This is a genomic window from Pelagimonas varians (assembly GCF_003208435.1).
Taxonomy (GTDB): Bacteria; Pseudomonadota; Alphaproteobacteria; order Rhodobacterales; family Rhodobacteraceae; genus Pelagimonas; species Pelagimonas varians.
This window is the reverse complement of the sequence record NZ_QKMF01000010.1, coordinates 115,067-171,323: the sequence shown is the minus strand read 5'-3', so window position 1 is coordinate 171,323 and position 56,257 is coordinate 115,067. Positions and strand designations below refer to the sequence as shown.

53 protein-coding genes (1 of these 53 only partly in view) are annotated in these 56,257 nt (G+C 55.4%); 27 read left to right on the top strand and 26 right to left on the bottom strand.

What is annotated here, in order from left to right; translation table 11 throughout:
- A partial coding sequence (locus tag C8N36_RS14465) for an SDR family NAD(P)-dependent oxidoreductase (RefSeq protein WP_110767911.1) occupies positions 1-621 on the bottom strand: 621 nt, incomplete at its 3' end.
- Entirely contained in the window at positions 618-1,403 is a 786-nt protein-coding gene (locus C8N36_RS14460) for a DUF1365 domain-containing protein (RefSeq protein WP_097805266.1), read from the bottom strand. The genes C8N36_RS14460 and C8N36_RS14465, both read right to left, overlap by 4 nt.
- A gap of 123 nt (positions 1,404-1,526) precedes the next feature.
- Here C8N36_RS14460 and C8N36_RS14455 point away from each other — a divergent pair, with 123 nt between their 5' ends.
- The 5 genes from C8N36_RS14455 to C8N36_RS14435 are packed head-to-tail and all read left to right on the top strand — an operon-like array spanning position 1,527 to position 6,251.
- The gene (locus C8N36_RS14455) at positions 1,527-2,876 is read left to right on the top strand and encodes an NAD(P)/FAD-dependent oxidoreductase (protein WP_097805396.1); all 1,350 of its coding nucleotides are present in this window, start codon (positions 1,527-1,529) and stop codon (positions 2,874-2,876) included.
- Complete coding sequence (locus C8N36_RS14450) at positions 2,815-3,972, top strand: SAM-dependent methyltransferase (protein WP_097805267.1); 1,158 nt, start codon at positions 2,815-2,817, stop codon at positions 3,970-3,972. The genes C8N36_RS14455 and C8N36_RS14450 overlap by 62 nt, the downstream gene beginning before the upstream one ends.
- Positions 3,965-4,471 (top strand): hypothetical protein, encoded by a 507-nt coding sequence (locus C8N36_RS14445; RefSeq protein ID WP_097805397.1) that lies wholly within the window; start codon positions 3,965-3,967, stop codon positions 4,469-4,471. Before C8N36_RS14450 ends, C8N36_RS14445 begins: the two co-directional genes overlap by 8 nt.
- Positions 4,471-5,697, top strand: coding sequence for an MFS transporter (locus C8N36_RS14440; protein ID WP_097805398.1), 1,227 nt, complete (start codon positions 4,471-4,473; stop codon positions 5,695-5,697). The genes C8N36_RS14445 and C8N36_RS14440 overlap by 1 nt, the downstream gene beginning before the upstream one ends.
- Entirely contained in the window at positions 5,694-6,251 is a 558-nt protein-coding gene (locus tag C8N36_RS14435; protein WP_097805268.1) for a DUF3833 family protein, read from the top strand. Before C8N36_RS14440 ends, C8N36_RS14435 begins: the two co-directional genes overlap by 4 nt.
- A 32-nt stretch (positions 6,252-6,283) precedes the next feature.
- Here the strand turns inward: C8N36_RS14435 and kduI are convergent, their stop codons facing one another.
- Both kduI and C8N36_RS14425 read right to left on the bottom strand, forming a co-directional pair.
- The gene (kduI, locus tag C8N36_RS14430) at positions 6,284-7,108 is read right to left on the bottom strand and encodes a 5-dehydro-4-deoxy-D-glucuronate isomerase (protein ID WP_097805269.1); all 825 of its coding nucleotides are present in this window, start codon (positions 7,106-7,108) and stop codon (positions 6,284-6,286) included.
- Positions 7,109-7,120: 12 nt separating this feature from the next.
- Positions 7,121-7,444, bottom strand: coding sequence for a cupin domain-containing protein (locus tag C8N36_RS14425; RefSeq protein ID WP_097805270.1), 324 nt, complete (start codon positions 7,442-7,444; stop codon positions 7,121-7,123).
- 112 nt (positions 7,445-7,556) lie between these two features.
- On the opposite strand from C8N36_RS14425, the gene C8N36_RS14420 reads away from it, so the two are divergent.
- Complete coding sequence (locus C8N36_RS14420) at positions 7,557-8,267, top strand: GntR family transcriptional regulator (protein ID WP_097805271.1); 711 nt, start codon at positions 7,557-7,559, stop codon at positions 8,265-8,267.
- Positions 8,268-8,322: 55 nt separating this feature from the next.
- Here C8N36_RS14420 and C8N36_RS14415 read toward each other — a convergent pair whose 3' ends face one another.
- Positions 8,323-9,696 (bottom strand): aspartate aminotransferase family protein, encoded by a 1,374-nt coding sequence (locus C8N36_RS14415; RefSeq protein WP_097805272.1) that lies wholly within the window; start codon positions 9,694-9,696, stop codon positions 8,323-8,325.
- Between the two features lie 159 nt (positions 9,697-9,855).
- Here C8N36_RS14415 and C8N36_RS14410 point away from each other — a divergent pair, with 159 nt between their 5' ends.
- Genes C8N36_RS14410 through C8N36_RS14400 form a run of 3 tightly spaced genes read left to right on the top strand, consistent with a single transcriptional unit; the run spans position 9,856 to position 12,889 of the window.
- Positions 9,856-11,040 carry a M24 family metallopeptidase gene (locus C8N36_RS14410; protein WP_097805399.1) on the top strand — a complete coding sequence of 395 codons (1,185 nt, stop codon included), beginning with the start codon at positions 9,856-9,858 and terminating at the stop codon, positions 11,038-11,040.
- A 3-nt stretch (positions 11,041-11,043) separates the two neighbouring features.
- Positions 11,044-12,213: an acetylornithine deacetylase gene (argE, locus tag C8N36_RS14405; protein WP_097805273.1), complete on the top strand. Its 1,170-nt coding sequence runs from the start codon at positions 11,044-11,046 to the stop codon at positions 12,211-12,213.
- On the top strand, positions 12,197-12,889 hold the full coding sequence (locus C8N36_RS14400) for a GntR family transcriptional regulator (RefSeq protein WP_245910836.1): 693 nt from the start codon (positions 12,197-12,199) through the stop codon (positions 12,887-12,889). The genes argE and C8N36_RS14400 overlap by 17 nt, the downstream gene beginning before the upstream one ends.
- 19 nt (positions 12,890-12,908) lie before the next feature.
- Here the strand turns inward: C8N36_RS14400 and C8N36_RS14395 are convergent, their stop codons facing one another.
- From C8N36_RS14395 to C8N36_RS14375, 5 genes are all read right to left on the bottom strand, one after another.
- A complete protein-coding gene (locus C8N36_RS14395; protein ID WP_170125882.1) occupies positions 12,909-14,573 on the bottom strand; it encodes a methyl-accepting chemotaxis protein in 1,665 nt (554 codons plus the stop codon).
- 122 nt (positions 14,574-14,695) lie between these two features.
- Positions 14,696-15,268, bottom strand: a complete 573-nt coding sequence (locus C8N36_RS14390) for a hypothetical protein (protein ID WP_097805275.1) — start codon at positions 15,266-15,268, stop codon at positions 14,696-14,698.
- 219 nt (positions 15,269-15,487) lie between these two features.
- Positions 15,488-16,471 carry a SphA family protein gene (locus tag C8N36_RS14385; RefSeq protein ID WP_097805276.1) on the bottom strand — a complete coding sequence of 328 codons (984 nt, stop codon included), beginning with the start codon at positions 16,469-16,471 and terminating at the stop codon, positions 15,488-15,490.
- Positions 16,472-16,501: 30 nt separating this feature from the next.
- Positions 16,502-18,280: a DUF3604 domain-containing protein gene (locus tag C8N36_RS14380; protein WP_097805277.1), complete on the bottom strand. Its 1,779-nt coding sequence runs from the start codon at positions 18,278-18,280 to the stop codon at positions 16,502-16,504.
- 77 nt (positions 18,281-18,357) lie between these two features.
- Positions 18,358-19,179, bottom strand: a complete 822-nt coding sequence (locus tag C8N36_RS14375; RefSeq protein WP_245910834.1) for a hypothetical protein — start codon at positions 19,177-19,179, stop codon at positions 18,358-18,360.
- 94 nt (positions 19,180-19,273) lie between these two features.
- Between C8N36_RS14375 and C8N36_RS14370 the strand changes: the two genes are divergently transcribed.
- Positions 19,274-19,966, top strand: coding sequence for a Crp/Fnr family transcriptional regulator (locus C8N36_RS14370; protein WP_097805278.1), 693 nt, complete (start codon positions 19,274-19,276; stop codon positions 19,964-19,966).
- Here C8N36_RS14370 and C8N36_RS14365 read toward each other — a convergent pair.
- The 3 genes from C8N36_RS14365 to C8N36_RS14355 form a co-directional block, all read right to left on the bottom strand.
- Positions 19,963-20,646: a nitroreductase gene (locus C8N36_RS14365; RefSeq protein WP_097805402.1), complete on the bottom strand. Its 684-nt coding sequence runs from the start codon at positions 20,644-20,646 to the stop codon at positions 19,963-19,965. The genes C8N36_RS14370 and C8N36_RS14365 overlap by 4 nt on opposite strands.
- A gap of 61 nt (positions 20,647-20,707) precedes the next feature.
- Positions 20,708-21,514, bottom strand: a complete 807-nt coding sequence (locus tag C8N36_RS14360; RefSeq protein ID WP_097805279.1) for a crotonase/enoyl-CoA hydratase family protein — start codon at positions 21,512-21,514, stop codon at positions 20,708-20,710.
- Positions 21,515-21,534: 20 nt separating this feature from the next.
- Positions 21,535-23,292, bottom strand: coding sequence for an acyl-CoA dehydrogenase family protein (locus C8N36_RS14355; protein ID WP_097805280.1), 1,758 nt, complete (start codon positions 23,290-23,292; stop codon positions 21,535-21,537).
- A gap of 112 nt (positions 23,293-23,404) precedes the next feature.
- On the opposite strand from C8N36_RS14355, the gene C8N36_RS14350 reads away from it, so the two are divergent.
- The 4 genes from C8N36_RS14350 (at position 23,405) to C8N36_RS14335 (ending at position 28,395) form a co-directional block, all read left to right on the top strand.
- Entirely contained in the window at positions 23,405-24,427 is a 1,023-nt protein-coding gene (locus C8N36_RS14350) for an AraC family transcriptional regulator (RefSeq protein ID WP_097805281.1), read from the top strand.
- A 199-nt stretch (positions 24,428-24,626) separates the two neighbouring features.
- On the top strand, positions 24,627-25,370 hold the full coding sequence (locus C8N36_RS14345; RefSeq protein ID WP_097805282.1) for a lysophospholipid acyltransferase family protein: 744 nt from the start codon (positions 24,627-24,629) through the stop codon (positions 25,368-25,370).
- 161 nt (positions 25,371-25,531) lie between these two features.
- Positions 25,532-27,361: a sensor domain-containing diguanylate cyclase gene (locus C8N36_RS14340; RefSeq protein ID WP_097805283.1), complete on the top strand. Its 1,830-nt coding sequence runs from the start codon at positions 25,532-25,534 to the stop codon at positions 27,359-27,361.
- Between the two features lie 191 nt (positions 27,362-27,552).
- Positions 27,553-28,395 (top strand): amidohydrolase family protein, encoded by an 843-nt coding sequence (locus tag C8N36_RS14335; RefSeq protein ID WP_170125881.1) that lies wholly within the window; start codon positions 27,553-27,555, stop codon positions 28,393-28,395.
- On the opposite strand, the gene C8N36_RS14330 is transcribed toward C8N36_RS14335, so the two are convergent.
- The gene (locus C8N36_RS14330) at positions 28,392-29,816 is read right to left on the bottom strand and encodes an aminotransferase class V-fold PLP-dependent enzyme (RefSeq protein WP_097805285.1); all 1,425 of its coding nucleotides are present in this window, start codon (positions 29,814-29,816) and stop codon (positions 28,392-28,394) included. The two genes, C8N36_RS14335 and C8N36_RS14330, sit on opposite strands and share 4 nt — an antisense overlap.
- Positions 29,817-29,912: 96 nt before the next feature.
- On the opposite strand from C8N36_RS14330, the gene C8N36_RS14325 reads away from it, so the two are divergent.
- On the top strand, positions 29,913-30,377 hold the full coding sequence (locus C8N36_RS14325) for an Lrp/AsnC family transcriptional regulator (protein WP_097805286.1): 465 nt from the start codon (positions 29,913-29,915) through the stop codon (positions 30,375-30,377).
- A 22-nt stretch (positions 30,378-30,399) separates the two neighbouring features.
- Here C8N36_RS14325 and C8N36_RS14320 read toward each other — a convergent pair whose 3' ends face one another.
- Genes C8N36_RS14320 through C8N36_RS14285 form a run of 8 tightly spaced genes read right to left on the bottom strand, consistent with a single transcriptional unit; the run spans position 30,400 to position 39,393 of the window.
- Positions 30,400-31,284, bottom strand: coding sequence for an FAD:protein FMN transferase (locus C8N36_RS14320; protein ID WP_097805287.1), 885 nt, complete (start codon positions 31,282-31,284; stop codon positions 30,400-30,402).
- A complete protein-coding gene (locus tag C8N36_RS14315; RefSeq protein ID WP_097805288.1) occupies positions 31,281-31,802 on the bottom strand; it encodes a nitrous oxide reductase accessory protein NosL in 522 nt (173 codons plus the stop codon). Before C8N36_RS14315 ends, C8N36_RS14320 begins: the two co-directional genes overlap by 4 nt.
- Positions 31,799-32,620 (bottom strand): ABC transporter permease, encoded by an 822-nt coding sequence (locus tag C8N36_RS14310; protein WP_097805289.1) that lies wholly within the window; start codon positions 32,618-32,620, stop codon positions 31,799-31,801. Before C8N36_RS14310 ends, C8N36_RS14315 begins: the two co-directional genes overlap by 4 nt.
- Positions 32,617-33,522 carry an ABC transporter ATP-binding protein gene (locus C8N36_RS14305; protein WP_097805290.1) on the bottom strand — a complete coding sequence of 302 codons (906 nt, stop codon included), beginning with the start codon at positions 33,520-33,522 and terminating at the stop codon, positions 32,617-32,619. The genes C8N36_RS14310 and C8N36_RS14305 overlap by 4 nt, the downstream gene beginning before the upstream one ends.
- Positions 33,512-34,777: a nitrous oxide reductase family maturation protein NosD gene (locus tag C8N36_RS14300; RefSeq protein ID WP_097805291.1), complete on the bottom strand. Its 1,266-nt coding sequence runs from the start codon at positions 34,775-34,777 to the stop codon at positions 33,512-33,514. The genes C8N36_RS14305 and C8N36_RS14300 overlap by 11 nt, the downstream gene beginning before the upstream one ends.
- A 2-nt stretch (positions 34,778-34,779) precedes the next feature.
- The gene (nosZ, locus tag C8N36_RS14295; RefSeq protein WP_097805292.1) at positions 34,780-36,705 is read right to left on the bottom strand and encodes a TAT-dependent nitrous-oxide reductase; all 1,926 of its coding nucleotides are present in this window, start codon (positions 36,703-36,705) and stop codon (positions 34,780-34,782) included.
- Between the two features lie 13 nt (positions 36,706-36,718).
- A complete protein-coding gene (locus tag C8N36_RS14290) occupies positions 36,719-38,854 on the bottom strand; it encodes a NosR/NirI family protein (protein ID WP_097805293.1) in 2,136 nt (711 codons plus the stop codon).
- A 59-nt stretch (positions 38,855-38,913) separates the two neighbouring features.
- Entirely contained in the window at positions 38,914-39,393 is a 480-nt protein-coding gene (locus C8N36_RS14285) for a DUF2946 family protein (RefSeq protein ID WP_141468103.1), read from the bottom strand.
- A 406-nt stretch (positions 39,394-39,799) separates the two neighbouring features.
- On the opposite strand from C8N36_RS14285, the gene repA reads away from it, so the two are divergent.
- The 4 genes from repA (at position 39,800) to C8N36_RS14265 (ending at position 44,132) form a co-directional block, all read left to right on the top strand.
- Positions 39,800-40,975, top strand: a complete 1,176-nt coding sequence (repA, locus tag C8N36_RS14280) for a plasmid partitioning protein RepA (protein WP_097805296.1) — start codon at positions 39,800-39,802, stop codon at positions 40,973-40,975.
- Positions 40,975-41,919 (top strand): plasmid partitioning protein RepB, encoded by a 945-nt coding sequence (gene repB / locus C8N36_RS14275; RefSeq protein ID WP_097805297.1) that lies wholly within the window; start codon positions 40,975-40,977, stop codon positions 41,917-41,919. The genes repA and repB overlap by 1 nt, the downstream gene beginning before the upstream one ends.
- 172 nt (positions 41,920-42,091) lie before the next feature.
- The gene (repC, locus tag C8N36_RS14270; RefSeq protein ID WP_097805298.1) at positions 42,092-43,159 is read left to right on the top strand and encodes a plasmid replication protein RepC; all 1,068 of its coding nucleotides are present in this window, start codon (positions 42,092-42,094) and stop codon (positions 43,157-43,159) included.
- Positions 43,160-43,487: 328 nt separating this feature from the next.
- Positions 43,488-44,132, top strand: a complete 645-nt coding sequence (locus C8N36_RS14265; protein ID WP_097805299.1) for a L,D-transpeptidase — start codon at positions 43,488-43,490, stop codon at positions 44,130-44,132.
- 11 nt (positions 44,133-44,143) lie between these two features.
- Here the strand turns inward: C8N36_RS14265 and C8N36_RS14260 are convergent, their stop codons facing one another.
- Positions 44,144-44,422, bottom strand: coding sequence for a hypothetical protein (locus C8N36_RS14260; RefSeq protein ID WP_097805300.1), 279 nt, complete (start codon positions 44,420-44,422; stop codon positions 44,144-44,146).
- 73 nt (positions 44,423-44,495) lie between these two features.
- Positions 44,496-44,807, bottom strand: a complete 312-nt coding sequence (locus C8N36_RS14255) for a hypothetical protein (protein WP_141468105.1) — start codon at positions 44,805-44,807, stop codon at positions 44,496-44,498.
- Between the two features lie 402 nt (positions 44,808-45,209).
- Between C8N36_RS14255 and C8N36_RS14250 the strand changes: the two genes are divergently transcribed.
- The 4 genes from C8N36_RS14250 (at position 45,210) to C8N36_RS14235 (ending at position 48,999) form a co-directional block, all read left to right on the top strand.
- Entirely contained in the window at positions 45,210-45,842 is a 633-nt protein-coding gene (locus tag C8N36_RS14250; RefSeq protein ID WP_245910832.1) for an ATP-binding cassette domain-containing protein, read from the top strand.
- Positions 45,842-47,149 carry an ABC transporter permease gene (locus C8N36_RS14245; RefSeq protein WP_097805303.1) on the top strand — a complete coding sequence of 436 codons (1,308 nt, stop codon included), beginning with the start codon at positions 45,842-45,844 and terminating at the stop codon, positions 47,147-47,149. Before C8N36_RS14250 ends, C8N36_RS14245 begins: the two co-directional genes overlap by 1 nt.
- Before the next feature lie 16 nt (positions 47,150-47,165).
- Complete coding sequence (locus C8N36_RS14240) at positions 47,166-47,813, top strand: DUF3299 domain-containing protein (protein WP_170125880.1); 648 nt, start codon at positions 47,166-47,168, stop codon at positions 47,811-47,813.
- A gap of 184 nt (positions 47,814-47,997) precedes the next feature.
- A complete protein-coding gene (locus C8N36_RS14235) occupies positions 47,998-48,999 on the top strand; it encodes a hypothetical protein (protein WP_170125879.1) in 1,002 nt (333 codons plus the stop codon).
- A gap of 129 nt (positions 49,000-49,128) precedes the next feature.
- Here C8N36_RS14235 and rhaI read toward each other — a convergent pair whose 3' ends face one another.
- On the bottom strand, positions 49,129-50,403 hold the full coding sequence (rhaI, locus tag C8N36_RS14230; protein WP_097805306.1) for an L-rhamnose catabolism isomerase: 1,275 nt from the start codon (positions 50,401-50,403) through the stop codon (positions 49,129-49,131).
- 57 nt (positions 50,404-50,460) lie between these two features.
- Entirely contained in the window at positions 50,461-52,557 is a 2,097-nt protein-coding gene (locus tag C8N36_RS14225; RefSeq protein ID WP_176527101.1) for a bifunctional rhamnulose-1-phosphate aldolase/short-chain dehydrogenase, read from the bottom strand.
- Positions 52,558-52,744: 187 nt separating this feature from the next.
- On the opposite strand from C8N36_RS14225, the gene C8N36_RS14220 reads away from it, so the two are divergent.
- The 4 genes from C8N36_RS14220 to C8N36_RS14205 form a co-directional block, all read left to right on the top strand.
- Positions 52,745-53,545 (top strand): DeoR/GlpR family DNA-binding transcription regulator, encoded by an 801-nt coding sequence (locus C8N36_RS14220; protein ID WP_097805404.1) that lies wholly within the window; start codon positions 52,745-52,747, stop codon positions 53,543-53,545.
- Between the two features lie 55 nt (positions 53,546-53,600).
- Positions 53,601-54,590, top strand: a complete 990-nt coding sequence (gene rhaS, locus C8N36_RS14215) for a rhamnose ABC transporter substrate-binding protein (protein WP_097805307.1) — start codon at positions 53,601-53,603, stop codon at positions 54,588-54,590.
- A 96-nt stretch (positions 54,591-54,686) separates the two neighbouring features.
- Entirely contained in the window at positions 54,687-56,234 is a 1,548-nt protein-coding gene (locus C8N36_RS14210; RefSeq protein WP_097805308.1) for a sugar ABC transporter ATP-binding protein, read from the top strand.
- Positions 56,231-56,257, top strand: the 5' portion of a protein-coding gene (locus C8N36_RS14205; RefSeq protein ID WP_097805309.1) for an ABC transporter permease. The gene runs 951 nt beyond the window's last position; 27 of the gene's 978 nt are visible here — the first part of the coding sequence; its start codon is at positions 56,231-56,233; the stop codon falls past the right edge of the window. Before C8N36_RS14210 ends, C8N36_RS14205 begins: the two co-directional genes overlap by 4 nt.

Below are 56,257 nucleotides of genomic sequence, written 5' to 3'. Positions count from 1 at the left end.
CTTTAAAACATATCCCGCTGCCGTTTCAGGGGACATAAGCTGCGGCATTTCAAAGTCATTCTTTTGGGTCAGACGGGTCTTGATAAAGCCGGGGTTCACAATTCGGATTGTCACGCCGCTGCCCTTCAAATCGTGCCGCATGGTTTCTGCAAGGCTTATTAACGCGGCTTTGCTCGCCCCGTAACCAATCGCAGCAGGCAGCCCACGATATCCTGCAAGCGAGCCTATCAAAGTGATATCGCCCCGTTCTTCATGCACAAATTCAGGGATCACCTGCCCCAAAACCCGCAGCGCGCCGTTGAAGTTGACATCAACCATTTGCAAGGCCGCATTGCCGTCCCAATCTTGGGTCCGCATCGGATCATAGGCCCCTGCGTTATAGACAACACCGTCGATTGGTCCCAACGCTCGCGCCGCAGCCAAAACCGATTGCGCATCCGTGACGTCCATTTGCAGCGCCCGCGCGTTGTTCAACCCGCTGGTCAGATGTTGCAGGCGTGCCATGGACCGTGCGGAGACAATCACATGCGCTCCGGCCTCATCCAATCCTTTTGCAATTTCACGTCCCAACCCTTCGCTGGCCCCGATCACCCAATAGGTTTTCCCTTGGAACCGGTTCATGTGCCTGTTCTCTTGGCCGCAACCCCTGAATAATTCCGGCTGTTCGACACCAAAGGTTCCGGCGGCTCTGGCTTGCGCAAAAACGGGGCACGCTTGAGCCAGAGTTTCAACGCTTGCCAATAGATCAAAGCGACAACCCGCACGGCCCCCAATGGCCGGCGGAACGCTGCGCCGAGAAGTGATTTTGATGTCGCCGGCCTGCGCATTCCATTCAACGTGGCCAGCACGCCTTGGTCCCCGTTTTCAAATGAAATACGGATATTGAAGGCGCGATCCGTCATTTCGAAGTTGAAGCTGTACTGGCCCGCAACCTGTTGAAATGGCGATACATGCATCAGTTTTTCCGCCTCCAATGTCTCTGACCATTCGATCGGCCGAAAGTCTCTGTGGGCGCAAAAATAGCAATGGCGGTGCCCGAAAGTATTGTTCACCTCGGCGATGAAAGCACGCGCCGAGCCATCGATAACCGCGATCCAGAAACTGACCGGATTGAACTGGAACCAAAGGAAGCTCGGCTGGGTCAGCAACAAAAGCTGCGCCCGTTCAACCGGAAACCCCCGCTGTTCAAGCTCGTTGCGGAACCATTCGACCCCGTGCCCATCTCCGCGCGGACCGCCGTGATGGCGATCGTGGATCGAAAACAGATTGAACCGGTTGCGCGACAAAAGGGGCACCGTTTCCGGTGACATGTCGGTCAGCAGATAGTCGACCCCATAGCGGAAGGCGTTTTTGATGCTGCCGCGGCGGGCGTGAAAGGTTTGGGCTTGGATGTGTTGGATCATATGCTTTTGTACGGCAGGCAGCGGCCATTAGATCACCCTGGACGGTGATTTTCTAAAACTAAATGTGATCTAATCGTGGTTGCCCCGCGTATCCCCTTCAAACCAAGTGAAAACGAGGACCGCATGCTCGATCAAATCCGTGGCTCGCGCCGCAAGATTACCATTGTCGGAGGTGGCATTTCCGGTATGGCGGCAGCCTACTATCTGTCACCCAACCACGACGTGACCTTGTACGAGGCCGCGCCGCGTCTGGGCGGGCATGCCCGTACTGTCATTGCCGGAAAAAACGGGGATCAACCTGTCGACACCGGGTTCATCGTCTTCAATTACGCCACCTACCCCTATCTGACGCGATTATTCCGCGATCTGAACGTGCCGGTCGAAAAAAGCGAGATGAGCTTTTGCGCCAGCATCGACGATGGTAAAATCGAATACGGGTTGAACAGTTTCAAAGCGATTTCAGCGCAAAAGCGCAATCTGGTGCGGCCGCAATTTTACAAGATGGTCGCGGACATCTTGCGCTTTGGCAAGGAAGCCGAAGCCGCCGCAGTCGATGACGAAATCACCATTGGCGAATTGGTCACCAAGCTTGGCCTTGGAACATGGTTTCGCGACAATTACCTGATGCCGATGTGCGGCGCGATCTGGTCAACCCCCGCTGGCGAAGTCGACGCGTTTCCCGCAAAATCTTTGATCCACTTTTTCCGCAACCACGCCCTTTTGGCGGGCACGGGCCAGCACCAGTGGTGGACGGTCAAAGGCGGCAGCATTGAGTATGTCAGCCGGTTGGAAACAGCACTTTTAGCGCGCGGCGTGAAAATCCATACCGGAACCCCTGTCGAGTCTGTCACACGCGACACAACTGGCGGACAGGTTCAAGCTCAAGGTCAAGAGCTGCACAGCTTTGACGACATCATTTTGGCCTGCCATTCGGATCAGGCGCTTGCGATCTTGGGTGCCGGTGCAACCCCTGCCGAAACCGGCACGCTTGGTGCCATCCGCTATCAACCGAACACCGCAGTCTTGCATTGCGACGAAACCCAAATGCCAAAGCGGCGCGGTTGCTGGTCCAGCTGGGCCTACCGGTCGCAAGAAGGCGGCGTCGGCATCACCTATTGGATGAACCGCCTACAAAACATTCCCGAATCCGACCCGTTGTTCGTCACTTTGAACCCGTCAAAACCGATCCCCGCCGACAAAGTGTATGACAGCGTCGAATTTGCGCATCCGGTTTTTGACAAACCGGCCCTGCAGGCGCAGCTCAAAATCCAAGAGATGCAAGGCACCAACAACACGTGGTTCGCGGGGGCGTACAACCGCAATGGTTTCCACGAAGACGGCATTGCCAGCGCCATGCGGATTGTCCGTAAAATGAACTCTGAAACCGCATACGCAACCAAAGGATCTGACCATGACATTGACGAACAAAGCCCTAAAGTCGGAATTCCTGGCGACCTGCGCGCAACTGCATGACGGTCAACTGACACTGCGCACCCCCGACGGCGCACGCTATCAATTCGGGGATCACGGACCAGAGGCCGAGATGCGCATCAACGATTGGGCCGCAGTGTCTGCAATGGCCGCGCATGGCCAAGTCGGATTGGGCGAAGCCTATGTTCAAGGGCTTTGGGACACGCCATCTGTCGAAGGGTTGATGAGCGTCGCCCTGCTAAACCGCGATAAAATGGGCGGTTATGATCAGGCAAGCCCCTTTAATCGTGCGAAATTCCGGCTTGTAGATACAGTTCTGCGGGCGAATTCCAAACGCGGTTCGCGCAAGAACATTCGCGCGCACTATGACGTCGGGAACGAGTTTTACCAGCTGTGGCTAGACGAAGGCATGACATATTCGTCGGGCATATTCGGACCCGAGGGCGATGATCTTGCTCAGGCTCAAACCCGCAAAAACGCGCGGGTCATGTCCCGGCTTGGCGACGGCGAGCGGGTGCTTGAAATAGGCTGCGGCTGGGGCGGTTTTGCCGAACATGCCAGCACCGAAGGCCGCGATGTGACTGGTGTTACAATCTCTCGTAACCAGCACAGCTATGCCGATTGCCGCCTGGATGGCCGCGCGGATATCCAATTGCGCGATTATCGCGATGTCAGTGGAAAATTCGACAATATCGTTTCCATCGAGATGATCGAAGCTGTCGGCGAACGCTATTGGCCCAGCTACTTTTCTGCCCTCAAGAGCAATCTGGCCGAGGGTGGAAAGGTGATGTTGCAAGCCATCACTGTACGCGACGAGTTTTTCGAAACCTATCGCGGATCGTCCGATTACATCCGTCAATACGTCTTTCCCGGTGGGATGCTCTTGTCTGATCAAGTGATTGCAGATCAAGCAAAATCCGCTGGTCTTAAGGTTCAGGACAACTTTGCCTTTGGACAGGACTACGGCAAAACCTGCCGGATTTGGGCCGAACGGCTGGTCGGTCAAAAGCGCAAGATACTGGAGCAAGGCTATGGCGAAAGTTTCTTCCGCAATTGGCAGTATTACCTTGAAATCTGCGCTGCGTCTTTTGCGATCGGGCACACCAATGTTGTCCAAGTCGAGCTTGGCCATGCGTAAATTTCTCCGTCATATTGCGCTGGCATTTGCCTTATTGGTTATTCCCTCTGCCGGCGTGTCCGCGTCCGTTGCCAAGGCGCTTCCGGGCGCAGAGCTGCGGGGGCAAGCGACCTTTCGCTATTTGGGGTTCCAACTCTATGATGCACGTTTGTTCACCAAAAACGCAGCGCCGCTCAACTGGTCCGAGGATTTCGGGCTTGAGTTGACCTATAAGCGTAAGCTGACCCAATACGACATGGTTGAAGCGACGCTGCGCGAAATGAAACGGGTTGGCCCCAGCCTGCCGATACGGACAGATCTGGAACGGTGCTACAAAGGCGTTTCGCCCGGTGATCGCTATCTTGCGGTCAGTGAAGGGCCCGATACGCTTAGATTCTGGTACAACGGGACCGCCATTTGCACCCTGCGCCACCCCGGTATCAAAACCCGTTTCATGTCGATCTTCTTGGGCGAAAATACGCGATCAGCGCGGTTTACGCGTGCTTTGAAAGGTCAATGATGCTGTACCCCCGCGTCAGCCTATATGCCTTGATGCTGGCGGCGGCAGGGATCCCTTTGTATATCCATCTGCCGCAATTTGCCGCCATCAACCTTGGGGTTGGCCTTGGCACGCTTGGGGTTATTTTGCTGGCGATCCGGTTGTTTGACCTGTTTCAGGACCCGCTCATCGGATGGGCCGTAGACCGCTGGCCGCAAGCACAAGCCGGATTTGCATTGTTGGCGGCGGCGGGCTTGGCCATCGGGTTTCCATTGATGTTCGGCCTGACCAGCGGCACGTTTTTGGTGGCCAAGCTGATCTTGATCTTGATGCTGCTGTTTTCTGCCTACAGCCTTGGCATGATCTTGCTGTACGGGCGCAGCGCTACCTTGGCCAAACGCGAAGGTCCGCGTGAATTGATGACGCTTGCGGCCTGGCGCGAAGGCGGCATGTTGGGCGGCGTGATCCTTGCGGCCATTGCCCCGTCGGTGCTGATGGGGTTCGGTGCCAGCGCGCAGGGCTATCCGGCGTTTGGCATTGCACTCGGCGCAATTGCGGTCGTTGTGGCGATTGTAACCCGCCCTATCTGGGCGCGTCCGGTGGTCAAAGGCCAACCGCTGTCATATGCGGGTTTGACGCAGGCGGGGGCCATGCGATTGTTGATGTTGGCTGTGCTGAACAGCCTACCCGTCGCTTTGACATCAACCCTGTTTTTGTTTTTTGTCCAAGACCGCCTGAACCTACCCGACCTTGCCGGTCCGTTGTTGGTTTTGTTTTTCCTAAGTGCCGGTCTCAGCGTGCCGGTCTGGACCAAAGTCAGCCACAAGATCGGTGCCAAACGTACTTTGCTGTTTGCGATGCCTCTTGCCATTCTTAGTTTTGTCGGTGCCGCATTTATTGGTTCAGGCAACCTCTTGGGATTTGCCTTGATCTGCGCCGCGTCGGGCGCAGCGCTAGGTGCGGACATGGTGCTGTTGCCCGCTATGTTCTGCATTGCCTTAACCAAAGCAGAGCTCAGCGCATCCACCGCCTTTGGCATCTGGTCCTTTGCCGGAAAACTGGCCTTGGCGCTTGCCGCCGCTTGCGCGTTGCCGCTGTTGGAATTCAACGGTTTCCAAGCCGGCGGTGACAACACGGCCCAAGCCTTGTCCGCACTGACGTTTGCCTATGCCATTCTCCCTTGTTTCTTAAAAACAGCAGCCTTTGCATTTGCTCTGACGCTGCCCTCAGAAAGCTCCGCAGTATGAAAATTGTCATCGCCTGCCTGATGATCGCCCTGATTGCGATGATCGCAAAAACCTATTTCTTCAGCTTCAAATTCCAAGCGCCCGAAAACTATGCCAACACCGGACCGCAATTTGAGTTGACCAAGCATTTGTCTGGCGAAATTCTGTCCGAAGGGCTGATTTTCGGCCCGACCGGCAAGATGACCAACAGCTTTGTCGCCAAGATGGTCGGGGAATGGGACGGCGACACCGGCACCTTGTCCGAAGAATTCACTTATTCCAACGGCAAGACACAAAGCCGGAAGTGGTATTTGAAATTGGGAACTGGAAACAGTTTTACAGCCACGGCTGACGATTTGGTCGGCACGGCCCAAGGGACCGTGTCCGGGTCAACCGTTCGGATCACCTACGACATTATCCTGCCCGAGGACGCAGGCGGGCACATCTTGCAAGCCACGGACTGGATGTATCTAACAGCCGACGGCGCGATCATGAACAAGTCGGAAATGCGCAAGTTCGGCCTGAAAGTGGCGGAGCTGATTGCAACAATGCGGCCTGTGCAGCCTGCCCAATAAAACTGGGCAGGCCGGACATTGTGCGGCGCGGTTTAACGGATGTCTTCCATCGCAACCATGTCCATATCGGTGAACTGCATGTTGTCACCGGCCATGGCCCAGCAGAATGTATAGGATCCGGTGCCAACACCCGAATGGATAGACCATGGCGGCGATAGAACGATATCCTCGTTCGCCATGACCAAATGCCGGGTTTCTTGCGGGTGGCCCATAAAGTGGAACACGCGCTGTTCCTTGGCCACATTGTAATACAGATAGGCTTCCATACGGCGGTCATGCACATGGGTTGGCATGGTGTTCCAAACCGATCCGTTGTGCAGCTGGGTATACCCCATCACCAACTGACAGCTTTCGACCCCGTCGGGGTGGATACACTGACAGATCGTCCGATGATTGGCTGTTTCCGGTGACCCAAGATGCACTTGGTTTGCATCCTCGGGGCGGATCAAAGCTGCCGGATAGGCATGATGTGCAGGGGCAGAAGCAATGTAGAAACGGCCATGTCCGGCAAATGTCACCGCTCCGGACCCCATGGGCAGATACAGCATGTCGCCGTTTTCCAACGTCCAGCTGTCATTGCCAGCCTGAATAGTGCCGGTTTCGCCGATATTCAAAATGCCGACTTCGCGGCGGTTCAAGAAAGACGAGGTCCCGCATTCCGCAACCCGATCCAGCACCAGTTCACCGCCCGCAGGCACAGCGCCCCCGACAATCATCCGGTCATAATGCGTATAGGTTAGCCGGATTTCACCTTTGGCAAACTGACCACCAACGTGAAAATTCTTGCGTAACCCTTTGGTATCAAAGCCTTTGGCGGCCTCTGGATCGACAGCGTATAGTGTTTCAACGGTCAACATGGCATTCGTCCCTTATAGAAAATCGTCGCGGCGCGGGGTAAAGCAATCGACCAGCAGACCCGCTTCGATGCACTGACATCCGTGTTCGGCGTTTGACGGAATAACAAAGCAATCGCCGGCGGAAATCCGTCGGGTTTCACCGTCAATGGTAAAATCGAACACACCTGAGCTGACATAAGTGGATTGGGTATGGGGGTGGCTGTGCAATGCGCCATTGCCGCCTGTGGCAAACCTAAATTCAACAACCATCAGATCAGGGTTTTCAGCACGAACCCGGCGATCTACACCATTGCCGCAATCAACCCAGCTTTGGTTCTGATCTTTTGTCTCATTCATGTTTTTGGCCCTCTTTGCTATCTATACTCGGCGATAGGCAACCTTTTCATTGACCCTATCGCACTGGGTGACTTAGTAACTTATAAATTGATACGTCAATAGAAAGCGTGATATGTCAAAGTCCATTTCTGGCAAAGCGCCCTCTTCGATTGGCATCCCGATCAGCCAACGCGTCTATGAACAGATCCGCGAACGGATTATTTCAATGACATGGCAACCCGGTGCGCGGGTGTCTGAAAAGGATGTTGCAACAGAATTGGGGGTGTCTAAAACCCCCGTTCGCGAAGCCTTTATTCGTCTGTCCGAAGAGGGATTGATGGATATTCGGCCCCAAAGCGGCAGCTATGTTTCAAAGATCAGCTTTGAGCGGGTTTACGAAAGCCTGATGTTGCGCCGAGCTTTGGAAATGGCCGTCGCGGCCGAGGCCGCATCGCAGCGCGGCGCGATTGATCTAATAAAACTCCAAGACTTGATCGATCTGCAAACCCAGGCCGCCGCTCAAGGCGATGGGCCGTGGTTCTTGAAATTGGATCGTGAATTCCACAGCGCACTGATCGAGATTGCTAAAATGCCCTCCGCCAGCCGCATCATTCGTGCGCTGCTGGGGACGGTGGACCGCGTTCAAACCATTCGCATGTCCAAAGGCAAAAATCGCCACCAAGAAGTTATTGCTGCACATCAGGATATCCTCGACGCGATCAGTTTGCGGGACGGACCTGCCGCCGCCGCCGCCATGGATGCGCATCTGAATTGTATTGATCTTTTTGCCCAGATTATTCGCAGCCCCGAAGTCCGCGATCTGGTTGTGTCCCACGCATCCTAAACTTGATGGTCCGGTGGGGCTGCCAGCCCCAACCGGAATTTCAGGCAGGGCCTGATTAGCCCAGAACCGCAGTGACGGCGCGCTGGGTCGCAGCCACAACAGTGTCAGCCTCTTCACGGCTTAGGCAAAACGGCGGCGCAAAACCCAAGATATCCCCCTGCGGCATTGCGCGCGCAATCACGCTGTCTTGCTCCAGCAGTTTCGCAGAAATTTGCGGGCCAATTTTGTCCGCGGCATCAAAGAACGTGCGGCTGTCTTTGTCGCGCACAAACTCGACAGCGGCCAACATACCTTCGCCGCGCACCTCGCCGACGTTGGGATGGTCTTGCAGCGCATCTGCCAGTGCGGACCGGAAATACCCGCCCACTGAGCTTGCGTTTTCGATCAGGTTCAGGCTGTCAATCAGCTTCAAGTTGGCGACACCGGCCGCAGCCCCGATCGGATGGGCCGAATAGGTCCAGCCGTGGCCGATCGGGCCGTTTTCATCTGTCCCCTGCTCCAACACCTTCCAAACCTTGTCTGAAATAATTGAACCGGACAAAGGCGCGTAGGCCGAGGTCAACCCTTTGGCGATGGTGATAATATCCGCCTCAAGCCCGTAGTGATCCGATCCGAACATGCTGCCCAAGCGGCCAAACCCGGTGACCACTTCGTCCGCAATCAGCAAAATGTCGTGCTTTTTCAAAACGGCTTGAATCGCGGCCCAATATCCTGCGGGTGGCGGAACGATACCGCCTGTCCCCAAAACCGGCTCACCGATAAAGGCCGCGATGGTATCCGCGCCCTCGCGGTCGATCATCTCTTCGAGCGCAGCAACACAATGGGCGACAAACTGTTCTTCGGTTTGATCCAGATTTGCCCGGCGGTAATAATAAGGTGCCTCGGTGTGTAAAATGTTGTCGAGCGGCAGATCAAACTTTTTGTGGAACAGCTCTAGCCCAGTCAAAGACCCCGTCACCAGACCCGAACCATGATACCCGCGCCAACGCGAGATGATTTTTTTCTTTTCCGGACGGCCAAGGATGTTGTTGTAATACCAAACCAGTTTGACGTTGGTTTCATTGGCATCGGACCCGCCAAGACCAAAGTAAACTTTGGACATATTCGCAGGCGCGCGGTCCAAAATCATCTTGGACAAGGTGATCGATGCCTCGGTCCCATGGCCGACATAGGAATGATAATAGGCCAGTTCCGACGCCTGTGCCGCGATCGCATCCGCAATCTCGGTGCGGCCATAGCCAACATTCACACAGTATAACCCGGCAAAGGCATCAAGCATTTTGTTGCCGTCGCGGTCTTCAATATAGACGCCGCTGGCGGTCTTGATAACGCGCGACGGACTTTCGCCGCGCGCGTGCTGTGCCAAATGGGTCGACGGGTGAAAGAAATTTTCCCGATCCCAGCTGTCAAGTTGGTCGTTTTTCAGCATGTATAGGTCCCATTCTGTCTTCGCAAATTCTGTATTGTGTACAACATATCAAGAATCACTTGATTTTCAGCGTGAAACTTACACACATCTACTAATATCACCATTTCGTTTTTAGCGTTGTACACATCACGAACCGAAATGCCACAAAAGGATGGACCGATGCCTCAGGAAAATGCCCCGTTCAGTCGCGCCGAATATGACCGACGCATCGCCAAAACCCGAGCCGCTATGCAGACAGCAGGCCTTGATCTGTTGTTTGTCACAGACCCGTCCAATCAGGCCTGGCTGACCGGTTATGACGGCTGGTCGTTTTATGTACACCAAGGGGTTTTATTGGGCATGGAAGGCGATCCGGTCTGGTGGGGACGCCATATGGACAGCATCGGCGCGGGTCGCACCTGCTGGATGGAAACCGATCACATCCACGGATACGCCGACCATTTCGTACAATCCACCCAGCGCCATCCGATGCAAGATTTGGCCCGACATATCAAAGCCTTGGGTTTTGACACCGCCACAATCGGCGTGGAGCTGGACAACTATTATTACTCAGCCAAGGCGCATGCTGTTTTGGTTTCATCTTTGCCAAATGCCCAACTGGTTGACGCAACGGCCTTGGTGAACTGGCAACGCCTGATCAAATCCGAAAGCGAGATTGGGTTCATTCGCAAAGCAGCCCGCATTTCAGAAAAGGTCATGACAACAGCATTGGACAAAGCCGAACCCGGAGTGCGCAAAAACGATCTGGTCGCCGAAATCTTTCATGCAGGCATCACCGGCGTCGATGACATTTGGGGCGATTATCCGGCGATTGTACCGCTGACTCCCTCGGGTCTGGATGCCACGGCGGCGCATTTAACATGGGATGGCACGCCCATGCGCAGCGGCGAGGCGACGTTTTTTGAGCTGTCCGGCTGTTATCGCCGCTATCATGCGCCGCTGTGTCGAACGATTTTTCTGGGCACTCCGCCCCAAGAAATGCTGGACGCAGAGCAGGCGCAACTGGAAGGGATCGCCGCAGGGCTTGAGGCCGCGCGGGCCGGAAACCGGACCTGCGACATCGCCAACGCCTTTATCAACGTTCTGAAAAAACACGGTATTCATCGTGAGGGTCGCTGCGGGTATCCCATCGGCCTCAGCTATCCGCCGGACTGGGGGGAGCGCAGCGCCTCAATCCGCAGCGAAGACCAGACGGAACTACAGCCCGGCATGGTGTTCCATTTTATGCCTGCCTTGTGGATGGACACATGGGGGCTGGAAACCACGGAAACCATTTTGATCAACGATAGCGGCCCGGCCGAAACCCTTTGCGATGTTGACCGCAAGCTTTTTGTCAAAGCCTGAGGCATGGGGAATCTCAGCAAAACCAAGGATCTTTTGCGCGAACTGGTGGCCTTTCCAACTGTATCGAGCAGCAGCAACCTAGCGTTGATAGATTTTGCCGCGACCCATCTCGAAACCTGCGGGGCCAAAGTTGACGTGATCAGTGCGCCCTGTGGCACCAAAGCCAATCTGTTCGCCACCCTCGGGCCCGAAATTGACGGTGGCATTTTGCTATCCGGCCATAGTGACGTGGTGCCTGTGGCCGATCAAGATTGGCAGTCGGACCCCTTTGAAATGGAAGAACGGGGCGGCCGCCTGTATGGTCGCGGCACCTGTGACATGAAGGGGTTCATTGCGGCCATTCTTGCCATGGCACCAGAATTTGCCCGTCAAATCCGTGACCGGCCGGTACATTTCGCCTTAACTTATGACGAAGAAATCGGCTGCTTTGGCGCACAGCATTTGGCCCAAACCCTGCAAGATCGCGGTGTGACACCCGGCGTGGCAATCATCGGCGAACCAACGATGATGCGCATTATCGAAGGGCATAAAGGTTGCTACGAGTATTCCACTCATTTTCACGGGCTAGAGGGGCATGGCTCCACGCCGGATCTTGGCGTGAACGCGGTTGAATTTGCCGCCCGTTATGTGAACCGCTTGTTGGAACTTAAAAAAGAATTACGAGGCATGGCACCGGACGGCAGCCCGTTTGAACCCCCATGGACCACCATCAATGTTGGCGCGCTCAATGGCGGTGTCGCCCATAATGTCATCGCCTCCAAGGCGCAAATCGATTGGGAAATGCGGCCGGTTCAAACCTCGGATGCGGAACATGTAAAGACCGCTTTGCGGCAGCTATGTGAACGGGACCTGCTTCCGCAAATGCGCGCAATCCATCCACAAGCCAGAATTGAGTTGGAAACCATCGGCGAAGTTGCAGGTCTGGTGCCAACCGACAAAAATGAAGCCCGCGAGATTTTTGGGACGCTCACCGGTGCCAATACCGCGGATCTGGTTGCTTTTGGGACCGAAGCCGGTATTTTTCAGGCCCTTGGCACCGATGTTGTGGTTTGCGGACCCGGCTCGATTGAACAGGCCCATAAAGCAGATGAATTTCTGTCGCTTGATCAACTGTCTCAGTGCCTGACAATGCTGGAACGGCTAGGGGAACGGTTGGGTGACATACCAAAATGAGACACCGCACGATCCTGTGCAGCCGACTGTGCGTGACCGCCATGCGGTGATGCACGGCGAAATCCGGCAGCGCATTTGCCTGTTGGAATATCCCCCCGGCATGCGTCTGTCGGAAGCCGCCCTTGCCGAAGAATTCGGAACAAGCCGCACGCCGATCCGGCGCGTTTTGGCCCGGCTTGAGGACGAAGGGTTGGTTCAATCACATCATGGGGTCGGCACCATCGTGACCGACTCCGACATCGCTGAACTGGCCCAAGTTTACCGACTGCGGATAGAACTGACCGAATTGGTAGGCAGGTTGGATCCGGAACCACCAAACGAAAAATTCATGCTCCGCTTTGACAGTTTAGTGCAACGCAGCGCCAAAGTTATTGCCACCGGCACCCCGCATGATTTCACCCGCTTTGACATGGAAGTATTTCAAGTATTATTAGAGCTGACCTCCAACATTCCTCTGCGGCAAACCATGGAACGGCTATACTTCCAAACCAAGCGTATTTGGTTGAAAACCGCCATCGAAGCTCAGCTTGATCTTGATGAAGAGGTGCGCATTTTTCATCAAGAATTGGAGGCAATCCAATTGGCGTTACGCTCCGGCGATTTGAACGCGGCAGCCCACATCCAGCGCGCGCACATCTCTATGAGTTTTCAGCGATTGCAGCAGCAAAACATCTGACTGGGTCCTAAGGACAAGATCAAGCTGCTTGCGCAGGATCCTCGTGCTCGTCTACCGCGCCGTCATCTAACGTGAATGTCTGAACGAGATCACTGAGACCCATGGCCTCGTTTCTCAACATTTGTGCGGCGCTTGCGGATTCTTCGACCATGGCTGCATTTTGTTGGGTGACACGGTCAAGGTTCATAACGCCGATGTTGATTTCATTCAGGCCATCCGCCTGATCCGATGCCCGCTTGGCGATTCCGCCGACCATCGTGGATATACCGGACACATTGCTCAACACTTCGTCCAATGCAGATCCCGCGCTTTGTACCAACATAACGCCATCTTGCACCTGATCCGCAGATCCAACGATCAGCTCTTTTATCTGTTGCGCCGCTTCGGCACTTCGCTGCGCAAGGCCTTGGACTTCAGAAGCGACAACAGCAAAGCCCTTGCCGGATTCGCCCGCCCTTGCAGCCTCGACACCCGCATTCAAAGCCAGCAAGTTTGTCTGGAAAGCAATGTCATCAATGACTGAAATAATGTCGTTGATTTGTTCGGATGACTTTTCGATTTCACCCATTGCAGACATCGCCGATCGCATGACATCGCCGCTCCTGGAGGCCAAATTGGTTGTGTTTTGAACCGCATTTTCGGCTTCTTCCGCGGCTGTTGCTGCGTCTTTTACCATCGCAAGCATTTGATCCAGCGCCGCTGCAGATTGCTCCAAGGTGGCCGCCTGTGTTTCGGTTCTTTGCGACAGGTCCGTAGAAGCCTGCGCTATTTCATCCGCATGATGGCGAATATTCCCGGAGTTTTCACTGACCCTTGTGATCGCAGAGTGCAAGCCACGCAGCGCGCGATTATAGTTTTGTTGTAAAAGCTTATAGCTCTCGGGAAACTCCTCGGTAATCTCCTTGTGAAGCACGCCATCCGCCAGTTGCATCAAACCCTTTCCCAATTGCTCAACCACGGCAACCTGTGCTTCATTCTGCCGCTCTTTTTCCACCTCGCTTTCGCGTGCGATTTGAAGTTTTTCCATCAGATGCGCCAGTTTGCGGGCCACATCCCCCAACTCATCGCGGCGATTGACCATTCCGATTGGGGTTTCGTAGTCGCCATCGGACACACGGGCTATGGCACCGCTTAGCCGCGCCATGGGGAGGCCAAGGGACCGCCGCAACAAATAAATCGTTAGGATCGACATGACTACAAAAACACCGGCGGCCCACCCGGCAATTTTGATTTTCTGTCCAATTATAGCGGCCTTGGCGGGCTCAGGTGTCCAGGCCAAGGCAACAGCGCCGATAACGCTTTCTGACGAGCCCGCGACAATTGGACGTGCAAGAATCCGGTTGCTTTGTGATGCCTCTGCCTGCGCCGAGCCAATCGATTGAAGCGCAATGGCTTGCAACTCTGCCAACAGCTCTGGCGTTGCATCCGAATTGTTCAACAAGGCCCCGTTGACATCCACAACGACAATTCCAAGGCTGCTGTCCCCGAGTGTTTGCAAACCGTCGCTAATCTCTGCCTCGATCTTGGCATCCACCTTGAACTTCACCGGATTGGCCAGCAAATCCGCCTTTTGAACCAACGTTCCCTGGGCTTTTTCTGCGACACCTTGGGTGACCAGATCATTTGCAAGATTGGTCGACAAGGCCGACAAAATACCGGCAACAACAATTGTTGTCATTGTCATCAGCCCAGCACATCGCATGAACAATGAATTATGGGCCCCTTTTAGGACGCCAGATTTAACCGGATTTGCCATTCACCAATTCCCATTGAGTTTCACATCAGTAAACTTGTTAGATTGAGAACCTACATGAGCCCGTCAGCCAAAACGCCAACTGTCATCGCTCCGATGGGTGCACCGGATGCAGGATCAATGATCGTAAACGAAATTTGAGCCTGATACGACTGGCTGGATTCATCAAAATCGATGTCGCTGAAATGCACCGCGTCCGACCCAACAGCATAGGTTTGGGTGAATTTGGCTTCATCTCCTTGCCAGTAATCCGACGTCACGCCGGAGGCGGCAACATTCAAACCGACTGAGTCCATAATGAAAACTTCGGTGATCATCCCGTCCATCTGGGCAACCTGACCACGTAAAAATTCTGCCGCAGCGTTGTTCAAAACTGGCGTAATCGTCGGCGTGCTATCGCTGCCGACTTCGGACCGCCAGATAGTATCAAGATCAATAATGTGTGCTTCGTCAAACCCAGACGTTGTCGTGTTTTGAGACTGGATTGCTGAAACAATCTCCGGGGCAGTCGCCCAATTGCGAATATTTCCGTCCAAAAAACTTTGCATGGCAGCGTCATATTCAGACGCATGGATCTGAGAGCCGCAGAGGGTTAGCGCGAGGGCTATCTTAGTGCCGAATTTCATTTTAATGATCCTACTGTTTGAGACCTGCCAACAGTAGGACGCCAATTATTGAGCAAGACATAATTTGGAAATCTAAATGATTAGAGTTGTCAGAGTCCTGCGGGCCAGCCCAAAATTTCCGTCTGTTTTCAATACAAAGATGCCCCCGCCCGACAACCGGTAGGGTACAAAAATTTTCAAAGCTGGCGTGTCATAACGGCTTAGCCCGCGCCAAAACTCTTAAAAGGTGAAGGCAATGTTGGTCCAAAGCGTATCCGTTTCAAATCGGTTCTTCGCGCCAAATTCAGTGAAATACTTCAGCTTCAACGTGGCGTCCGCCCCAAATATTGTCATCCCCGAAAAGCTGACAACCGGCCCCGCACCGTAAACTTCGGCGCGCAGACTATCCACTTCCAACAGTTTACGCGTGGCGTCCGCGCCCGAGCCGGTATCATCGCCAAGTTGCGAATAGGCATACCCCGCAAGGCCAAAAGCCCAGCCTGACTTGGTGTGCTGCATTACAGCGGCCTCAAGGTTCAAAGCCGGTGCGTTTTGATAGTCGGTGTCATGATTTCGGGTGCTGAACAAAACGCTAGCCGCACCTGAAAATTCCAGACCGCTGGTGGTATCAAAATGTGTGACCGCCACCACTGGCTGAAAAGACCAGATATTCTTACCGGTGTTCAGCGCGCTGATCGTCCGGTTTGGCACATCAACCGACGCCGTATTATAGCTGCCGGTTGGTGCAAACACCGAAAGGCCGGCACTATAATGCAGGTTGCCGCTATGCCACCCAAGCAGTGAGGTCAATGTAATGTCCCCGATGCCCGAAGTGCTGTCTTCGATCGGGATGCCGTTGATCGGCGGGGTTATCCCGGTAAAGGTCAGGCCCGCATCCATCACAAATGGCACATTGATATTGAAGGCAAGCGACCCGCCCCACAGTTGCGTTTCAAGAACCTGTGTGATGCTCAACTTGGCAAAGGTCACATTAAGGTCCGATTTGGCGCGAACGGGCAAACCGCCTAGCGATAGCCCTTCGACCTCTCCTTCAGCATAAACCACGTCGATGCCAACATAGGTACCCGGACCGGGCACAATACCCGCGAACCCTTCGCGTGACCCCAGTAAATAGGCCCCGGCACCGCCTTCGACCGCAAGTGCAGGGGTGCCGAGTGTAGCTGTTAAAAGGGCAGCCAAAGCGGCTTTTGATTTAAGAGACATAAGACACACTTTCCAAAGCTAGAGGCAGGTTCATGACTTCGGAGCATACCAGATCGGAGAGCCCCAAGCGCGTTCTTGAATGACAGGCGCAACTTCATTCAGCAGCGGTAGGTCATTGCGCACAGCATCATAAGTCGTCCAACGCGGCGTCGGGATTTCCAGCGCCCGCGCATAATAGAACGCCCCGTCCGTTGGCTCAAAATCCGTATCGGTCCACGACCCGAACAAGGTCGCCGCCCCGATGTCATTGGTATAGAGCGCCGTTTTCAAATCAACCGTATTGCCCACCGGTGGTAGTTTGCCATCGTCACCGACCGCGCGGTCGCCGGACCAGACGACATCGATGATCTTCTCGTGAATCTCACCAGTGGCATCCACCCAACCTTTGATGATCTGGATCCGGTCCAGATTGGCCCCCATTGCGTCTTTTTCGGCATAGACGGTAAAAGTCGGTGCTTGATCCGACGCCCCCAGCACCCCGCCCATCGGAACCCCGTTTGCATAGCCGTCGGCTGCCATGGTCAATGGCTCTGTCGCGGACAAGCCAACACCGCCAAACATCCGCACCTTGAGGCGGGTGCCCGATGTCGCGAAAGTTTCACGCCGCTTCATCGCGTCCCAGATGGACCCGCGGGTGTTTTCTTCGGCCCAGACACCGGCAAGGGATCCGATCGACAGATCCGATCCATCTATCCAGCCACCAACACCGCCGGTGCGGCGGCGATCAACGGTGCCGTCTTCGGGGCCATGTCCGCCCATAAAATCATCTTCGGCCACATCGCCGGTCAGACCATTGTGATTGTCCGTGCCGCCGGTAAAGCCATACATGAACGGGTTCACACCCAACTCTTGTTCCTTGGCCAAACCAATTTTCAACCCTTCGCGAACAAAATCGCGTTTGTGGAAGTACCGGTTCGAGTTTTTCTGGATCGAATTGGCATTTTCAAAACCGGCAAATTCATCCGCCTGCCAAAAGGCCTCATGCACTTCGGAGTTGCCCTTGATCTGCATCATCTCGATCAAAGGTTCCCACTTTTGGCGCCGCTCGGCCCATTCGGTGGTCAGCGCATTGCCGAAACTGTCGACGTCCGGGAACATCAACTGTTTTGACGCGTTTGAGTTGTGCGGGATCGCCAACAGGGTCGACCCCTCGTCGGCGGTTTTTTCCAACCAGCTCCAAAGGTCTTCGACCTTGTTGCTGTCATAGCTGGAAAAGGGCAGATCCGGCGCAATCGCATCGCGGAAAATCACGTTGCGGTGCATGTTGCCTCCGCCGGGAGCTGCGGACCACTCAAAGGCCACAAAAGCGGTAAAGGTGCCCGGCTCATTGTGTTCTTCGGCCGCGTCCTTGATGATTGTCCAACCTGACTGCGTGGTTTCCGGCCCTTGGTAAAACGGTGGGTGGCTGGGGTTTTCACCGCGATTGTTGGACACCACATATTTGTAGAACCACTGCTGTTTGTCCTCTAGCGTTTCCAGTGTCCGCAGCTGTTCCAGATCGTCCTGCATGTAACCCGGCGCATCCGGGAAAATCGTTGAATACATTTCGCCCAGATATTCCACATGGTCGCTAACAGCAGCAAAATCCAGCGGGCGGCTCAGCTGTTTGTGGCGGCCATTCACAATCACCGACCCGCCTTTGGCGAAACGAAGACTGTCTGATGGCATCAATCGCGCACCGCCAATAAAGGCATCCAGCGACAGGGCCGTGTGCATATGGGTTTCGCCGAAATAAGCGTTGCGTTGCGGATCGGCCAAGGCGGTTGACGCCAACAATCCGGCAGCGAGCGACATGACAAGAAACTTCATCGATCTTTCCTTCAAATCTACATCAAGACCTGCGCGTTTGTCTGATCCAAACGGCAGGTCAAGGGTTGTTATTCCGGCTATTTCGGAAGCAGCAATTTGGCCGTAAAGCCGTATGTATTTTCGGGGCCAACTGCCCCTTGATCATAGAAATTATGTTCGGCACTGACGGTCCATTGTACCGGTTTACCGCCGATTTTTGTCATCTTGGACAGTTTTGCCCCCAAGGGCAAAGACGTAAAATCACCCGCGTCCCAGTCATAAACAATGGTCATTTCTGACAGCCCTGCGGACCAGCCTTTGTCTAAATCGACGCTGAGAATGGGTTGAACTGTGGAAATGTTGACGTCCGGCATGTCTTCGTTGCCCGCAACGGTAAGAATGTTCTGGTTGAACAGGCCGATCAATCCCCATTTCTTTTGCACCACCAGACCGGCAGCAGGGCCCAACCCCCATTTTTCGGCGCTTAGCCCTTCGCTTCCTGTTGGCAGCAAAGCCACAGCGCCGAATCCAAACCGCCCCCAGGACCGGTCAAAAGTGGCCAGATCAAACAGCGTTGCGTCGGTCAAGCCGGTTGCCCCTGACGGGCTTTTGGTGACGTAAGGCAGCGTTAGACGGGTAATATGATTGAGACCGCCAAATGAAAATGGGATCGCAGCGCGAAACTGAACCAAATTTCCCGTGGCACCGGACGCTCCGTGGTAGGAACTGGTGTAATAGTCTTGCAGCTGAAACGCCATCAACGACGCGGTAGGATCATTGACCGCTGATTCTAGTGATTGCCCCGCATCATCGGCAAATGCCGGACCAGCCAAAAATGCCGCTATAGACACAAGGAAACGCAGGCCTCTTCCTGCAGATACAGTTTGTCCGGCTTTGACAAAAAACGTCGGTCTTTCCACTATAGTTCCTTTCCCAGAACACCAGATCAAACATACCATTGCCTGACAAAAAACATTGTGTAAAATTACACATTCCCAAAAAGTTTGAAATCATATGTCCAAAATTCAACATCTTAAAGCAGGTTGGCTTGGCGATTTGCCCCAAGCTTTTGCAGATCAGTTTTTGGACTTGGGAACTTGGGTTCATGTGCCCGCTGGCCAGCTTGTCTACTCTATCGGGGCCGCAGAACACGATATTTACGGAATCGCCCAAGGGGTGATCCGCATGCACATCGCCATGAACGAACATGAACAAAGGTTGGCCCATATGTGCGGGCCGGGGTTCTGGTTCGGCGACATGGAACTTGTCACTAACAGCCCTCGGATCATGGAAATCGACGCCGCCGAGGATCTACACCTCATACGTATCCGCCAGTCCGACGTCGAAAAACTGAGTGCGACATATCCACAGGTCTGGCGTTGGATTGCGGCCTTGGTTGTCCAACATGCCGGCCTTGCCATTAGTGCCGCTGATGATTTGATGCTACCGTCGGCCGAAAAGCGTTTGGTTGCAGTGCTGCTGCGTCTGGCGGGACACAGGTTCGCACATCCGGCCTCACCGCCGCTTGGCTCCATTTCGATTACTCAACAAGAACTGGCTGTGGCGGCGAACCTGTCGCGCTCTTCCGCAAGCACTGTTTTGAAGCAGCTTCGACAGGCCGGTGAAATCCGGATCGACTATCGCGCGATCACGCTTTTGGACCCCGAAGGGTTGACCAAAAGGCTGGCGGAGAACGGGGGTGATTAACCTTCGTTTTCAAACCCCAAAAACCGCGTGACATTGCTGATCGGGCGGCGGCGCGACACAACCGAATTGGCGACAAAGTCAGGGTCGGGCCAGCCAAGCGCCACACAGGTCAAAATCACCTGATCGTCTGGAATCCCTGCGACTTCGCGCACCACCGGACTTTGCATAATACCCTGGCCGTTGATCACCGCGCCAAGGCCCTTGTCCCAAGCCGCCAGAACCAACCCGTAGGTCATCGCACCAGTGTCAAAATGGGCGATCGTGTTGTTAAGCAGTGATCGGTCAAAACAGACCACAATCGACACAGGCGCATCAAACTGGCGAAAGCCGCGCATGACCCAATCTTGGCGGCGCTCGGCATCATGGCGCTCAATGCCCATGGCTTCGAACAGTTGCACCGCGATTTCGATCTGGCGTTTGCGGTGCTCACCCTCATATTCGGCGTAGTCTTCGATATCGCGGGTCGGAGTGACACCGCCCAACATGCGTTCTGTGTTGCCCTTGCGCACGCGTTCCAGCGGCGCGCCGGTCAAAACATGCAGATGCCATGGCTGCGTATTCATCGAAGACGGTGCGCGATTGGCCAGCGCGATCACCTCTTCGAGCAGCTCTTTCGGCACCGGTTGATCGGTGAACCCGCGAATAGAGCGGCGGTCGTTTATGGCCTGTTCTAGCTGCATGTTGCGTCCCATTGTCTGCATATGATCCGCGCCGCCATACCCTAGGCGGCGCGGATAAATATCAATCGTTGCGGCGCACCCGCGCGGCGCTTTTGTCCGCAAAGGCCGCAAGGCGTTCGCGGGCTGGCGCTTGGGTATTGACCACTCCGGCCACCACAGATTCCGCATAGGCGGCATCCAAGGGGGACATGTTTTGCATGTGGCTGATCGCCGAGCAAATCGCAAAGTTGGTCAGCGGCAGGTTTTCTGCGGTCCGCCGCGCAATTTCCAAGGCTTTGTCCATCACCGACCCTTCGACCATATACTGAGCCAAATGCAGGTCCAGCGCTTCTTGGCCCTGATAGACGCGGCCGGTCAGCATCATGTCGATCATCCGGTCTTTGCCAACCAGATCGGCCACGCGGATGGTGGCCCCCCCGCCAGTGAACAACCCGCGCTGGCCTTCGGGCAGCGCGAAATAGGTGGTTTCATTCATCACCCGAATATGCGCCGCACTGGCCAGTTCAAGGCCGCCGCCGACAACCGCGCCTTGGCAGGCTGCGATCACCGGAACGCCGCCGTATTCCATCTTGTTGAACGCTTCGTGCCAGCGCAGGCAAACATGCATGAAATCAGCCGGGCTGCGATCTTCGTCATGGTGTTCAATCAGGTCTAAACCCGCGCAAAAATGATCGCCGGAACCGGCCAGAACCACGGCTTTGACACCGGCACGGGGGGCGGCGGTGAAAAAGTCGATCAACTCATCCACAGTATCGAGGTTCAAGGCATTGCGCTTGTTGGCACGGTTCAGCGTGACCACCCAAACGCCGTCATCATGGGCGTCCAGATCAAGGTGGGTAAAGCGGCTTTGATCAATCGTTTTTGTCATGTCGGCGTCCTTTCTAAAGATCAAAACGCTGCCGCAAGAAGGGCATCGCCCCCCTCAAGAATGCGGGTGCGTTGGCTTGCGGTATCTACGAGAATGTGATCGGCGTAAAAGCGGGCGGTTGCGATCTTCGAGGCCAAGAAGGCCGGATCACCGCCTTGGGTTCTGGCCTGTTCGGCGGCCAGCAGTGCACGGCCCAATTGCCAGCCGGACACCAGATTGCCCGCCAGCATCAGATAAGGCACACCGGCCCCATAGGCGGCGTTCGGGTTGTCCTTGGCCGTGGCCAAAAGATGCGCGACCACGGCTTCGAAATCTGCGCGGGCCTGCCCCAAACGGCGGGCAACGGCCTGAGCTTCGACTGATCCGGCGGCCAGTGCGGTTTGGGTTTCGGCAATCATTCCCGCCAGACGCATCGCGGTTTCGCCGCCGTCGCGCAGGGTTTTACGGCCCACCAGATCGTTGGCCTGAATTGCGGTTGTGCCTTCGTAGATCGGCAAAATGCGGGCGTCGCGATAATGCTGCGCCGCGCCGGTTTCTTCGATAAAGCCCATGCCGCCATGCACCTGCACCCCGCAAGACGCCACTTCAACGCCCATTTCAGTGCTGTAGCCTTTGACCAAAGGTGTCAGAAATTCCGACAGGGCAGCCGATGCCGCGTCACTATTATGGTGCCCCAAATCCTGCCACGCCGCTGCGACGCAAGCCATGGCGCGGGTGCCTTCGGTCAGCGCCTTCATCCGCATCAACAAGCGCCGCACATCGGGGTGATTGATGATCGGGACAGCGTCGCGCGATGATCCATCAACGGGGCGGCTTTGAACACGGTCCCCGGCGTAGGCCAAAGCCTGTTGATAGGCGCGTTCGGAAATCGCGATGCCCTGCACACCAACCGCAAAACGTGCTGCGTTCATCATCGTGAACATGTATTCCAGACCCGCGTGTTCTTGCCCGATCAAGAACCCCGTCGCACCTTCGAATTCCAAAACCGCGGTTGGACTGGCCGTGATGCCCAGCTTGTGTTCGATGCTGACGCAGCGCACGGCGTTGCGATCCCCGATGCTTCCGTCCGCACCGACCATGAACTTGGGCACCAGAAACAGGCTGATCCCTTTGACCCCGCGCGGGGCATCGGGCAAACGGGCCAACACCAGATGCACGGTGTTTTCCGCCATGTCGTGTTCGCCGTAGGTGATAAAGATCTTGGTTCCGGAAATCTTGTAGCTGCCATCGCCAGCGGGCTCAGCCCGACTGCGCAGCATTGCCAAATCGCTACCCGCCTGCGGTTCGGTCAGGTTCATCGTACCGGTCCATTGGCCGGTGATCAGCTTTTCCAGATAGGTCGCCTTTTGCGCCTCTGATCCTGCGGTCAACAGGGCTTCGACCGCACCATCGGTCAAGAGCTGACACAGCGCAAAGCTCATGTTGGCGGCGTTCAGGATTTCCGTAGCTGCCGCCCCGACCACACGCGGCATGCCCTGCCCGCCGTGCTCTGCGGGATGCGGCAGTCCGGGCCATCCCATTTCAACGCATTTGCCATATGCCGCCGCAAAACCGTCCGGCGTTGTAACCTTGCCATTGGCGTAGGTTGATCCGACGTGATCCCCCGGCGCATTCAGCGGAGCGATTTCTTCGGAACAAAACCGGCCAAATTCTTCAAGCACGGCCTGCACGTCATCCAGTTCAAAATCACTATACGCAGGCAAAGCAGCCAATCGCGGCCAATCGCTAAGATGTTCGATGTTAAAAGTGATGTCCTGAACCGGTGCGCGGAATGACATGAAGAGCCTCCTATGATATTTTCTGACTATGTAGTTGCTGAAATCAGGGCAGACTATGGCATGTGCCGACAGAAAATTTGCAAAAAGTGACATTAGAAGCGATTGTCGCACTATGTCCATACAGCCCACCCAACCCGTTTTACCCACCGTGTCACAAGAGTTCATTCAAGAATGGCTCGATGCTTTGCATGGCTATTGCCCAGCCTCGCAGGTGGATGATTTTTTAACCCGCACCGGATTAAATGCGCTGGCAGGCCAAGGGCGCGGTCGGGTGACCCACGACCAGATCGTCAGGCTGTACCACATTGTGGCCGTTGAAACCGGAGACGAGATGATGGGGCTTTGGTCACGCACAATCCGGCACGGCGCACTGAAACTGCTGTGCTGTTCGGTGTTGGGCGCGTCATCGCTGGCCGCCGCGATGCACCGGTTTGCAACCTTTTGGAATCTCTTGCTGGACGATCATTCCTTGCGGCTCAGCGAAGGCCGCCAAACCCTGAGACTGCACCTTGAGCCAAGTAGCGACGCACAAATTTCGCCCTTTGGTCATGTGTTGTTGTTGAAGCTGGCACATGGAGTTGCGTCATGGTTGGTCCGGCGTGAACTGCCCCTGACGCGGGTTGGTTTCACCTTCGTCCGGCCAGACTTCGCCGCCGATTATCCCGTCCTGTTTCCCGCCCCGATCCAGTTTGATCAATCAACCTCCAGCATCAGCTTTGTCAAATCCTTGGGGGATCTGCCGATTTCCGCTAGCGAAGCCGATATGCAACCGTTTTTACAACGCGCCCCCCGCGACTGGATTTTCACCAGTTTTCGCGAACACGCCCTGCCCTTGCAACTGCGCGAAATGCTGTTGTTGTCAGACCGGATGGGCAGCACGCTGAACGATGCAGCTTTGGCGCTGAACATCACCCCCCGCACCTTGATCCGCCAACTCAAGGCCGAAGGCACCTCGTTTCAGGCGATTAAAGACGGGCTGCGGTGTGATTTGGCCATGCGCGATCTGGCGAGCCCTAAAAACATAGAAGCCATTTCCCAAGATGTCGGTTTTGCCTCGCCTGCCAGTTTTCACCGCGCTTTTCGCGGTTGGACCGGTGAAACACCCGGGCAGTTTCGCAGGCGGGTGCGCGGTTAGACCTGCGACTTAAGTCCGCGTTTCAGTCTTATCGCTAAACACCCGGCTTGAGGGGCTTGCCATTTCCAAAGCCTTCTGTCTGTTTGGCTGCGGTATCCGGGCGGTTCGGTGCTGACGCCTTGAACAAGGATATTCAGATGGTTCTGGCCCGCTTTGCTGTTGCTCTGCCCAAGCATGGGGCCACACCCCCCTGCCCGACATGATTTTCTTTTTACTCAAACGCGCGCTTTTGGTTCTTGTCGGGCCTTTCATATTTTTGTTCGTGGCCTTTGTGCCAGCGCTGTGCGGGCACCGGCCCGGATTTCGCGGCTGGTTCTGGCGTACGGTGTCACGATCATGTTCCTGGTTTTTGTGGCTTTTGAGCATTCGCGTCGAGATAAGCGACGCCGACCGCGCCGCGCTGGCCACCGATACCAACAGCGTTATCGTCGCCAACCACCGCAGTCATCTGGACGGGTTCAGCTTGTTGCATGTCATTCCGGATGAAAAATGGGTGACCTTCGGAGCCAAGAAAGAGCTTTGCCGCGCCGCGCTATTGCGCCGTGGATTTACCGGAGCCGGACTGCTTGAAATCGATCGCGACAAGGGAAAGCATGCCTTGGACTCCCTGACCGACGCGGTACAGGGCATGCCCGAACGGCGATCCCCGATTTTGTTCGTCGAAGGGACACGCGCCCGCGACACCGGCCTTGGTCCTTTCAAAGCAGGGGCTGTTTTGATCGCTCAGGCGACAAATCGCGCCGTGCGTCCCATTGTTATCATTGGATCAGACACACTGTTGGGACGCGGCGCGTTTTGGGCACACAAGGGGACCATTCACATCAAAGTGCTGCCGCCTGTGCTGCTTGATCCGACCATGACTGCCGATCAATGCAATGCCGTTTTGCGATCAAAAATGGCGGCGGTGTATGACGCTGAAACCGGCCAAAAGACGCGGAATTGAGAAAACTTATCCCGAAATTCAATGTATTTTGTGACAACATGCCAAGTTCTTAACAGCCGCCGATCATCGTTAATTATTTGTAAACAAATTGAGACATAGACCGGAAAGTCGGGGTTTCCCGAAAAAATGTCGATTAACAAGTTGTGTTCTAGGATGCTTTCATGATTGCTCCACAACCCGAAACAGAGACAGAACGTCTCAAGTATCTAGATAGGCTTCAGCTGGTGCGCTCGCCGCGCACGCCGGATTTTGACGCCATCGTTCAATTGGCATCTGATATACTTGATTGCCCTATCGCGCTTATCTCAATTGTTGGCCGCGAGGAGCAATGGTTCAAAGCGAAACATGGGCTTGACGTTGACGCCACCCCGCGTGACATTTCTTTTTGCTCCCATGCAATCTTGCAAGACGAAGTTTTTACGGTCGAAGATGCCAGTCTGGATGATCGGTTTCGCGACAATCCACTGGTTACAGAAGAGCCAAACATCAGATTTTACGCGGGCTTTCCGGTTTCTACGGATGGGGTCAATAAGCTGGGGACGCTCTGCGTCATCGACCGCAAGCCGCGCGTTTTAACCGATAGACAACAGCATCAGTTGCGCCTGCTTGGTACAGCGGTTGAGGGGCTGTTGCGGACCTTTGAAAGTGAACGCATCACAATTGAGGCCGCCAGAAACATCACTCAAAAAGCCAAACAAGCCGAACGGACGGCCACCTTGCTGGATCGTATCGCCGAAGTATCAGGTGTCGGCGGTTGGGAATTATCACTTGAACGCCAAGAGCTGTTTTGGACGGATCAAACAAAACGCATTCACGAAGTCCCGATTGACTATCGACCTAATTATGCCTCGGCCCGCGCGTTTTATGAGCCCGATTCAGCGGATATGGTGACTGCGATTGTCGATGATGCGGTCGAAAACCAGACTGATTGGGATGTAGAAGCCCGGTTGATTACCGCCACGGGACGCAAGATTTGGGTTCATACCGTCGGCACCCCCTTGGTTGAAGACAACAAGGTCGTTGGTTTGATTGGCACCTGCCGTGACATTACAGATCGCAAGAAGTTTGAGCTACAGCTGCAAAACTCTGAAGGGCTGGCAAAAAAGAAAAGCATCGAGCTCCGGACCATTCTGGACCGCATGGACCAAGCAGTGAGCGTGTTTGACAGCGATGCAAAGCTGACAACCTGGAACCAGAACTACATCGAGATTTTTAACAAACCCGAGGGCGAAATCCGCGAGGGGGTAGATTTCGAAGAACTCATCACTGCGGAAAAGCTCCGCGGTGATTTTGACGGCGATGTCACCGACTATCTGGAAACGTTGTATTCCAGCCTCGCGATCGGAGAATCCGTTGCCGCTGAAATACGGTTGAAAGGCGGTAGAGTCATTTCATCAATCCATTCCCCAATGCCAGACGGCGGCTGGGTTGGCACCCACACCGATATTTCGGAACGGGTAAAGGTGCAGGAAAAGATAAAACATGCCTCTTTACATGATGCTTTGACCAAATTGCCGAACCGCATGAAACTAGAAGACGATTTTGGTCAATGGGTGACGCAGAACCAGTCCAAGGGGCATGAAATTGCTTTGGCCATGTTGGATCTGAACAAATTCAAAGCCGTCAATGACACCTTCGGACATCACGTTGGTGACAAGTTGCTGCAACAAGTCGCCGAGCGTTTACAAGACTCTGTTCGATCGGGAGATCTGGTTGCCCGTCTTGGTGGAGACGAGTTTGCAATCTTGCTGCAATGCCCTGCCGAAAACGCCCTTGTCGTGTTGCATCGGCTGGCGGATGTGGTCGTTACCATGCTGACCAAACCCTTTTATATTGAAAACCAGTCGCTGGAAATCGGGTGCAGCATGGGGATCTCGTTGTCCAACGGCCAAAACAATTCTTACGAGCTCCAGATGCAGCAATCTGATGCTGCGATGTACAAAGTCAAACGGTCCGGGCAAAGCGGATATGGCTTTTACCGCCCGAACTGACACCTCTTTTACAGGTAGGCTGACGGTCATGGGCGAACTTGACCACCTCTTGGATGAAGGACTAGGCTGCGACAACATCGCGGCTGCCTGTCACGAATTGGCCGCGATCCGCAGATCGCACTGGTGTTCACAAAACACCGTCAACGCGCGGGCGTCCAATTGCTGGCGTTCGCGTCATGGGACATCCGGACATGATAGTAGACGCACATCAACACTTTTGGCAGATTGATAGAGGCATGCACGGCTGGATCGACGATTCAATCTCCGGCATTCGGCGGGACTATTTGCCAAAACACCTTGCCCCGTACCTCGCCCATTTTGGCATTGATAAAACCATCTTGGTTCAGGCGGCCGAAGATCTGGCTGACAACAGTTTTATGGACGGGTTGGCGCAAAACGCAGATTTCATCGGCGGTATCGTCGCCTGGCTTGATCTGTCGGCTTCGAATGCCGCGGACATCTTGCATGATCTGGCTCAAAATCCGCTGATCAAAGGCGTGCGCCCTGTGCTGCAAGGCATCGAAGACAGCACTTGGATTTTGCAGCCTGCCGTTCTTGACAATTTGCGACTATTGCCCGGAAACGGGCTGCGCTTTGACGCCCTTGTGCAACCGCGCCATCTGACGGCGATCGACACCTTGGCCACCAGCATTCCCGACCTGCCAATTGTGATCGACCATGCCGCCAAGCCGGTGATCCGGGGCGGCACCGCGCTTGATCGTGATTGGCTGGATGGCATGGCCCGATTGGCCCACCATCCGCAGATGCACTGCAAGATTTCAGGCTTGGCCACCGAATTCGGCCCCGGTTGGTCGGCGGAAAGTTTGCGGCCTGTTGTTCAGCACCTTCTGGAATGCTTTGGCCCTGCACGGTTGATGTGGGGCAGTGACTGGCCGGTTTTGGAGCTGGACGGGTCCTATCCGCAGTGGTTCACCTGCCTCAAGACCATGATCGCCGATCTAAACACAGCGGAGCAGGCCGATATATTGGGCGGCACTGCAACGCGGTTTTACGGATTAGCATCTGAACGCTAAGCGGCTTTGGGGCGAAACCGCGCCGTCTGTGGGTCTAACTGGTAAGTGCCACTAAAGGCATGCGGGTCCGCCGCCAAATCAACAACCGCCTGAATGATCTGATCCGCTTTTGCGTCTGTCATCAATGGCGAAAACCCAAGCCGCGTCCAACCGGGTTTTTGCACCTCTTGCCCTGACAGGATCTCGGCCCGCAATGACTGGGATTGCGCGGCTTCGATCCCCAGCAAACGGTGCGCATAGGGACCGGCGCAGGCGCAGCCACCGCGCGCTTGAATGCCAAATGCATCTGACAACATGCGTGTCACCAACTGTTGATGCACCACAACGCCTGCGCTATCACGCATCTGAAACGAAAAGATCGGCAAAGCTGGTGCCTGCGGATTGCCCAAGACCGTCAGGCCGGGCACGGACGCCCAAGCAGTCAGGGCACGTGCGCGCAAGACCTGCAACCGCTGCGTGATGAACCCCTGCCCTATTGCGTCTTTGACCAGAAAACTGAGCGCGGCGCGCATATCACCAATCACATTCGGTGTACCCGCTTCTTCGCGCGCGGCAATATCAGCCGAATAATCATGCCCCCAAGGCGAAACAAAAGACACTGTACCACCCCCAGGCAGGCTGGGGGTCTGGCGACGCACCGCGTCTAGGCGCAAGATCATCACCCCCGATGCCCCCGGACCCCCGATAAATTTATGTGGCGACGTCACGACGGCATCAATGTCCCCCATCTCGATTGGCATATAAGGACCGCCGCCTGCATAATCCCAAACCGCCAAGGCACCGTGCTTTTTGAGCAGTGCTGTCACCGCCTGAACATCGGTTGTGATACCAGTGACATTGGACGCCGCAGAAAAGCTGCCAATGACATGACTTCCCGCACAGCTTTGCAAAGCTTCCTCCAAGGCCGCCATATCCGGTCCGCCGGCCGGTGCTTCGGGGATCTCGATCACTTGCGCGCCGCTTTCACGCCACGGCAGGATATTGGAATGATGCTCATAGGGGCCAATCAGTACAGTGCTGCCGGACCCTGCGCCCAGCAAGTGCACCAATCTGTTCAAACCCGCAGTGGCACCAGAACCGGTAAAAACAACAGCATGGGCATCCCCTGCCCCACAGATCTGTCCGATGATCCGCCGCGCTTCGCCGCGCATTCGCGTCATCTGCTGACCGCAATAGGATGCTTCTGTGTGGCTGTTTGCATAAATCGGCAGGACATTTCGGGAAATGAAATCCTCAACCTGATCCAAAGCCCGACCCGAGGCGACATAGTCAGCATAGATCAGAGGTTTGGGGCCAAAGGGGCCCGGGATTTCAATGCCCTCACCTATCAAACCAGAGCGCAAGTTTTCATGGACATCGCCCTTTGTAATCTGCGCTGCAAAACCATCAAATGGCGCTTTAAGGGGGGGATGGATGAACATGTCGGCGGCTCCTGCGTTGCGATACGAGGAATTTAGGCCTATTGTCAGGCGAAACCTTCACCAATTACTGCATATTTTGGGTCAATATTCTATCATATGAACGACAATACGCTTGATTCAATCGATTCTTCCATTCTACGCGCCCTGCAGCGTGATGGATCATTGTCGCAACGCGAATTGGCAGAGAAGGTGGGTTTGTCGCAAAACTCTTGCTGGCGGCGATTGACAAAATTGCGGAGCGAGGGCGTGATTACCGGCCAAACCATCCGGCTGGACCCATCAGCCGTTGGTCTGGGCCTGACGGTTTTTGTGATGTTGCGCACGCGGACCCATTCTGCCGAATGGCTGGACGGGTTCCGGCGGTCGGTTCTGGCAATTGAAAACGTCATCGATTTCTACCGAATCGCGGGGGATTATGACTATCTGCTCAAAATCGCCGCGCGGGATATGAATGACTTTGACCGCATCTATCAGCGCCTGATACGGGACTTTGAGCTGGAGGCCGTGACCTCTTATATTACCATGGAATCCATCGCCGACGGGCGCGACCTGCCAACCTGACAGGACGCGTTGCGCAAAGGCATTAGGCGCGCAAAACCAGCTCGGCCTCTGGGAAATGCACAAGAACCGCTGCGGCGTCGTCCATCAGGCAGAGCGCCGTCGACAACCCGTCCGCCAAAGCCGCGCTTGGAGCTGACACCGAAACGATCCCATGCGCCGTGCGCCCGCCCTTAGGGTCCAGAATGTGCGGCCCGTCTGCCAACACCGTGCCATTCGCAGCAGATGTCGCAAGCGCACGGTCGCTCAGCTGCACACGGTGCAACAAGGTGCCATCCGGGGCGGCAACACCCATTTTCCAAGCGGTGCCATCGGGGCGATGCCCAAGGCCCACCACTTCGCCCATGTCCACCAGCACGTCGCGCAACCCCTGCGCCCGTAGCAGGGCCGCGATTTTGTCGGTGATATAGCCCTGCGCAATGCCGTTCAAAGTGATCGATTGCCCTGCGCCCAAGCGCACTTGGGCACTGTCAAACTGCACATGCTGCCAGCCAACCAAATCTTGGGCCGTTGCAGCGTCTGCACCGGTGGCCTTTGCCTGCCAGACCGGTTGGATCGTCGGGTCAAACGCCCCGTCTGTGGCGCGGTTTAACCGGCCTGACAGGCTCAGCACCTGCAACAAATCAAACGAAGGGCCCGTCAGAGTGCCCGATGCGTTCAACCGGGCAATTTCACTGTCGGGCAAATACAGGCTGAACACCTTTTCCAAACGCACGATTTCTGCTTCGACCCGCGCGAAAATCGCAGAGGCATCAACGTTGTCTATCCCCACCAATTGCATCGACGCCCCAGCCCCCAATGCGCGGCCCTTCCAGAACGCCGATGGCGCAGCGGCCAAAGCTGGACTGCCTGCCAGAACACCGCCAGCAGCAGCGATAGACAAGAAACGGCGACGGTTTAACAAGCTCATAACGGGGTCTCCAACACTTGGGCCAGATCGACGGCACCCAGTGCAGCGTCATCAGGAATTTCGGACATTTTAAGGACCTGCCCACCATATTTTGTAACGAAGGCCTCTGCGCCTTCATAGTTGCCAAAAGGAACTATTTCCGGCGCGCCCATGCCGCCGCGCACAGGGGCCCCCACGACGTATTGCGCACCCTCCGCCGTGATCCAGTTTGTTGTTCCGGGCAAATCCCAACTTGGGGCCAAATTCATGTCGCTGACATAGATCGCGATGATTTTTGCGTCGCGTTCCGGGCTTTTGACATAGGCCACCATATCGCGAACCTGCGCGAAAAAGATTGGCTGGGGGTATCCTTCAAGGTGCAATTGCGCCTTAGGGCCGCCGTGGTCGGAAATGTTCATTTGGCAAAAGAAACTGAGCGCCTCTTGAGTCATTTCAACGGGCGGCGGCGGGGCCTTGGCCTCTTCCTCCTGACAAGCGCTGAGGGCAAGAACCGCCAAGGCCAGCAATAGGGGTTTCATGGCTCGATCCTTTGGAACGCCAGACGCGCAGCCCCGAACCCGATCAAAGGCCAAAGCAACAACGATACCGGCGCTGCCCAAACAGGCAAGGCGCTGGCGGCACCGGTCATACCAGACGTCAGCGCGACACTGTCAGATCCTGCGATATTCCAAACCCGAAAGGCATCCGCCGGATTGGCCACCATCAACCACGGAAACAGCGTTTGGGTAAAACTGCCGCCTTGGTCCATGACAACCGCGCCAAGCAGGCCCAAATCATAGAGCACCACAAAGATCAGCCACAGGCCCGCGCTCATCCCTGCTGCTGCGGTCGAAGAACTGGCAAGCGACGAGATGAAGTAGCCAAGCGTGACAAAAACCGCGCCCAAGATGATCGAGGTGACAATCAAGCGCGCCAAAGCGATCAGGCTTTCGGTCCCTGCCCCGCCCGACCAGGCTGCTACTGCACCGGCTGATCCAAAGCCGATCACCATCGCAATCGCAAGCGCGCTGAGGTGGGCCATGAACTTGCCGAGCAGCACTTCTCCGCGGCTGGCGGGATAGGACAAAAGCAGCGCAAGGCTGCCGCGATCCGCGTCCCCTGCAATGGCATCAAAGGAAATCATCAAGGCCAGAAGCGGCGCAAGATAGACGCTGAGTGTGGTCATCGAGGCCACGGAGACCGTGAGCATATCCACGCCAAGCGATCCTGTCGGCGCAGAACCGGCAAAGGTCAGCGCCAGAGCAAACAGCACCATAATCACGGTGGCAACCACCAGCCAGAGATTGCGTTGCAAGATCCGCATTTCGCAGGCGGCAATGGCAAAGGCGCGGTTCATGACACATCCCCTTCTTTCGGCTCTTGGGCAAAATGGCGGTACAGATCTTCGAGCTTGGGCGGCGTGATTTCCAAATCGGCAACCGCCGCGCCCAGATCGGTGATACGGCGCAATTGGGCCATTTTGTCTTCGGGGGAGCAGTTCAGCTCAACTGACGCCCCGTTGATCCGTTGTCCGCCGATTTGTGCCGCAATGGCATCGGCATCCGTGGCGGCGCGCACCCGCAAGCGGATTGGCAGTCCGGCGCGGCGCGACAAGCCGGTCAGCGTGTCATCGGCGACCAGTTCGCCTTTGCGCATGATTGCAATACGGTCGGTGCGGGCCTCGACTTCGGTCAGGGCATGTGACGCGATCAACACCGCCGTTCCCTGCCCCGCCAGTTGGTCGATAATCGCATAAAGATCCTGCCGCGAAATCGGGTCAAGGCCGCTTGTTGGTTCATCCAGAAGCGCAACAGCAGGTTTGCCCAGCAACACTTGGGCCAGACCCAGACGTTGCCGCATCCCCTTGGAATAGGTGCCAATGCGGCGATCCAAAGCGTCAGACAATCCAACGCGGTCAAGCAGGCCAGCCACATCAGCCTTGGCCCCGTCCAGTTTGGCAAACAAGGTTAACTGTTCGCGGCCGGTCAGCGCCGGATGAAAGGACACGGCTTCGGGCAAATAGGCCGTGGCGCGGCGGGCTTTGGTGCTGCCAGGGGCGGCTCCATCAATGCAAATTGCGCCTGACCCAATCGGCGTCAGGCCCAAAACCGCTTTGATCAGGGTTGATTTACCAGCCCCGTTGTGACCCAGCAGCGCCACACGCTCGCCCGGTTGTACGGTCAACGACACATCAGACAGAACACGGGCTTTGCCGCGATCCTTAGTGGCGTTGGAAATCTTTAGAACATCAGCCGTCATGGGGCACCTTTCGGGAAGCGTCGGGTTTGACGGGTTTCATAATCGGGTGGCTATCGACCACACCGCCCGGCAACAAAGCCGGAAAAGCGGATTGCGACCAGCGCACCAATTGCACCGCAGGCGATCCCAGCAACAGTTTCGCCGCAGGCTGGGTCCACAGGACGTGATCCATGCTGTCGTTGGGGCGATAAGGCTGGTCGCCAATCCCGTCCCCATCGACGTCAAAGCTGGCATTGTCGGACCAGTAGTTGCCGCGTCCGTCTTCGGACCATTCATGCCAATCGGTCGAAACCAGTTTGACCTGCGTCCGATTGCCCACAAAAGCGTTGCCCAAGATACGGTTGTCTTGGCTGCCTGCGGTAAAATGAATGCCTATCCCGCAGCCTTCGAACCAGTTGTCGGCAAAGGTGTTTCGGTTGGAATTATAGAGGAAGGAACATTTTTCCTTGGCACCGCGCACGTAATTGCCACGGATTTCGGATTTATTGGCATAATTCATCATCACACCATGTTCGCGGTCATCGATGGACACATTGCCTGTGACCTGCACATTGGTGGTGAACATCACCGCATAACCCAGATCGTTCCCGATCGAGACATTGTCCGCAACGATGGAATTATCCGCATACATATAGTGAACCGCAAAGCGCAGATCGCGGAACAGGTTGTTGGTAAAGGTGTTGTTCTTGGACGAATTCACAAAGATCCCGTCACGGCCCCAGCGGATATCGTTGTTGTCAACAATCGCCCCCGGAGCGTTCCAAACATAGACGCCGTTGCCGCGAATATTCATGTGACGGTCTTGCCGCCCTTCGATCCGGTTGCCCTGCACCAATGCCTCTTTCGCGCCGTGGATATCAATCCCGTAGAGATTTCCCAATACCACGTTGTTCAGGATCTGCGGCGCATGCGCGGTTTTCTTGAGCTGTATGCCGCTGTCGATGGTGTCATGGCTACTCCCTGACCCTTGTAGCGTCAGGTTTTGTACGGTGACACCGTCGCCGGTGACTGTGATCACACTGCCACTGCCGCCCGCGTCAATCACCGCATGGCCAAGACCGTCCAGTATCATCGGCCGGTCCAGCACCACGGTTTCGAAGTAAGTTCCAGGGCTCAGGCGAAGGGTGTCCCCATCCGCCGCCTGCGCTAATGTTGTCGCGATGGCCCCCGCCGTATTCGGCACGTCCCAAACTTTGGCTGTCGCCGGAGAGACTGCCAAGAACAGGAGTGAAAATAAGGTCAGGAGCCAGTGCATTTTTACGCCTCGCGTGGTTTGACGAACATACGGCCGCGCATTTCCATGTGCAGCGCGTGGCAGAACCACTGGCAATAGAACCAGTGAACACCGGGACGTTCGGCCACAAAGGTCACCGACGCGGTTGCTTGTGGGCCAACTTCCATTGCGACACCAAAGTTCGCCATGCAGAAACCGTGGGTCACATCGTCGACGTCGTCAAGGTTTGTCACATAAACGGTGACTTCGTCGCCTTGGTTGACTTCGAATTTCTCCCACGAGAAGACCGGCGCGACGGATGTCATATAAACGCGAACCTTGGTGGGGTCGTCCTTGTCACGGATGATCTCTTCGGCACCATCTTCCAGATCGATGCCATCGGCAGCGGCCTGAACGCGGGCGTCTTCCCACATTGGATCGTTGCGATCCCACACATCAACCGGTGTCACCTTGGAACGGTGCACGATGATGCTGTCATGTGGTTCGGCAAAGGTCGGGCCGTCATGGACAACCTTCATTTTGTCACCCGAGATGTCGATCAGCTGTTCGTTCTCTGGCTTCAATGGACCCACGTTCAAGAACCGGTCCTTTGAGAACTTGTTCATTGAAATCAGCCATTTACCGTCTGCCTCAGCGGTTTCACCCATCGAGGTAGAGTTGTGACCGGGCTGGTAGTGCACGTCGACCTTGTCTTTGATCGGGTCAACGTCAGAGCCACCGTAAGAGGCGATCGCATCCTGAATGTTCCATTTCACGACTTGGCTGTCGAGGAACAAGGTGGTGTAGGCGTTGCCACGGTTGTCGAATGCCGTGTGAAGCGGGCCGAGACCCAGCTGCGGTTCTGCAACAACTGCGCTGCGCGGATCGGCGTCGGCGTCAAACAAGGCGTCCAGTTTTTCCACGTCGATGACCGACACGGTTGGGGACAGTTTGCCGTTGATGCAGATGTGACGCTTGTCCGGTGCTGCGTTCACGCCGTGAGGCGAGTTGGGGATCGGGATATAGCGTGTCAGCTTGCCCGGTGCGCCCTTGCGGCCATCAACAACTTTGACGCCCTTCAGTTCTTGGTAGTCGCCATTGGCAACCGCTTCTTCGATGGCCTTGATGTTGAAAACAACAACGTGGTCCAGCTCGGCTTCGGTCATCTCGGCCAGGGTCATGCCCATTTCCGAGTTATAGGAGGTCGAGAAGGCGTATTTACCCTGATAGTCACAGTCGGTGTTATCAAGGTTGCCCGAAACGATCACCTGCCATGCGACTTCCATCTCGTCGCCGTCGATGGCGGTGAAGATGTTCACATACTGCTCTGGCTCGTCCAAGATGGTGCCATCGTTGACCAGCGGTGCTTCGTGCTCGCCGTTGGCAAAGACATAACCGGTCCGCGGGAACTTTTGTGGGCGCAGGCCGTGAATGTCATGCGCGTTGGGGATCTCGATGATCTTGTCGCATTTCATCACGTCGCAGCGGACACGCGCCACGCGGGTGTTGGCCTTGTCGTTCATGAACAAGAAACGGCCGTCATAGGTGCCGTCGGTGAACGACATGTGCGGGTGGTGCAAATCGCCGTTGTCATAGGTGACCTTGCCGTTGGCGGCGAGGAATTCCTTGGTTTCAGGCAGCAGGCCTTCGGTCAGAATCTTCAGCGATTCATTGGTTTGGCCCCAACCGGTTGCGGAACAACGGTTGAAAACCGGAATACGCATCAATTCACGCATCGACGGCATGCCCAAGATGCGCAATTCGCCGGACTGACCCGAGGACCAGAAACCATAGTATTCGTCTAGATCACCAGGGGCGAGGTGCCATGGCTGACCGGTTGCTGCCTTGGCTTCGCCAGCGCCTAGAAGTGCGCTGCCGACACCGGTTGCGGCAACAGCCGCGCCGGTTGCGGTGGCGCCCAAAAGGCCGCGACGTGTGACCGACATTTTTTGTGTTGTTTCTTCGGACATGGTTATTCCTCCTTCACGAAACAGGGGTGGGTTTGGCATTGGGGTGATTTGTCGGCGGGTTGCCCTTGGGCACGTTTAACTCCGCCGACCCGACCTTGGACCGCCGCTTAAGCTGGCGGATCACGACCGGACATTTCGCATCGGACTGATAGAGAACCTGACAGTGCAGGCAGTCGACGCATTCATTTGGATTGATCTCACCGGTGGGGTGGATCGCCTGCACAGGGCATTCATTGGCGCAGGTTTGACAGGGGCTGCCGCATTCTTTGTACCGGCGCAGCCAGTCAAACATCCGAATGCGGGCCGGTATCGCCAGTGCCGCGCCCAAGGGGCACATATAGCGGCAGTAAAAGCGTTCGATGAACAGACCGGCAAACAGCAGCGACAAGGCAAAGATCACAAACGGCCAGTCGCGTACAAACTTGAGGATGATCGCGGTTTTGAACGGTTCAACCTCGGCATAGGTTTCGGCCATAGGCATCGAAACCATCGACAGGCCGAACAGACCCAGAAAGATCATGTATTTCAGTGCCCAAAGCCGTTCATGAAGGCCCCAAGGCAGGGTGATCTGCGGCACTTTGAAATACCGCGCGATCTTGTTTGTCAGTTCTTGCAGCGCACCAAAGGGGCACAGCCAGCCGCAATAAGCCCCCCTGCCCCAAAACAGCAACGCCGCAGCGATGGCAAACCATTGGATAAACACCAGCGGGTCCATCAAGAAGGCATCCCAAGTGAAACCACCGCGCAGGCTGCCCGCCAGCGCCATCAGGTTCACGACACTCAGCTGGGCATTGGCGTACCAACCGATGAACACCAACGACAAGGTCAGATAACCGATGCGGAACCAGTAGAACACACGGGCGTTGGCGGTGGCTTGGAACTGGAAAAAGAAGGTTGCAGTCAACACCACAAGCATCACGACAAGGCCGGCGATTTCAACGGTGCGGTCTTTCCAGATCCTCTGCCACAGTGCGGTTTTCGCGGCGGCCTCGGCAGTGGCATCATCCACAACCTTCGCTGGTGCGGCTTTGGGCAGCAAAAACCGCTCTGGAAGTTTGTAGCCCAGATCAAATGTCAAAAAGACCCGTTCCAATGCGCCGACAGATCGCTGCGCCAAAAGCTGAAGACGAAACGGTTCAGCCGGATCAAACTCGGTCTCGGTCCCGATCTTGAAAATATCCAGCTCGACAAAGCTCGGGCTGTCATCGGTGGCCAGCGCGCCCAAACGGCGCTGTTGTTTGTCGAAAAAACGCACGGAATTGTCACCTTGGATCAGCTGGATCCGGTCAAAAATCCCGCCGCGCACATAGCCCGATCCCTTAAAGCTGTAGGCACCGCGCCCAAGTACCAAGAGCGCGTGTTCACCCGGTTCAAGCCATTCGGTCAGGTTGTTGTATTCCGCTTCGCCCAGCAGGGTTTTGCCGATACTTGGCACAGACACCAGCGCCATATGCATGTCGATATAGGTATCGCCCGGTTCGCCCGCTTCGGGACGTTTGGCAGCGCGTGGATCGTCCATTTCTTCAAAGGCTTTATTGACCTGACCGATATCCAAAGTCATCCGGCGGACCGATCCGTCACCGGACAACAGGTTCCAGTCTGAAATCTCGGTCTTTGCCATATCAACTTCGCGGCGTGGTCCGTCGCGCGTGACGGGGGCCAAACCACCAAGACCAAGCGCGCGCGCAACCTTGATACCGCCGCGTACCAGACTGTCATCAATGATCATGATCGTCACTGTTGCGCCGGAAATGATGTCCAAATCGTGGGACTCGCCGCCCGAAGACGCCTCGGCCTTGAGATCAAGACCAGTATAGCCTTCGGTCAATTTGACCATTTTGGAATTGGGGATGCCGATCAACACGATGGGTTCAGAGTGTTTGACAAGTTTCACACCAGTCAGAACCGCGTCATTGTCGATGGCCGCTACAACATGGATCGGCTTGCCCGAATACCCTGTGGTGCCAACGAAATCCGAAGTTAAGAAAGCCCATGCAATGGTCTCGCCGCCTTTTAGGATCGGGGCGACCTTTACATCTTCGCGCACGGGCCCAAAGGCGTCAGCGCCGGGGGCCAGTTCTGCGGGGGATAGATCTGGCAAGAAACTGCCAAGACTGTCTGCATAGGCCGGGGCGATCAACGCCATCATCCAAATAAGGCTGACGGACAGGCCGATATACAGGCGTGAGAAGAATGCGCTTTTTACGTTCACAGCGCCTCTCCCTTGTAAGAGTACGACACCGGGAACGCGCGGAATACGCGGTCCTTGTTTTCATTGCGCCTGCGCGGGGGGCCACGCGTGCTGGGCCAAAAATACCGGCGTTCACGCAAAACCGTTTGGTTTTGAGACACGTCAGCAGGCAGTGCAGATGAGAATTGGGCAGCCAAATCCGGCTGGTTTGACGTCAAACCAGCCAGCGAAATTGCGCAAAATGTGCAACTGTCGCATTTCGGGCAGGGCTGGTCTGGCGCAGACGAGCCGTCAGAAAGATCAACCTGAATGGTTTTTATTCCGGCGTCTGAACAGATCTCGATCCAGTCCATCGTGGCCGCTTTGGCCATATCGGGTGCAAAGGCTTGAAGACACAGCGCGGCGATTCCCAACAGGGCGAACAACCGGCGCGCCCCAGCATACCACGCCAAACGGCGTGTCACACAGTACATGGAATCGAAGCTAAGGGCGGTCATCACTTTGCCTAAAAATTCATCTAGGCTTCACCGCTAACAGGTGCTCTCGGACAAATATTTGATTAAGGTCAAGTCTCCTGATGAAAAAAAACGCATGAAAACTGCCCACCAGATCAGGCAGACACGATTCGTCCTTGGGTTTGACTTTCCTGACTGCCGCCTTTCTCCGCTCCAAAAAGCGATGACTGTGGGTAAAACCACACGCCCTCGAAGAGGCGTAAAAAAATATTTGTTTTCAGTGGGTTATTGCGAATTCTTGCGCGATAACCGAGGAATCGGATTATTCGCTGCCTGATGACGCCACAAGAAACAGTTGCAAAATGCCGCTCCGCTTGCTTAAAGAAACGATAAATAGAGCGCTGACGGAAAACAGCGTTACCCACATTGGGCAAGCATGAGGCCGAGCATGGCGGACTTAATCCATATCAACACCCGCATTCGCGAGAATGCGGAGAATCTGAGTGCAGCCTTAGAAGACCATATGTTAACGGTCTTTGCACCGGATGCACGCAAAGAATTGCGCCTGTTTTCCGCCGGGGAAGCCGCCGAGCTTTTGGGGATTTCCACCAGTTTTCTGCGTAAATTGCACTTTGACGGCAAGATCGCGGATGTCCACATGACACCCGGCGGTCGCAGACATTACTCCGCCGCTGAACTGTTGATCATCCGCGAAGTTCTTGAAGGCACAGCCAAGACCAAAGGGGCCTATCAAAAAGGCCGGCGTCCAGGCGACAAAGTGCAAGTGCTGTCCTTTTTGAATTTTAAAGGCGGATCCGGCAAGACCACGTCGTCGATCCACAATGCGCAGCGTTTCGCCCTGAAAGGGTATCGCGTTTTATGCGTTGATATTGACCCACAAGCTTCGCTGACCACACTGTTTGGTTACCGGCCCGAGTATGATTTCTTGCAATCAGGCACCATTTACGATGCCATCCGCTACGAAGACCCCCTGCCCTTGTCCTCTGTCATTCAAAAGACGTTCTTTACGGGAATCGATTTGGCTCCGGGCGGGTTGATGCTGCAAGAGTTCGAACACGAGACCCCGCAGGCGCTGATGCACAACGTGCAACCGGCGTTTTTTGCGCGGATGGCCGCCGTGTTGCAAGAGGTCGAAGATCAATACGACATCATCATTTTCGACTGCCCGCCACAACTGGGCTATCTGACCATGTCGGCGCTCTGTGCGTCGACCGGGATCGTGATCACCGTTGTGCCAAACATGCTCGACATTGCTTCGATGTCGCAGTTCCTTTTGATGAGTGCGGACCTGCTGGACGTGGTTTCCAAGGCCGGTGCGCGGATGGAATTCGACTTTCTACGGTTTTTGATCAACCGGTATGAGCCAAATGACGGGCCGCAACAGCAGGTCGTCGCCTTCTTGCGGCAAATGTTCGAAACCGAAGTCATGGTGGCCCCGGTTCTCAAATCCACCGCGATTTCAGATGCTGGCCTGACGCATCAAACCCTCTACGAAGTCGAGCGCAGTCAATTCAACCGCAACACCTATGATCGGGCGGTGGATTCACTGAATCATGTGAACGAAGAACTAGACCAACTGGTTCAGAAGGCTTGGGGACGCTGATGGCACGCAAAGGAATTCTGACATCCGGTCTTGGCACCAAACCAGACAGACCCAAGGCACATCTGATGCCGCGCGGGGCGGTTGGGGCGTTGCAAAGCTCGCTTTCGAAACTGCAAGAAAATGCCGTTCAGGATATTGATCCGAACATGGTGGATGATGCCGGTCTTGAAGATCGGCTCGGGATTGATTCAACCGCTCAAAACCAGTTGAAAGAAAGCCTCAAAATCTACGGGCAGCAGGTTCCGGTCTTGCTGCGCCCTCATAGCACCCAAGCGGGACGTTATGAGATTGTCTACGGACGGCGGCGGCTGATGGCCCTGCGCGACTTGGGCATGCCGGTTAAGGCCATGGTACGGCAACTGGACGACCACGCTTTGGTTATGGCGCAAGGACAAGAAAACACGGCGCGCCAAGACCTGTCCTTTATCGAAAAAGCCAGTTTTGCGGCACAGCTTCAAGAGGCCGAGTATGACCGGCAGACAATTGCCGCAGCTTTGTCGATAGATCTGCCAATGGTCAGCCGAATGCTCAAGGCGGGGACGGCGTTTGGGTTGTCCTTTTTGCGTGAAATTGGATCGGCACCGGGTATTGGCCGCGAACGTTGGTTGGCGCTGGCGAAACTGTTCGAAGATGACATAGCAAAATCGCGGGCGTTGGAGGCTGTCACCAGACCAGACTTTTCCGCGCTGAACTCGGACCAGAGATTTGATGCGGTCTTTGCGCAGGCGCAGGGCAAAACGACCAAGCCAAAGCCCCCTGCCCCGCGATCCTTGCAGGCACGCGATGGCACGGATCTGGCAGAGATGAAGCGTACCGGCAAAGGTCTGTCCTTGACCTTTGCTGCGCAGGGCGCAGATGGATTTGATCACTGGGTTGAGCAACATGCCGACGCTTTGATCGCAGACCTTCACGACCGCTGGCAACAAGACCAGCGTGAAGATTGAACCGAAACCAAAAAGGAGGCACGAGCAGTAAGGCAAAAGAAAAGCCCCCCAGAAAACATTCCGGAAGGCCCTTCTCGATCTTTGCACTTTTGAGATAGCCGCGAAAATCCAGTCCTGTCAACTCTGCGCGGTCGCGCAGGGGCGGTATTTCTTTGTCTATCGTGAATTTTACATGAAAATGACGTCCCAATCTGATTTTGGGCGCTCGGATAACTGCGTTCAAATGCAAGCAGGCCCAGACAAATGGGCTGTGCTTCAGGCGCTGAGCGACTGCGCCGAAACCTACGGCTTGAACAATCGAAGCCTTGGTGTCCTGAAGGCATTGATGACTTTTTTACCGCAGCGGACCCTGCCCTTGCAACCTGGGGCGGCGATTGTTTACCCCTCTAACCGGACCTTGTCCCACCGGCTCAGCGGGATGCCGGAAAGCACGCTGCGGCGTCACTTGGCCCAGCTGGTTCGCGCCGGTGTTGTCAGCCGGTCAGACAGCCCCAATCGCAAGCGTTACGCCCGAAAAGTTGGCGGCAATAATGAGATTGCTTTCGGTTTTGATCTGGCCCCTCTTGCTGCGCAAGCCGGAGCAATTGAAACCACCGCACTGCGTACGAACGAAACCCGTGAACGGTGCGCCGTGCTTCGCGACCGGATCTTGGTCATGCGGCACCACCTTCAGGACCAAGCGCTTGAGGAACCAATTGCAGATCTGACCAAAATTTTGCGGCGCAAACTATCGGAAAGTAACTTGCTAGAAATCATCCAGCGGCTGGAACCCTTAATCGAACCTGTGCAAAACACAGCAATCGCGGTGCCTGCTCCAGCTGAAATGAGCGCCCCTGACAGTCAAAATGAGCGGCATATACAAGATTCAAATAAATCTAATTTAGACTCTGAAGAGCGCGGAACCAGCGACCTTTCGTTTCACGATCTCGTTGCGCATTGCAAAGAAACGAACGCGCTCTTTCCGGACCAGTTGAAATCATGGCCTGATGTATTGTCTGTCGCCAGACGGTTGGTGCCAATGCTTGGTATCGACCAGCCCGTCTGGGTTCAAACGATGGATCGCTTGGGACCGTTACAAGCTGCGATTGCTGTGTTTTGCATTCATGAAAAGATGGGGGCAATCCGAAATCCGGGGGGCTATCTGCGCCATTTGGGTCAGCAAAATCTTCTGGGTCGGTTCAACATTATGCCTATGGTGCGTGCACTGCGATATCGACCGAGCGTTCAAATTGTCAGCTGACAATTTCGGACATTGTCAGGCAACGCGCGACATTTCAAAAAGAACCACCACCGGCCAGCTGTGCAAAGGACGCCATGGTTTCGCTATAAGCGGGCAGGGTGGTAATTAAGACGGAAGGGCGCGGCGAGGAACGAAAAGGTGATCGGCAAATCAAGGTCAAAACTTGGAAGCGACCCATTCACACCCTAAACAACAACCGGTAGCAAAATCAGGTTCCAAGCGTTATCTCACCAAATAATAACCGGGACAGCCCAGATTGCGGTTGCAGCCACCTCCGGTTTGGCGATTTCATCGTCCGCAACAGTCCGACTCGTTTGAAAGGTTTCACATGTTCACCAGACGTCACATGATTGCATCTCTTGCTGCTCTAGCAACGCCCGGAATTGTCCGGCCTGCTTTTGCCGCTCCCAGTGAATGGGATGCATGGGACCGGCAGGTCACACCAGAAGGGTTTGATCTGAAGACGAGCAACCCATGGGGACTACACCCGCGATTTTTGCCCGTGCGGGTGACTGCCAATCCGGGGCTTACTCCGGGCGATATTCATGTGGATGCGGTGGCGCGCTACCTCTACCATATCCAGAGCGACGGATCGGCCATGCGCTATGGGGCGGCCATCGGGCGTGACGGGCTGTATGAACCGGGTGTCTACACGATCAAGCGCAAATCGAAATGGCCACGTTGGACCCCCACAAGCACGATGATCGCGCGTGAACCCGAGAAATACGCTGGTTGGGCAGAGGGCATGGATCCTGGTCCGGCCAACGCACTCGGGTCTCGTGCGCTGTATCTTTATGTTGGCAACCGGGACACCTATTTGCGCATCCATGGTACGCCTGCGCCGCGCTCCATCGGAACGCGGGCGAGTTCTGGGTGTGTGCGTATGGTGATGCCGCACATCAACTCACTATATGATCAAGTGAGTACAGGCGTGACTGCCTATCTGTATCCAACTGACGGCAGTAGCCTGTAATCCGCCAAGCCTTAGCTTGCGGGTCTGGTACAGATCGGGTTGCCTTCTGCGGTACGCAGGGGCAGCTCGGTTGTTTCAACCGGCCCGCGATGGGTGTACCAATAGCACCCGTCCTGAGACCGGACCCGCGCTGTGGTCAGGTCTTGATGTGTGGCCGCGATTGAGGACACCGACTCTGGCAGGGTGTTAATCCCGATTGGTGCAGGCACGCCTGTGGCAGGCACCGGTTCACAGGCGGCAAGGCCCATAAGGAACAATGGGACGGATAAAAGAACGATGGGTCTGGTCATTGGGGCTCACTAATGGTCCGAGGGGGTCTATACGCTACGGTCGCACTCCACGGTCGAAACCGCAAGCGCGCCCTTACGGCCAAAGCGGAAATCTTGGCGCAGATGGATTAGACGACCAGCGCCAAGCATCCAAAGTTGGATCGCGGCTAAAACCTGCGGAAATGGCCGATTGTACAGGTGACAATCCTGATCCCAACAGGTCGTGAACACCTTGGTCTTTCTGATAGGCGTTGGCGAATTCGCGAACCAAGCGGTTCAAGCAAGATTTAGTCTGGCCCTTGATCAAAAAGACCAATTCGCGGTCATCCATTGGCGGTTCACTCAAGGATGCGTCGGTGGGGTCGAACCAGAATGACAAACCGCGTCCGGATTCAACAAGTGTCATGGGAACAGGCCTGTGCAGATCCGCCGGTTTCCCCGCTCCAATCCACTCGAATGTCAGCAAGCGGGCGTCCGGCAAGCTTCTGTGCCGGGCAAAGCGCGAGATAGACGATGCTGATCACCCGGTCGCGCGGATCCCTATCAATGGCTCCGTAACTTGCCAGTTGTTCAAAATGGATACTTTGTGAACCCACCGTGTCGGGAAGGGCAGGGGGCATATGAGGGTATTGCGATCAAGGGCCAACACAGCGTCCTAGTTTTGGGCAGTTACAGCGGCGATAAAACACAATTTGTGGCATATGCGATCACGGCACTCGACAGTTGAAAAAAACAGCAATAGCTTCGTGCTCATATGACAGCTATTATATTAAAATCATTACAGTATCGTTGGCCTGACGCGTCGAATTTGACACTTGATATCGACAGCTTCCATCTGGGGGCAAACGAAAAAGTTATGTTGCGCGGGCCGAGTGGTAGCGGAAAGTCGACATTGCTCGCGGCACTTTCGGGGATCATTGACGTTCCCAAAGCATCGGTTCTGGTTGCGGGCATCGATGTCGGAGATTTGCCTGGCAGTGATCGTGACCGTTTTCGGGTGGATCACCTCGGACTCATTTTCCAAGTGTTCAATCTGTTGCCTTGGATGAGCGCCATCGACAACGTCTTGCTGCCTTGCCGGTTTTCGAAACGGCGGCTTGAAAAGGTCGGGGCGAACCCGCTTGAAACAGCAATGCGATTGTTGGGTGAACTGGGGCTGACGGACCCCGAATTGCTCAATGGGCCAGCCAGCGCACTGAGCATTGGCCAGCAGCAAAGGGTTGCTGCGGCGCGGGCTTTGATCGGGTCACCAGAGATCATTTTGGCGGACGAACCCACATCAGCCCTTGATGAAGACGCCAAAGACGCATTTGTGGAATTGTTGCTGAAAGAATGCGACGCCTCTGGCGCAAGTTTGATGTTCGTCAGCCACGACTCGACTCTTGAAAAACACTTTGACCGAACGGTGGAATTGAACGTTCTGAACGGCAGGGGTGTGTGATGCTGGATCTTTGCTTGAAGAGTCTTCTCAATCGCCGGTTTGTCGCGGGGCTAACGGTCTTGAGCATTGCCCTAAGCGTCGCGTTGATCCTCGGGGTTGAACGCCTGCGAACAGAGGCGCGCGCAGGTTTTGCCAATTCGGTTTCCGGCGTGGATTTGATCGTGGCCGCGCGCGGCAATGATGTGCAAATCCTGATGGCCACTGTTTTTGGCGTCGGCTCAACCGGAGCGGGTATTTCGTGGGAAAGCTACGAGATGGTGGAAGACATGCCGGGGATTGATTGGACCGTCCCGCTTATGATGGGCGACTCGCATCGCGGGTATCCGGTGATCGGCACCTCAACGGCCTATTTCGATCGTTTTCGCCACAGCGGGGGCCAGCCTTTGATCTTTGAACAGGGGCATGGATTTGACGATCCGGCGGGCGCAGTGGTTGGGGCTGATGTCGCGCAGGCGTTCGACTATGCCGTCGGGACAGAAATTGTGAATTCTCATGGGTCTGGCAGTGTTTCGTTTGATGTTCATGACGAAGCTCCGTTCACAATCAGCGGCGTCTTGGCTGCCACAGGAACTGCGGTTGATCGTATGGTCATCGTGTCGCTGGAAGGCTTTGACGCATTGCACGAGGTTCCGGCAGCAATAGGTGCTGACCCTTTCTTGCGGGAAGATGACAGTGCTCGAATGCCTCATGATGAGCATGACGAGCATGACGAGCATGACGAGCATGACGAGCATGACGAGCATGGCCACGAACCCGGGAAAATCAATGCTGTTTTTGCCGGTCTCACAGATAAATCCGCAGTGCTTTCAGTGCAGCGCCAACTGGCCAATTATCGGGATGATGCGCTGACGGCGGTCCTGCCGAATGTTGCGCTGCTTCAGCTTTGGTCGATCACCGGCACCGCCGAAACCGCACTGCGGCTGATGGCGGGGGCTGTGGCGCTGGCGGGCGTCATTGGCATGGTTGTGATGCTGACCGCGGCGCTTGATGCGCGGCGACGTGAATTTGCCATTTTGCGGTCAGTTGGCGCAACGCCACGCCATATCTTTTCGCTGATCGTTTTTGAGGCGGTGCTGTTGCTGCTGGCCGGCATTGTTCTTGGCTACCTTGTTCTGACCGTGGTCACGATTGTGGCCAATCCGGTTTTGGCGTCAAATTTCGGGCTTCGGGTTGGCGTAGGTCTGCCGACTGCTCGGGAAACGCTTCTCATTGCGCTTGTTTTCTGTTCTGGTCTTATTGCGAGCGCTATTCCCGCATTTCGGGTGTACCGCATGACTTTGGCTGACGGGTTATCAATGCGTCTATGACGCGTAAGGGGGGATCGTGAAAATACTGGGCTTTGCCGTCGCTGTTGCGCTTGCCTTTGCGCAACCTGCCGCCGCGTTTGAGACGCAAAACATCACCTGGGATGAATTGCTGCCAGAACCGCGCCCCTATCACGACCCCTTTTTGGAACTGGAATATACGCAGATTCGTGATCTTGCCGAGCTGTTCCGCATAGAAAAGACGCAAACACCTGATCCGAGTACTGCTACAGGTGCCAAAGCTTTGGAAATTCGTGAAGACCTTGTGTCGCAAGGGTTGGACCCCGACCAATTGTTCGAACAACGTGGCATCGTCATGAACCAGCGCAAGCTGGCCGCAACAGAGCCGAACGTCGATCTGTTAGGCAAGGTCGTGCGGTTGCCCGGATACCTGTTGCCTTTGGAAATGGTGGATCAAAGGGCGGTTGAGTTTTTGCTGGTTCCGACCGTCGGGGCCTGTATTCACACACCGCCACCCCCTGCAAATCAAATGGTACTCGTTCGGTATGAAAAAGGTTTCAAAGTGGACGGGCTTTTCAATCCTGTCTGGATCAGCGGTGCGCTGACAGCTCAAAACCGTTCGAATTCGCTTCATCTGGTGGATGGGCAGGCCGAGGTTGAAACAACTTATTTCGTCGATGCAATGTCCGTAGATATCTTCCAGTAGGGGTCTTGACCACCCGGTAAACAAGGCCCGCTCAGTCCACTATTTGAGAGTGTCATTTTGGGCCACGGACTGACAAACCACATAGACTTGAATCGAGAATGTCCGAGATCATATGCCGCTAATTTTTACATATAGTTCCACAATGGTCAGAGCTGTAATTTCGGTGATAGTGGCTGTCGGCCTGATGCTCGCTTCCTCAGCCAATGCTTGCGGATTTCACAATTACACGCCGCAACCGACATTGGTTGACCGGCTCCTTGCAAGCGACGAAATCGTGCTTGCGCGCAACGCGTCGAATAATCCTTTTCGGTATGAGGCCTACGAAGCGTTGGAGGGCAATCTTGGCTCGCCCGAGCTGCCTTTTCTGGTCGATTCAACCACTCGCCACCGCTTTGCGATTGATGCCAATTCAGCAGTCTTGTTTGCCCGGGACGGGGCCTATGGCCCATGGCAGCGCCTTGCATATGTCGATGCCGCACTGGCCCCGGTTCTGATGGCCATCATGGCCAAATTGCCCGTTTGGGAAAGCGGAGACACCCTTGATCGGGTCCGCTTTTTTGCGACGCTTCTGGCGCATCCTGATGAACGTATCCACAAGATAGCGCTGCGAGAATTGGATCAGGCAGATTATGGGGTTCTGCGCAGCCTCGACCTTGCGATTGATCCTGTCCGCTTGATGAGCCAGTTCAATGCGTTCAATGAGTCTGAATTCAGGGCGATACGCATCTTACTGCTTGGTCTGAGCGACGATGCTCAATTGCGCAAGCGATTGGAAGCAGGTGTTGATAGCAACGTCGAATACGAAGGTGTTTTTCTAGGGGCCTATGCCACTGCAATGATCGAACTTGTTGGTCCCGAAGCGGTCGGGTTAATCGCATCCCGATACCTGACCAACCCCGAGGTTTCGCTGCTGGCGCGCGAGTTGCTGATCGAAGCGATGGCATTACATGGCGCAACAGATGACAGCGCCTTGGAATCCTCTGTCTTACAGGCAATCAACAGCACGCTTTGGCTTGAGCCGCGGCTTGCAGGGGCTGCGGCGCGCCAGTTTGGCGCACGGGCAAACTGGTCGCTTCAACCTGTGTTGCAGACATTGCTCGCAGAAGGGACCGTGCTGGGCACGCAGGACAGGCAGGACGTGGCGCAATACGTTGCATATGCCCATGACGCCGAAGCGAAACGCTAGGAACACGCAGCCAAGTGCGCTGTCGTTGCTCATTCCAGGGCAGGGGGCGTGTGCGCTAAACCCGTATGCCCCCTCAACGTCCGTAGATTCAGTACATATCTGCGGACGTTGAGGGGCTTTCAGGCAGGGTTAAACGATTCCGCCGCCTGCACCGTTTGCGATCGGGCGTTCATCAGACACCTTGGCGCGATAGCCGGATGCGCGAAAGGTCATGACCGGATCGATGGCACCGCCAGACGATAGGCGGGCTCTCCCTAGTATCGCGTCGACATCGGTACGGAATCCAGCGCGCAATGTCGCCGAAGCCATCAAGGCATCGTTGTCAGCTTGATATCCGGCAAGCGCCTCGCGATCGACCAAGGCGGCTTGAATATAGGCCCGCTGAATTTCCATAGTTGAAATCATCAAGCTTTCGATTGGATCAGTCACATTGTGCGATTGGTCAATCATATGGGCCAGATCTAGACCGGGTGTGTTTTCCGCATCAACCAATTCGTTCCAAACGAGAAACAGGCGGTAGGGGTCAATGGTTCCACTATCGAGATCGTCATCGCCATATTTGCTGTCGTTGAAATGAAATCCGCCCAGTTTTCCGGCATGGATCAACCGCGACACAATCATTTCGATATTCACATTCGGGGCATGGTGGCCCAAATCGACAAGACACATCGCCTTGTCACCCAGTTCCTGCGCCGTCAGCAGTGACGTGCCCCAGTCCTGAACTACCGTGGAGTAAAACGCTGGTTCATAGATCTTGTGCTCCGAGAACAAGCGCCAATTGTCGGGCAACCCTTTGTAGATCTCTTTCATCGAAGACAAATACCGCTCGAACTGTCGTCCCATGTGGGTTTGACCGGGGAAATTCGCGCCGTCCCCGATCCAGACCGTCAACGCCTTGGACCCGATTTTTTGGCCTATTTCGATGCATTCCAGATTGTGTTCCACAGCCTGCGCACGGGTCGCGGCATCTGTGTGAGTCAGTGATCCAAACTTGTAGGAATGGATTTGATCTGGCTGATCCTGAAAGCTGTTCGAATTCATCGCATCAAAGGCCAACCCGTGCTGGTGGGCCTTTGCGGTTAAATCCTGCGGGTCGGCTTTGTCCCACGGGATATGCAAGGAAACGGTTGGTGCAGCCTGTGTCAGGCTGTGGATCACACCGCAATCATCGAGCTTGTCAAAGATGGTTGCAGGCTCGCCCGGTCCGGGAAAGCGGGCAAAACGGGTGCCCCCGGTTCCAGTGCCCCAGGACGGAACCGCGAGGCCAAACTCTTTGGCACGATCAACCATCTGATTGATGTCGATGCCGCGCCGATCCAGCTTTTCGCCTAGATAGTCGAAATCACGGTCCAAATCGGGTGTGCGCATCGCGTTTTGCGCTTCGATCACTGTCTTATCTATCATGGTCCCCTCCCTCAGGGTGCCGCGCAATGCCGCGAAGGGCAGGGCGCGGCGTTGATCTTAGCGCGTAAAGGCTTGCACATTTCCGGCATCGACATTCACGATGTTGCCTGTCGATTTTGCCGATTTATCGGAAGCAAAGAAATAGGCAGCTTCGGCGATATCTTCGGGCAATACCGACCGTTTGAGCATGGACCGCTGACGATACATTTCCTCAAGCCCGTCTTTGTCGGTGCCATATGTGCCTGCGCGCTGATCAAGCCAGTCGCCTTCCCAAATTTTGGACCCACGCAAAACCGCATCGGGGTTCACCACGTTGACACGAATGCCCGCTTCGGCCCCTTCAAGCGCGAGGCAACGCGCAAGATGGATTTCAGACGCTTTGGCAGTGCAATAAGCCGCTGCATTGGGCGATGCGGCCAGACCGTTTTTTGAGGCCACAAAAACCACAGAGCCACCCATGTTTTGCACACGCATCATTTTGAACGCTTCGCGTGAGACAAGGAAATACCCGGTCGACAAGATATCCATGTTCTTGTTCCAAAGCGCCAGTGTCGTTTCCTCGATCGGAGCCGAGGAAGCGATGCCTGCGTTTGAGACCAAAATATCGACACCGCCAAATTCAACAGCAGTATGCGCATAGGCCGCTGCCACCGCGTCTTCGTCGGTCACATTCATGACAACTGTGCGCACAGCATCGCTGCCGTAGCGTGACATCAGGTTTTCGGCGGTTGACTTAAGCGCGTCTTCGTTGATGTCGGCCAGCATCACACAGGCCCCTTCGGTTAGATAGCGTTCGGCTGTGGCCGATCCGATTCCACCTGCGCCGCCGGTGACCAATGCCACGCGACCGGCAAGGGTTTTGGGCTTGGGCATGCGTTGCAATTTGGCTTCTTCAAGCAGCCAGTATTCGATGTCAAAGGCTTCTTGTTCAGGCAATCCACAGTATTCAGAAACGGCGGATGCGCCGCGCATGACATTGATTGCATTGACGTAGAACTCGCCAGAAATCCGCGCAGTGGCCCGATCCTTGGCAAAGGTGATCATACCGACGCCGGGGATCAGATAGACGACGGCGTTCGGGTCGCGCAAGGCGGGGCTATCGGCATGTTTGCAGCGGTCGTAATAGGCCTCGTATCCCTTGCGGTACTCAGCGACCTGCGCTTCGAGCCCTTCCAGAACGGCATCGATATTGCCTTGTGCCGGGTCAAAATCGACAACTAGCGGGCAAATTTTGGTGCGTAGAAAATGATCGGGGCAAGAGGTGCCAAGCGCAGCGAGATCGCGCATTTGCGCGGCGTTCACAAAGTCCAGCACCGTATCTGTGTCGACAAAATTGCCAACCATGTGCTGCTGGCCGGACACAAAGCCGCGAATCGCCGGCATCAGGCGGGCGGCAATGGCGCGGCGCTCGTCTGATGGCAGGCTTTGATGGATTGCTCCGCCAAATGCCGGAATATTGGCAGTTTTTTCATCGAAATAGGCGATGGCTTTGTTGATGATTTCAAGCGTCAGCTCGTAGCAGGTTTTGGCATCATCATCCCAAGTGAAAAGCCCGTGCGATTCTAAAACCACCCCTTTGGCGTCAGGGTTTTTCAGGCAGAAATCTTCCAGCCAAAGCCCCAATTCGTAACCCGGTTTTTTCCAAGGGAGCCAGCCGATGTCATCACCGAAAATCTCTTTTGTCATGGCCTTGCTGTCTTTGGCGGCTGCAATGGCGATGATGGCATCGGGATGCATGTGATCGACATGCGCGCGGGGCACATAGGCATGTAGCGGCGTGTCGATGGACGCAGCACGCGGGTTCAGGTTGAATGTGCAATGGGGCAGATAGCCCACCATTTCATCTTCGAATTCCAGACCACGATACTTGCCCTTAAGCGCCCGCAGCTTGTCCATATAAAGGGTTGAAAACCCGTCCATTTTGATCGATCCGACATCGCCGCCAGAACCTTTGACCCATAGCACTTCAACGTCGCTGCCCGACAACGGGTCAGGCTGGATAACCTTGGCCGAGGTGTTCCCTCCGCCGTAATTGGTCACGCGTTTGTCAGAACCAAGCAGGTTTGAGCGATACAACAGCTTGTCGGCTTCGCTCATTGTGGCTGCTTTTGCGTCATCCCAAAGCGACGCTAGCAGTTTTGCCTCGGTGGTCATTGTGATCTCCTCCCGATCCACAGATAATCTAATCTGATTTGGTCAAAGGGTGATTGGATTGCGACGGAATGTCAATCAATAATCGTCAAAAACAATCACCAGTGATCGATAATGAAAAGAAAATGACATTTTATGATTGACAATGATTGGTTCCTTGCGGCACCTTCAATGTCAACGGGAGGAAACGATGCACGAAAAGGAACGCCATAATATCATTCTGTCAGCAGTACAGGATCGTCCGGTTGTGACGGTTTTGGACCTGTGCAGCTTGACTGGCGCGTCTGAAGCCACGATCCGTAGGGATGTGGCGGCATTACACCAAGCAAAGAAACTACGCCGGGTACGGGGTGGGGCCGAGGCCTTGCATCCCAATCAATTGCCGGGATTGGCGGGGCGACCCTTTGCTGTGAACGAGACAATCAACATCGCGCAAAAGCAAGCAATTGCCCGCAAAGCGGTTGAAATGTGCGAAGAGGGCGAGCCGATCATTATCAATGGCGGCACCACGACGTTTCAAATGGTGCATCCATTGGCGACGCGGCGCTGTCAGGTGTTTACCAACTCGTTTCCAACGGCAGAACATTTGCTGAAGAATTCGAAGAACACCGTGCTGATGTCGGGCGGTATTATCTACCGCGAGCAAAATATCGTGCTGTCCCCGTTTGATAATGACGTGACCCGCAACTTCTATGCGCGGCGCATGTTTATGGGCGCGCAGGGCGTAGGGCCGCTTGGCGTTATGGAAGCGGATCCGTTGATTATTCAGGCCGAGCAAAAGCTGATCGGTCAGGCCGATGAACTGGTTTTGCTGGTCGATTCAGGTAAGTTCGAAGCGCGATCAAGCCTCGTTCTATGCCCGCTAAAAGACATTGATGTGCTGATCACCGATGACGGGATCAGTGACCGTTCGGCCGCTATGGTCGAAGCGGCAGACATCAAATTGATCGTGGTGCCGGTTGGTGCCGTGAAGGAGGAGGCGGCTTCGTAATTGGCCAGAAATGGACCGGCGAGCCGTGAATTTGGGAAACCAGGGAGGAAACCCGATGAAATTTGCTAAACTCATGACATCCGTGGCTGTGGCCGCAGGACTGTTCGCCGGACCCGTATCTGCCGAGGACATGCGCATCGCGCTGGTCGTTAAGGCCTTGGGGATCGGGTTCTTTGAAGCCGCAGCGAAAGGCGCTGAAGAAGCCGCCGAAGAGCTGGGCGGCGTTGAGATCATCTATACAGGTCCAGTTGACACCACCGCTGAAGGCCAGATCGAGGTCATCAATTCTCTGATTGCCCAGCGTGTGGATGCCATTGCCATTTCGGCCAACGACACCGACGCCCTTGTGCCGACGTTGAAGAAAGCCATGCAGCGCGGTATCACCGTGATTTCATGGGACTCCGGCGTTGCCGATGACGGGCGCATGGCGCACCTGAACCCATCCTCGAACGCTTTGATTGGCAACATGATTGTCAAGTTGGCGGCGGATCATCTGCCTGATGGCGGCGACGTTGCTGTGCTCTCTGCCACCACGACATCGACCAACCAGAACATCTGGATCGACGAGATGACCAAGGTGCTGGGCAACTATCCGGGCATCAATGTTGTCTCGACCGTTTACGGGGATGATCTGGCTGATAAATCCTATCGCGAAGCCACCGGCCTGATGCAGTCGCATCCTGATCTGGACGCGATCATCGCCCCGACGTCTGTTGGCATTGTGGCCGCAGCGCAGGCCGTTGCGGATGCTGGCAACATCGGCAAAGTCAATGTCACAGGATTGGGTTTGCCGTCTGAAATGGCCGGCGCAATCGAAAGCGGAGCATCCAAATCCTTTGCGATCTGGAACCCGATTGACCTTGGGTATTCGGCGACAATGCTGGCCCATCAACTGGCAACCGAGGCCGCAACAGCCGAACCAGGCGCAGAAATCGCCATTGGCCGGATGGGCACCATCACGCTGGATGATTCAAACGCTGCCGCCATGGCCGATCCGTTTGTATATGACGCCAGCAACATCGCAGACTTCAAAGACATCTTTTAATAAGATCCTTTGATATGTCCGGGGGCACGCTTTGCATGCCCCCGGTTTCCAAGACATGACCCGCCTTCAAGGCGCGGCTTTGCTATAGGATGCGCGATGCGAAATCTTGGCCCACAGGGCGCGGACGGATCGGGTGATACGCCGCCTGTCTTGACCCTCGACAATATCACCAAAGTGTTTCCCGGCGTCAAAGCGCTCGATGGGGTGCGGCTTGACCTTTATGCAGGTCAGGTCACGGCCTTGATCGGTGAAAATGGCGCTGGAAAATCGACGGTCGTGAAAACATTGACGGGAATCTATCAGCCTGACGGCGGGCAGATTTTGCTGGGCGGCACGCCTGTCCCCTTTGCCACACCGCAAGATGCTGCAAAGGCCGGGGTGACGGCGATCCATCAAGAAACGGTTTTGTTTGATGAATTGTCGGTCGCCGAGAATGTGTTTATTGGCCATGCGCCCAAAGGTCGGTTCGGCTTGATCGACACAGCGGCCATGTACAAAAAGACCGGTGAAATCCTGTCCTCGATCGGGGCGAAGATTAGTCCGGCCGTAAAGCTCAAGGATCTGAGCATTGCCTCCCGCCATTTGGTGGCCATTGCCCGCGCGCTGTCCGTCGAAGCGCAGGTGGTGATTATGGACGAGCCAACCGCCGCGCTGAGCCAGACCGAGATCGAAGAACTGTACGAACTGGTCGACACGCTCAAGGCGCAGGGCAAGGCAATCTTGTTCATCTCACATAAATTCGACGAAATTTTCCGCATTGCGGACCGGTTCACTGTCTTTCGTGACGGTCAGTTGGTGGGCGCGGGCATCATGAATGATGTGACCGAAGCCGATCTGGTCAAGATGATGGTTGGCCGCTCAGTTGATCAGCTGTTCCCAAAACGGGAGGCTGAAATTGGCGAAGATGTTCTGGTTGTTGCGGGCTACAGTCACCCGACCGAATTCGAGGACATCAACTTTACTCTGCGGCGCGGCGAAATTCTCGGATTTTACGGGCTGGTCGGGGCAGGGCGGTCGGAATTCATGCAATCGCTGATTGGCATCACCAAACCGTCCAAAGGGGCGGTGCGTGTGGGGGGGGATATCCGCGTGATCCGGTCCCCGGCCGAGGCGATCAAAGCCGGCATTGTTTACGTGCCCGAAGATCGGGGTAAACAGGGGGCCATTCTGGACATGCCGATTTTCCAGAACGTGACCTTGCCGTCGCTGCACAAGACATCAAACAACGGGTTCGTGCGAATGGCCGAAGAATTCGCTTTGGCCCGTGAATATACCGAACGGCTGGATCTGCGGGCCGCGTCACTGGATACAAACGTCGGGGCGCTTTCGGGTGGCAACCAGCAAAAAGTGGTGATTGCCAAATGGTTGGCAACAAAACCGCGGGTGATCATTTTGGACGAGCCGACCAAAGGTATCGATATCGGATCCAAGGCCGCAGTCCATGATTTTATGTCAGAATTGGCGGCACAGGGCCTTTCTGTGATTATGGTCAGTTCGGAAATCCCAGAGATTATGGGCATGTCTGATCGCGTGATCGTAATGCGTGACGGGCGCATGGTCGCCGAGTTGGAGGGCGATGCCTTGACCCCCGAAACCCTTGTCCGGCAGGCGGTCGGAATTCGTGAAACCGGAGGTGACACATGACCTTGCTCAAATCCCGCGAAGCC

Coding starts and splice junctions, on each gene's coding strand:
- C8N36_RS14300 (WP_097805291.1), bottom strand. CDS start 34,777: ATGCACTGGCTCCTGACCTTATTTTCACTCCTGTTCTTGGCAGTCTCT.
- C8N36_RS14425 (WP_097805270.1), bottom strand. CDS start 7,444: ATGAATGAGACAAAAGATCAGAACCAAAGCTGGGTTGATTGCGGCAAT.
- repC (WP_097805298.1), top strand. CDS start 42,092: ATGAAAATGACGTCCCAATCTGATTTTGGGCGCTCGGATAACTGCGTT.
- nosZ (WP_097805292.1), bottom strand. CDS start 36,705: ATGTCCGAAGAAACAACACAAAAAATGTCGGTCACACGTCGCGGCCTT.
- C8N36_RS14265 (WP_097805299.1), top strand. CDS start 43,488: ATGTTCACCAGACGTCACATGATTGCATCTCTTGCTGCTCTAGCAACG.
- C8N36_RS14380 (WP_097805277.1), bottom strand. CDS start 18,280: ATGAAGTTTCTTGTCATGTCGCTCGCTGCCGGATTGTTGGCGTCAACC.
- C8N36_RS14415 (WP_097805272.1), bottom strand. CDS start 9,696: ATGCTGAAAAACGACCAACTTGACAGCTGGGATCGGGAAAATTTCTTT.
- C8N36_RS14320 (WP_097805287.1), bottom strand. CDS start 31,284: ATGAGCTTGTTAAACCGTCGCCGTTTCTTGTCTATCGCTGCTGCTGGC.
- C8N36_RS14435 (WP_097805268.1), top strand. CDS start 5,694: ATGAAAATTGTCATCGCCTGCCTGATGATCGCCCTGATTGCGATGATC.
- C8N36_RS14255 (WP_141468105.1), bottom strand. CDS start 44,807: ATGACACTTGTTGAATCCGGACGCGGTTTGTCATTCTGGTTCGACCCC.
- C8N36_RS14395 (WP_170125882.1), bottom strand. CDS start 14,573: ATGACAATGACAACAATTGTTGTTGCCGGTATTTTGTCGGCCTTGTCG.
- C8N36_RS14445 (WP_097805397.1), top strand. CDS start 3,965: ATGCGTAAATTTCTCCGTCATATTGCGCTGGCATTTGCCTTATTGGTT.
- C8N36_RS14225 (WP_176527101.1), bottom strand. CDS start 52,557: ATGACCACCGAGGCAAAACTGCTAGCGTCGCTTTGGGATGACGCAAAA.
- C8N36_RS14390 (WP_097805275.1), bottom strand. CDS start 15,268: ATGAAATTCGGCACTAAGATAGCCCTCGCGCTAACCCTCTGCGGCTCT.
- C8N36_RS14330 (WP_097805285.1), bottom strand. CDS start 29,816: ATGTTCATCCATCCCCCCCTTAAAGCGCCATTTGATGGTTTTGCAGCG.
- C8N36_RS14410 (WP_097805399.1), top strand. CDS start 9,856: ATGCCTCAGGAAAATGCCCCGTTCAGTCGCGCCGAATATGACCGACGC.
- C8N36_RS14345 (WP_097805282.1), top strand. CDS start 24,627: ATGATTTTCTTTTTACTCAAACGCGCGCTTTTGGTTCTTGTCGGGCCT.
- kduI (WP_097805269.1), bottom strand. CDS start 7,108: ATGTTGACCGTTGAAACACTATACGCTGTCGATCCAGAGGCCGCCAAA.
- rhaS (WP_097805307.1), top strand. CDS start 53,601: ATGAAATTTGCTAAACTCATGACATCCGTGGCTGTGGCCGCAGGACTG.
- rhaI (WP_097805306.1), bottom strand. CDS start 50,403: ATGATAGATAAGACAGTGATCGAAGCGCAAAACGCGATGCGCACACCC.
- C8N36_RS14220 (WP_097805404.1), top strand. CDS start 52,745: ATGCACGAAAAGGAACGCCATAATATCATTCTGTCAGCAGTACAGGAT.
- C8N36_RS14260 (WP_097805300.1), bottom strand. CDS start 44,422: ATGACCAGACCCATCGTTCTTTTATCCGTCCCATTGTTCCTTATGGGC.
- C8N36_RS14385 (WP_097805276.1), bottom strand. CDS start 16,471: ATGTCTCTTAAATCAAAAGCCGCTTTGGCTGCCCTTTTAACAGCTACA.
- C8N36_RS14290 (WP_097805293.1), bottom strand. CDS start 38,854: ATGATGGCGTTGATCGCCCCGGCCTATGCAGACAGTCTTGGCAGTTTC.
- C8N36_RS14350 (WP_097805281.1), top strand. CDS start 23,405: ATGTCCATACAGCCCACCCAACCCGTTTTACCCACCGTGTCACAAGAG.
- C8N36_RS14355 (WP_097805280.1), bottom strand. CDS start 23,292: ATGTCATTCCGCGCACCGGTTCAGGACATCACTTTTAACATCGAACAT.
- C8N36_RS14455 (WP_097805396.1), top strand. CDS start 1,527: ATGCTCGATCAAATCCGTGGCTCGCGCCGCAAGATTACCATTGTCGGA.
- repB (WP_097805297.1), top strand. CDS start 40,975: ATGGCACGCAAAGGAATTCTGACATCCGGTCTTGGCACCAAACCAGAC.
- C8N36_RS14335 (WP_170125881.1), top strand. CDS start 27,553: ATGATAGTAGACGCACATCAACACTTTTGGCAGATTGATAGAGGCATG.
- C8N36_RS14210 (WP_097805308.1), top strand. CDS start 54,687: ATGCGAAATCTTGGCCCACAGGGCGCGGACGGATCGGGTGATACGCCG.
- C8N36_RS14460 (WP_097805266.1), bottom strand. CDS start 1,403: ATGATCCAACACATCCAAGCCCAAACCTTTCACGCCCGCCGCGGCAGC.
- C8N36_RS14450 (WP_097805267.1), top strand. CDS start 2,815: ATGACATTGACGAACAAAGCCCTAAAGTCGGAATTCCTGGCGACCTGC.
- C8N36_RS14365 (WP_097805402.1), bottom strand. CDS start 20,646: ATGCAGCTAGAACAGGCCATAAACGACCGCCGCTCTATTCGCGGGTTC.
- C8N36_RS14310 (WP_097805289.1), bottom strand. CDS start 32,620: ATGAACCGCGCCTTTGCCATTGCCGCCTGCGAAATGCGGATCTTGCAA.
- C8N36_RS14235 (WP_170125879.1), top strand. CDS start 47,998: ATGCTCGCTTCCTCAGCCAATGCTTGCGGATTTCACAATTACACGCCG.
- C8N36_RS14440 (WP_097805398.1), top strand. CDS start 4,471: ATGCTGTACCCCCGCGTCAGCCTATATGCCTTGATGCTGGCGGCGGCA.
- C8N36_RS14420 (WP_097805271.1), top strand. CDS start 7,557: ATGTCAAAGTCCATTTCTGGCAAAGCGCCCTCTTCGATTGGCATCCCG.
- C8N36_RS14285 (WP_141468103.1), bottom strand. CDS start 39,393: ATGACCGCCCTTAGCTTCGATTCCATGTACTGTGTGACACGCCGTTTG.
- C8N36_RS14360 (WP_097805279.1), bottom strand. CDS start 21,514: ATGACAAAAACGATTGATCAAAGCCGCTTTACCCACCTTGATCTGGAC.
- C8N36_RS14305 (WP_097805290.1), bottom strand. CDS start 33,522: ATGACGGCTGATGTTCTAAAGATTTCCAACGCCACTAAGGATCGCGGC.
- C8N36_RS14315 (WP_097805288.1), bottom strand. CDS start 31,802: ATGAAACCCCTATTGCTGGCCTTGGCGGTTCTTGCCCTCAGCGCTTGT.
- C8N36_RS14325 (WP_097805286.1), top strand. CDS start 29,913: ATGAACGACAATACGCTTGATTCAATCGATTCTTCCATTCTACGCGCC.
- repA (WP_097805296.1), top strand. CDS start 39,800: ATGGCGGACTTAATCCATATCAACACCCGCATTCGCGAGAATGCGGAG.
- argE (WP_097805273.1), top strand. CDS start 11,044: ATGGGGAATCTCAGCAAAACCAAGGATCTTTTGCGCGAACTGGTGGCC.
- C8N36_RS14340 (WP_097805283.1), top strand. CDS start 25,532: ATGATTGCTCCACAACCCGAAACAGAGACAGAACGTCTCAAGTATCTA.
- C8N36_RS14245 (WP_097805303.1), top strand. CDS start 45,842: ATGCTGGATCTTTGCTTGAAGAGTCTTCTCAATCGCCGGTTTGTCGCG.
- C8N36_RS14370 (WP_097805278.1), top strand. CDS start 19,274: ATGTCCAAAATTCAACATCTTAAAGCAGGTTGGCTTGGCGATTTGCCC.